Below are 56,133 nucleotides of genomic sequence, written 5' to 3'. Positions count from 1 at the left end.
GCACCGCTCAAGTTTAGTGCGGGAGGTCCGGCCCGGCAGGCGCTGGAACGTTGCGGCCTGCCGGACGGGGTAGCGTTGGGGTATGCCAACAACGCTTTCCGTCCTTCCGCGCGCCCGGAAGCAGCCCGCCGGCCCGCGGCGCTTCCCGCGCACAGCATCGGCGCTGGCAGGCCTGGCGGCCGTAGCCCTGGCGGGATGCTCGCCGGTGGTGTCGATCGAGAACGCCGACGTGCCCCAGTGGCGGGCCACCGCTTTGCCGGCATCGCCGGGCGCCGTGCTGGAGGATGCCGGGAAGATCCTCAACAAAAACCGGATCATCCGGGAAGCTTCCAATGTCAGCGCCGGCCGCTACACCCTGTCGGCGACCTGCGAGGGCGGGGGTAAGGCGTTCTTCGCGGTGTCGCTGGACGGGGAAGACGTGGTGGATGCCGGGGCCGCGTGCAACGGCAGCAACGAAGTCACCAGGATCACACTGCCCACTACAGGGAGGCTGGAAATCAGCACCTCCAGCGTGGACGCGCCCCTCATCTACGCCTACCAGCTGATGCCCGCGCAATAGCTATGGTCCGCTAGGGCTTGCGGGCTTAAAGTCGGACTATGCCCAGTGTGCGGAAATCCTCCGCGCCCGGTCCGCTACGGACAGCCCCGGCGCCGCTGGCGCGAAAGCCGGCGGCCGCCGTCGTCCTCGGCCTTGTGCTCGCGGCAGGGCTTGCGGTGGGCGGCTGCGAATACACCTACGACGACGGCCGCTGGGCCGATCCCGCTGATGCGGAGCAGACAGTGGCCCCGGCGCCGGCATTCACCCGAGATCCGCTGGAGCGGGAACCCGTCAGCGAGGCCGAGCTGGAGTCATGGGTGTCCCGCAGCCTGCCCGATACCGGCGATCCGGTCATGTACGCGGCAGCCGGGCTGCTGGCCGCAGGCGAAACCCGCAGCGAAACCACCCCCGTGGTGGGCACCGGCACCTACGCATTGGCGCTGGCCTGCCGGAGCCAGCGCCGTGTGAACTTCACGGTCCGCAGCGACGCGCTCACGCTGGTTGACCTGGGGCTGCGGTGCGGGATCAACCGCGAGAACGTCATTTATCTCTCGGCCGAGACTGCCCTGACTGTCACTGTGGACGCCCGGACAGGTGCCAACTACGCGTATCGGCTCCGGCGCCTGTGACAGGCGTTGCGCTTCCGCAGGCCGTGAGCCCGGCCCTACGCCGCGCAGCCTTCGGGGCAGCGCAGGGTTTCCGGGCTGGAAGCGCATTCGGCGCAGTACAGGGTGAGGGTGCGGCAGCTCGGGTTGGAGCAGTTCTCGAACTTACTGGTGGGGGCCGAGCATCGCACGCATTGCCCGATGGTTTTGGCGTCCTCGCTGAATTCGAGGTGCATACGTTTGTCGAACACATACAGCGAGCCTTCCCAAAGGCCCTGGTCCTTGAAGGTTTCGCCATAGCGGACGATGCCGCCGTCCAGCTGGTAGACCTCTTTGAAACCGCGGTTGACCATCAGGCTGGAGAGCACTTCGCAGCGGATCCCGCCGGTGCAGTAGGTGACTACCGGCTTGTCCTTGAGCCCGTCGTACTTCCCGGACTCGAGTTCCTTGATGAAGTCGTGGGTGGTGGCGACATCGGGGACGATCGCGTCCTTGAAGCGGCCGATCTGTGCTTCGAAGGCGTTCCGGCCGTCGAAGAAGACAACCTCTTCCCCGCCCTGCTTCTTTGTATCCACGAGTTCGTGCAGTTCTTCGGGTTTGAGGTGCTTGCCGCCGCCCACCACACCGTTGTCGTCCACTTTCAGTTCGCCGGGGGCGCCGAAGGAGACGATTTCGTCGCGTACCTTGACGCTCAGGCGCGGGAAGTCTTCCGCGCCGCCGTCGGACCATTTAACGTCGATGCCGTGGAAGCCCTTGTACTCGCGCGTGGTCTTGACGTACTGCTTCACGGCGCCGATTTCGCCGCCCACGGTTGCGTTGATGCCGTCTTCGGAGATCAGGATGCGGCCGGTCAGGCCCAGTTTCTCGCAGAGGGCACGCTGCCAGAGCCGGACGGCGTCCGGATCAGCGATGGGGGTAAAGCCGTAAAAAAGCACGATTCGGTTCAAAGCCACGTATTTAAGGGTACCGGCTTGGATTCCAGTGGCCTGTCCCGGTTCTGCTACGGTCGGGCGCCCGGGGGTGCCGCATCACAATTGCATAAGCTCAGGACTTCTTGCCTGCCACCCCCTGTTGCTTGTGATCGGGGTGGAATAGTCTCATCGCATGAGCCCGGAAACCATGGTTAACGACATCACTGGCCTTCTTGAAGTGTGGGTGGCCGGATGGGCTGGCTGTCGCGGTTACCGGACATCGTCGGAAGGCCGCTTTCCCGCCGCGCTCCGGTCTGATACCTCAGGTGAATGGGAATTTTTCGCGTCCGATCCAACGGACACGGAGTTTGCCGTGCTCGCGGCGAAGGCGGCGGAAGTGCCGGCCCGGGGCCTGACGATCCTGACGAACGACCTCGCCCGGTATTCGGAACTTGCCCGGCAGCACGGATTGAACGTCACTTCCGACACCCAGGCCATGATGATCGTGGACATGGAAACCCAGGACGCCGAGGATCCCTGGCTTTCGGATGACGACCTTTCCCTAGCGGCGTCCGAACAGGACGGTGTGCACTACGCGGAGGTGCGCTCCGGTGACACCCTGGCCGCCAGTGGCCGGGTTTATGTGGTGGGCGACACCGCGGTGTTCGACAAAATCATCACCGAACCGGCCTTCCAGCGGCGCGGCCTTGGCAGTTTTATCATGCGCGCACTGGCAGCGCAGGCGTTTGGGCACGACGTCCAGACCGGGCTGCTGCTGGCGTCCCTTGATGGCCAGAAGCTCTACTCGCATCTTGGCTGGACCACTGTTTCCCGGGTGCTGATGCTGTCCGCATCCCGCGACGGGGCCGATCTGTCCCTGAGTTAGCGCCTGGCACATCTCCCTGAATTCCTGGATTTTCCGCGTCTCCCTTGTTTCCCCCGAGGGCGAACCGGGCACGCCGAGCCCCTGGCGGGTGAAACAATATATGGGTGAACCCCCATGACTCCCTGATTCCGTTGCTGGGCCGCGGCCCGGACCCGGAACAGCTGCGTCATGTCCGCACCATCCCTGCCCGGAAGGCGGTGCACGAGCCGTGGCCGTCCTGGGTCCACCCGGATCTGGTTGCAGCCTACGGTTCGCTCGGAGTACAGCAGCCCTACCGCCACCAGGTGGAAGCAGCTGACATTGCGCACGGCGGCGGGCACGTTGTGGTGGCCACCGGGACGGCTTCGGGGAAGTCGCTCGCCTACCAGCTCCCGGCCCTGGATGCCATCCACCGTTCCGAGCTGCGGGTTCTTGCCGATCCAGGGAAGATCCACGACGACGGCGCGGTCACCCTCTATCTGTCGCCCACCAAGGCCCTCGCCGCCGACCAGCTCAACGCCATCCGGGCACTGCAGCTGCCCACCGTGCGCGCCGAAACCTACGACGGCGACACCGACCCCGCCTCCCGGCGTTGGATCCGGGACCACGCCAACTTCATCCTGGCCAATCCGGACATGCTGCATTTCGGTATCCTTCCGAACCATGCCTGGTGGGCGGCCTTCTTTCGGCGGCTCCGCTATGTAGTCATTGACGAGGCGCACAGCTACCGGGGCGTCTTCGGCTCACACGTGGCCAACCTGATGCGCCGGCTGCGGCGGATCTGCGCGTATTACGGAGCCGGCACCTCATTCCCCGAGCCCGTTTTCATCGCCGCGTCAGCCACGGCCTCTGATCCCGACGTCTCCTTCGCGCGGCTCATCGGCGCCCCGGTGAAGGCCGTCTCGGAGGACGGGTCACCGCACGGTGCCACCACCGTGGCCTTCTGGGAACCGGCGCTGACCGAACTCCGCGGCGAGAACGGCGCCAAGGAGCGGCGGACAGCCGTGGCCGAAACGTCCGACCTGCTGGCCAACCTGGTGTCGGCCCACGTCCGGACGATTGCTTTCATCAAGTCGCGTCGAGGTGCGGAGACCATATCGTCTATCACCAAGCGGCTGCTCGACGAAGTGGACCCCAGCCTCCCGCAGCGCGTGGCTGCCTACCGTTCCGGGTATCTGCCGGAGGAACGCCGGGCCGTGGAGAAGGCATTGCGCTCCGGCAGGCTGCTGGGTGTTTCCAGTACCTCCGCGCTTGAGCTGGGTATCGACATCTCTGGCCTGGACGCTGTCCTGGTTGCGGGCTGGCCCGGCACGAGGGCCTCGTTGTTCCAGCAGATCGGGCGGGCCGGCAGGGCCGGGCAGGATGCGATCGCGGCCTTTGTGGCCAGCGACGATCCGCTGGACACCTTCCTGGTGAACCACCCGGAAGCCATCTTCGACGTCTCCGTGGAAGCCACAGTTTTCGACCCGGCCAACCCCTATGTACTGGGCCCCCATCTGTGCGCTGCGGCAGCGGAACTGCCTCTGGGGCCCGCTGAGCTGGACCTGTTCGGGGGCACCGCCGAGGCACTCCTCGACCGCCTCGTGGCACAGGGGTATTTGCGGCGCCGCCCGGCGGGCTGGTTCTGGACCCACTCCCAGAGTGCGGCCGCCATGGTGAACCTGCGGGCCGACGGCGGCGGGCCGGTCAGTATTGTTGACGCCGATACCGGCTCCCTCCTCGGGACGATGGACTCACCCCAGACCCACTACCAGGCGCATACCGGCGCCGTTTACATCCACCAGGGCGACAGCTACGTGGTGGAGGACCTCAACGAGGACGATCACTGTGTGGTGGTCCGCCGCGCCAATCCCGACTACTACACCACGGCACGGGACGTCACCCAGATTGAGGTGCTGGAAACCCAGCGGACCGCCAGCTGGGGCGACGTTTCCCTGCACTTCGGCGACGTCAAGGTCACCACCCAAGTGGTTTCCTTCCAGCGCAAGGCCCTGATCTCCAACGAAATCCTTGGCGAGGAGCCCCTGGACCTTGGCGCCCGGGAGTTGTTCACCAAGGCAGTGTGGTTCGAAGTGGACAACCGGTCCCTCACCGCCGCCGGCCTCATCGAGGCACAGTTCCCCGGTGCCCTTCACGCCGCCGAACACGCAGCAATCGGCTTGCTCCCACTGGTGGCTTCAAGCGACCGGTGGGACATCGGCGGCGTTTCGACTGCCCTGCATGCCGACACCGGGGTGCCCACCATTTTTGTGTATGACGGGCACCCTGGCGGTGCCGGCTTCGCCGAGCGCGGTTTCGACAAGGCGAAGGTATGGCTGGCCGCGACGCGGGATGCCATCAAGGCCTGCGAATGCGAATCAGGCTGCCCCTCCTGCGTCCAGTCGCCCAAGTGCGGGAACAAAAACAACCCCCTGGACAAGGGCGCCGCGGTCACCCTGCTCGACGTCCTGTTGAAGGATGCCACCGAGGCCAGCGCCGAGAGCGTGGAAGCCCAGCGCTGACGCCTGGTTCCTTCGCCTTGCCCAGCCTGAATTCTGCTCAGACTGAATCCCTGCATATGCCTCAATGCTGGTTCAGATTGTCGCCCCGCTCAGATTGAAATCCTGGCTCCTTCCTGGCTCCTTCCTGGCCCTCCTCGGACCCAACCGGGCTCGAACCCGGGTTCAGCCGTTGCCTTGTTCAGGGCGGGGGTCCCGCCCGTGCCCGGCCGCTCGCCGCGCCCAGCACCGTCCGCTCGATCAGCTCCGTCCGGACCTCCACGGTTTGGGCCTCTCCCTCGAAGCAGCTGACCACCGCAGCGGCATGCCGCGCCGCGACTTCGGCCGCCACGTTGCAGGGTTCCCCGTCGGTGACCCCGCGCAGGGCGTCCGCCGCGGCGAGGGCAGCCAGGTCGGCGGCTGCGGCGGCCCTGCTGGCCAGCACAGCCGACTGGGCCAGGAGCAGCAGCAGCGCCATGGCCGTCATCACCATCAATGCCAAACCCGCTGCGAGGACTGTGCCCGAGCCGCGCTCCGGTCCGTCCCCAACCCTGGCCCTGGCCCTGGCCCCGGTCATTCGGTGCCTGCCGCAGCCGCGTCGGCCGGGGAAACACCCGGGCCCGCTGCAACTGCCTCGCTGCGGGTTGAGGCGCGGGCCGTCAGCGTCCACGGAATTGTTGCCCCCAGCGGACCCCCTACCCGGTCTGCGACAGTGACGTTCAGCCACTCGCCCTCGGCTGCCACAGCCGCAGATGCCGACGGTCCCGAAAGCTGTCGTACGATCCTTTCCACGGCTGCCGCATCGTCCCCGCGGGCCAGCGCACGTGCACCCGCCCGGGCGCCTTCCTCCAGCCGCAACTGGGTGACCCCGGCGGCTGCACCGGAAAGCAGCATGGCCAGCAGGAGCACAACGGCAGGCAGGGTCACGGCAAATTCTGCGGTGACGGCACCCCGCTCTGCCGCTGGCCGAAGGCGCACCGCATTCGGCGCACCGGTCATGGCAACGCCAGTGCCGTGCGGATCAGGTTCAGCAGGAAGCCACGCACTTCCTCACTGCGAAGGATGAAGACCAACAGCCCGGCGAATCCGACGGCGGCTAAAGTGGCGATCGCATACTCGGCCGTGGCCATGCCGGCTTCTGATCCCAGCAGCCTCCGGACGCCGGTGCTGCGTTGGGCGGTGGCACCCGGGTAGACGCTGGCACCCGGGTAGAGCTCCACCACATTGGCCGGCAGTGAAGCAGACCCGGTTGGAGGCGCATCAGCGGATCGGGTTGCGGTGCGCCGTTTCGTGTGGTGCCGGGCCGCTGCGAGCGCTGCGGTTCCGGCGGCGTAATGGCGGTCATGGTTGATGGACATACGGTGATTCCTTTCGATGGTCCGGCAGGGTTGCCGGTGGTTTGACTCTTCCCGGCCCTGCCGTGGGCGGTAAGGCCGGCTGTTGCGTAAGTGGAAAAGGTGGGGCGGTTCGTAGCTGTGGAGGGGAAGAGCTGGCCTGACGGTTGGCCGCGACCCGGCGGTGAGAAGCCCCTCGGAACTGCCCGAACTGCCCGAACTGCGCCAGGACCGCCGCTCTGTCAGCCGGACGGGACCAGCCGCTCTGTCAGCCCGACGGGACCAGGGCCAGCAAAACGGGCACAACTCCGAGGCAGATAAAGGCCGGCAGCGAGCACAGTCCCAGCGGGACCACCAGCTTGACGCCGAGGGACGCTGCGCGCTTTTCCGCTGCACGGAACCTCTCCCGGCGAAGCCTTGCAGCCTGTGCGTAGAGGATCGCCGAGGACGGGGCTCCGGTGAGCGCCGCGAATCCCAGGGCATCCCGCAGTTCGAGAATGGCGGGTAACCTGACGGCTGAGCTTCGCCACGCAGTCTCCCAGTCCGCTCCGATTGCCAGTGCGGAAACGACGGGTCGCAGCGACTGGCGGTACTGGGAAGACGCCGAGGCCGAGACAAGATCAAGGGAACGGCCGATCCCAGACCCGGCGTCCAGCATGGCGGCGACGAGTTCGAGCATCATGGCGGTGTCCTGCAGGCCGTCGGGTCCATCCCGGCTGCGGAACCGGCCGCCAGCAGTCCTTGGATCATCAGCCGAACCAGGATGTTGGGCTGGGGACAGGGTGGCCAACCGCTTCCGTGGCCGGCCCCTGCCAAGGAATAGAAGGCAGGCGGCGGCGGCCAGGAAGGCCAGGAGTGCGAGCGCCGGCAGCAATGTTCCGGTCATGGCAGTCCCGCTCCTGCTGCACCCGCCACCAGCCGGGCGGACCATACCCTGCCCGCTATGGTGAGGGCAGCCCCAGCCACGAGGGCCGCCAGTCCCAGCGGCGTGCCCAGCAGAATTGCCAGCGGATCCACACCGAGGGCCATGCCGAGGCCCAGCCCCATCAGCGGAAGCCAGGTGAGCAGCCTGACCGTGGCTTTTGGCCCTGCCAGTGCCGTCTGCCGCGCTGCGTCGGCGTCGTCCTCTACTTCCAGCTGCGCCGCGAACCTGGTCAGCACGTCAGCCAAGGGGCAGCCGCTTGCTTCTGCGATGTCGAAGCAGGCCGCAAGCTGGGACCAGATCCGGGATTCCTTGCCCGGGCGCGGAAAAGCCGCGGGCAACGCGCGCCTGATGGCCTCAGATACCGGAGCACCTGTACGCGCGGCGGCGCGGGCCGCCGCCAGCAGCGCCAGTGAGCCCTGGCTTAGCCCGGTGCCGTGCCGCGATGCGGATGGACCATCCTGTTCGGTTTGGCTGCTCGCCCCGTAAATTCCCCACAGCTCATCCCACAGGCGGGCCGGGGTGCGCCCACCCTTCAGCAGCGCGGCAAGCTGTTGCACCACCAGAGTCATGGATGCTGCAGGGCCGGAGACCGCCGCCTTCCCGGTTCCAGGCCTGATCCCCCTGATCAGGCGGGCCAGCGGCCTTACCGATGTTCGGGCAGCAGCAACACCGCCCGTGGCGCGGCGGAACCTTGCTGCCGCATCCTGCGGCGGGCGAAGAACCAACAGCGCAGCCAGCACCAGGGCCGCTGCGAGGAAAATGGTCACAAGCCTTGCCCCGGTTCACGTCCCAGCCGGTTGGCCAGTGCGTCCCATCCCTGACCCCGAACGGTGTTGCCCTCCGGGGCTTCCAGGGCTGACACAACGCGAAGACCGTCACTGCCGTCCTCGATAAGGCCGATGCACGCCACTTCCCTTCCGCGGCCGGTCCTTTCGACGTGGATCACCACGTCAAGGGCGCTGGCCGCCTGGAGCCGGACGCCGTCCGGGCTCAATCCGGCGAGGGCACCCAGGGCTGTGAGCCGGGCAGGGACAGCCTGCGCAGTATTGGCGTGGATGGTCCCGCCTCCTCCGCTGTGTCCGGTGTTCATTGCGGTCAGCAGTTCCCGGACCTCGGCGCCGCGGCATTCCCCCACCACCAGCCGGTCGGGCCTCATGCGCAGGGCCTGCCGGACCAGCTCGCCCAGCCCCACCTCCCCGCCGCCTTCGAGGTTTCCGTGCCGGGATTCGAGGGCGACCACGTGTGGGTGGACCGGGTTCAGCTCGGAAGCATCCTCGATGAGGACCAGCCGCTCCGCGGGGGCACACAGCCCCAGCAGGGTGGACAGCAGTGTGGTCTTGCCGGAACCGGTGGCGCCGCTGATCAGAAAACTCAGCCGAAGTTCCAGCACCCGTTCCAGGACGTCCCTTACCAGGGGGCCGAACATTCCGGCCGCCTGCAACTCGTCCATGCTGAAGACCCGTTCACGTCGGATCCTGACGCTGAGCAGGGTTCCCGCCGTGGACACCGGCGGCAGGACCGCATGGATACGGTAACCACCCGCCAGCCGCACATCCACGCAGGGCGAACCGTCATCCAGGCGGCGCCCGCCCGCGGCAACCAGCCTGCAGGCCAGCGCCCGCAGCTGGGCCTCATCGCCGAAGGCGACGGGGACGGGCTCGATGCCCCGGCCGCGGTCCACCCATACCGAGTCCGGAGCGTTGACGAAGATGTCCGTGACCGCCGGATCCCGGGTGAGCGGCTGCAGGGGTCCCAGTCCGCTGAGCTCGGCGCTGATGCGCTCCACCGCGGCCAGCGATCCGGCCGTGCCCAGCAGCTTGCCGGTAGCCTGTACCGCCGCCGCCACCCGTGAGGGCGTGACAACGCCGGCTTCGGCCATCATGGACTCGCGGACCGATTCCAGCAGCCCGGCGTCAACGATCTGCCGCTCCACCCGGCGCGGGTTCCGGCGCTGGCCTTCCATGCGCTGGACCTCGATCAGCCGGGCACGCCGCCGCAGCCCGTCAGCTGTTCCCGATCCTCGCGGGGATTGCTGCTTCATCGGATCTCTCCCGTGGGCAGCTCGTCGCCGAGTGAGTCGAGCACTGAGGCGGCAAAATGCCGGACGCTGCGCCTCTTGCCCAGTTCCAGCAGCCGGCCCGACTCCATGGCGGCACCGACTCCGCGGAGCTCAGGCACGCGTCCCTGCACGGGCAGGCCGATGGCCTCCGAGATCAGCGAGGCGTCCAGCGCAGCCCCCGGCCGGCCCCGGACCAGGAGGCCAGCCTCCACGGGCGGGAACTCATGGAGCAGCCGCACGGCCGCGACGGCCGCCTTCAACTGGGCGGGAACCACCATCATGATCCGGTCGCAGTCCCAGGCATAGGACTGGAGGGGTCCCGCGCCCCGTCCGATGTCCAGCACTACAAGTTCAAACCCGCGGCGTGCGGCGTCGAGCACGCCGGTGGTGGTGGGCGCGGCCACGGGTACGGGCTGTTCACGGGTGGCCGGCCAGGACAGGAACGAAAATCCTCCCGAGACGGGCAGTGAGTCGGACAGCTGGCCCGAATCGATGCTGCCCCGCGCTTCGGAAAGGTCGGGCCAGCGCAGGCCGGGGCTTTCCTCCGCAGCGATGGCGAGTTCCAGGCCGCCGCCCCAGGGGTCGCCGTCAACAAGCAGTACGCGTGCTCCCATCCCGGCTGCCGCCTGTGCTATCCAGATCGCGGCCGTGGTGGCTCCGGCGCCGCCGCACCCGCCGGTCACACCCAGGATGATCCCGCCCGGGCCGGGCGCCCGCGAGCGGCTGAGGTGGTCCGCCAGCCAGGCCGCGGCGTCAGGGAGCACGGCCACCCGCTCAGCGCCGAGCACCGCGGCCAGGTGCCACAGGCTGTCGCCTTCACCGTCCAGACCGACGAGGACAGCCGGTGCCCGCCGCCGGGGCGGCAGCTCCCGGATGTCACTGCCCACCAGAACCGCGGCCGAGCCATCCCAGTACCTGGCCCCTTCCAGTGCATCGGCAACAACGCGAAGATGTGCTCCGGCCGCCGCCACGATCCGCTCCACCTCGGCGCGCACAACAGCGGACGAGGTGACCAGCAGCACCTCTTCCCCGCTGTCCGGCAGCCACGCCTCGTCCGGCCCTGCCAAACCCACCGCAAAGCCGGGAGAGGCTGGCAGCAGCAGGTCATCCGGGCTCCGGGACGAATGCCCGGCAGGGACTGGATCTGAAGGGATGGGTGTCAACTGATGCCTGCTCATGGAGCCACTGTCCACCGCTGGCCGGGCAACGATAAGGCAGCCCCGGCCCTATGTGCACAAAACCGGCGGCAACAAGCCTGTGCAGGAAGAGTCACGGCGGCAAAGCATGCGAAAAAGACAAGGCAGAATTGGAGCATGTACCTCCTGCTAGCCGCCCACCCCTCCGGCGCGGTCCTGCAGGAACTCACCCAGGCCGGCCACCCCCACCCGGACAATCCGGAACCCAGGCTTTCCTCCACGAGCGAGCTCGCCGACGTCGTCCGCGGGTTGGAACGCACGCCACGCACGGGGCAAGCGCCACGCTGGATCTGGCACCGCACCCAGGACTGGTACCCGTCCCTGCTGGCATGCGGGGTGGAACTCGAACGCTGCTATGACCTGAGCCTCTGCGGGAACATCCTGGCCCTTTCCCAGTTCACCGCCCACACTGACTACGCCAGGAACGCCGAGAAGGTCACCCTGGATGACCCGGAACAGCCGCCGCGTGCGCTCCAGCCGCCTCCGCCGCCTCCCGAACAGGACGCCCTGTTCGAGGATCCGAAAACTGGCTCCCGACTCCGTTTCACCCTTGAAGACCTTCGGAGCGAATACGCTGCACAGCAGGAAGCGCTGGCCGCCGTCAGTCCGGAGGAGAACCGCCGCGGCCGGCTTCAGCTCCTGCTGGCTGCGGAATCCGCCGCTGCCATGATCGCGGCTGAAATGCAGCATGCCGGAGTTCCCTGGCGGGAGGACCTGCACGAGGAAATCCTGGCCGACTATTTGGGTCCCCGCCCGCCCCTGGGCCACCGCCCGGCCAAGCTTGAGGCCCTGAACATCGAACTGCGTAGGCTGTTGAACGCCCCTACATTGAATCCGGATTCCCCGCAGGAACTCATCCGTGCCCTGCACCGAAACGGCATCGAGGTGAAAAGCACCCGCCAGTGGGAGCTCAAGGAGTCGAACCACCCGGCCATCGAACCGCTGCTTGCCTACAAGAAGCTCTCACGCCTGCACACGGCGAACGGCTGGGCCTGGCTTGACGCGTGGGTGGCCGGCGGCAGGTTCCGGCCTGAGTACGTAGTGGGCGGCGTGGTCTCGGGCCGCTGGGCCTCGCGCGGCGGGGGTGCCCTCCAGATTCCGCGCCAGATCCGCGGCGCCGTCCATGCCGATCCAGGCTACAAGCTGATCGTGGCGGACGCTTCCCAGCTTGAACCGCGCGTCCTCGTGGCACTGGCGCAGGACGCCATCATGGCTGAGGCCGCCCGGGACCAGGACCTCTATGCCGGCATCGCCGCGAAGGGGTTCGGCGGCGACCGGGCGAAGGCGAAAGTGGCGCTGCTCGGTGCCATGTACGGCGCGACCTCCGGCGAGGCCGGGCGCCTGATGCCGCAGCTCACCAGGACCTATCCGCGGGCGGTGGGTTTTGTGGAGCAGGCAGCCCGGGCCGGCGAGTCCGGCGGAACCGTCACCACGCGGCTTGGCCGCAGCAGCCCGCCCCCGTCGGAGCGCTGGTTCCAAAGCCAGCGTCCGGCGTCGGCCGAGGAGCAGCGGCGGGCAGAATCGATAGCGCGTTCCAGGGGGCGTTTCACGCGCAACTTCGTGGTCCAGGGTTCCGCTGCGGACTGGGCAGCCTGCTGGCTGGCTGAATTACGACGGCGGCTGCGTGCCTTGCGCACGGAAGGCCAAGCGAGGGCGGAGCTCGTCTTCTTCCTTCACGACGAGGTGATGGTCCACGCACCTGTCCCCCAAGTGGAAGCGTGTATCCGGGCGATTGAGGATGCCGCGAGCGCAGCAAAAGCGCTGTTGTTCGGGCCTGTTCCGGTGGAGTTTCCGGTGAGCGTGGCAGTGGTGGATTCCTACAACCACGCCAAGTAAGAAGCGAACTGCAACGCACCTTTGTTGCCCGCCGGCGCGACGTTTGTCGAGAAAAGTAACCTACCCGGCGGTAGCTCGCCGGGTCGCCGTGACGCGGGTTACAGTCTTCTGGTGACTGAAGCAGATCGGTCCAGAGGTTGATGCAAAGACGCAACACCAGGGGAGGTCCGGCATATGGCGGGCAGGTTTGAAATACATCGGGTTGGGGACGAGTCGTACAGGCTGCGGCTGACGGATGCAGAAGGCAACATCGTTGCCGTCTCGCCAAACTTCAAGTCTCTGAACACACTTTTGGAAGGCGTTAAGGCGATGCGTGAGAATGCGGCCACCGGGATAGTGGTGGATCTCCGCCATCAGCAGGCCTGAGGCAAAGTGACCAGCGCCGGCGGCAAAGACTAGACACCCATCGGGTGCACCCGGCTCCGGTCCCACGGAACGGCCCAGCCGAGCTGTTCAAAGAGGCCGTTCAGGACGATGCCGGTAAAACCCCAGACCACTACTCCATTGACCGTGAAGGCCGGGCTGTCGAACGTGCGGCCCGCACGGTGGACTGTTGCCATGACCCTGTTGTCCGGATCCAGCAGGTCCCGGACGGGGACCCGGAACACCTGCGCGGACTCGGCGTAATCCACCACTCCGACGGGCGACGGCGAGCGCCACCACCCCAGGACAGGGGTGACGAGGAAGTTGCTGTGGGCCAGGCCCAGTTCCTGCAGGGTGCCCAGGACCTCCACGCCGTCCGTCTCCAGCCCCGTTTCCTCTTCGGCCTCCCGCAGGGCCGCCTGAACCGGTGTTTCCCGTGCGTCAATGGCGCCGCCGGGAAACGCCACCTGCCCGGGGTGGGAACCCAGGGTGTGCGCGCGTTCCAGGAGCAGGACGTCCAGGTCTGCGGGGGCCAGCGGCTTGTCCGAGGCCGCCGGAACGTCATCGAGGGCCCCGAAAAGCATCAGGACAGCGGCCCTGCGCGCCCGCGTGGCATCCACCGTCAGGGCGGCCCACAGGGGGTCCGGGGCGGATACCGACCCTGACGCGGACCTGCGCGCCAAGCCGATCAGGTCTTCGCGGGCGCTCAAGGGTTCCTCTTTTGGGATTCCATCCTGATTTCGGCCGCCCGGTGGGTTTCGGCCAGCAGCTGGGCCAGGAGGGCTTCGTTGCCGGGAGCGAGTTCGTATTTCAGCAGTTTTGCCGCTTTGGCCGGATCTGTTTCGCCCATGCCGTAGCTGGGGCACCAGGTGGCCACCGGGCACGCACCGCATGCCGGCTTGCGGGAGTGGCACACCCGCCGCCCATGGAACACCACCCTGTGGGAGAGCATGGTCCAGTCCCTCTTCTCGAAGAGCTCAGCCACGTCATATTCGATCTGGACAGGATCCTCGGACTGCGTCCAGCCGAACCGGCGGGCCAGGCGGCCAAAATGGGTGTCCACCGTGATCCCGGGGACGCCGAACGCGTTGCCCAGCACCACATTGGCGGTCTTCCGGCCCACCCCCGGCAGCGTGACCAGGTCCTCCAGCCGGCCGGGAACCACACCGTTGTACTCGTCCACCAGCCGGGTGCACAGGGCGAGAAGGCTTCGCGTCTTGGCCCGGAAGAAACCGGTGGGTTTGATGATCTCTTCGATAGCGGCGGGATCCGCTTCTGCCATGGACCGCGGATCAGGATAACGCGCGAACAGCAGCGGCGTGATCTGGTTGACGGTGACATCGGTGGTCTGCGCGGACAGGACCGTTGCCACCAGCAGTTCGAACGGACTGCGGAAATCAAGTTCCGCATGGGCGTAGGGGTACTTCTCTGCCAGGGCCCTGTTGATCCGCCGCGCCCGCCTCTTCAGTCCGAGCATGGACTCGGCGGAGACCACGGGCATACCCGCGGCCTGGCCGGCGGGAGCCTGCCCGCCGCCGGCCTTGGCGGCCCGGGAACCGGTGGCAGCCCGTGTGGCTTTGGCCGCCCGGGGCGAGCCCATCGGCTAGCCGCGCTCGATATTGCTGAGGTCGCGCAGCACGCCCAGCCGCCCGTCGGTGTGCTGGACCAGGAATTCGTGTCCGCGGTCCTCCAGTGCCAGCACCCAGCCGCCGGGCTCGATCACGAATGCGGGAGCGCCGGTGCGCGGATCAAAGGCGGTGCGGTGCTGTGCCACGGCGAACCAGAACGCTTCATGGATGGGCTGTTCGTCCGCTTCCTCAGGCCGGCTTGCGGGATCAACTGTTGCCCCGATCGGATTGTCCGCCCGGACCTGCGGGTGGACGGCCGTAGCGGCCGGCGGCTCCCAGGAGCCCTGAGCGGCGGAAGGGGCAGCAGCAGCGGAAGGGGCAGCGGCAGCGGAAGCTGCCGGGCCGCCGTCGTGGTTGCCGGCAGTACGCTGCGCAGCGGCCGGCGAAGCTCCGGAACCAGCGGCAGCACCCGCAGCCGCACCACCGGCGGCGGGGAGGTCCGCCAGCTGCGTCTCCTCCGCGGAAGGAGCTGACGCAGGGCTGACGACGCCGGACGCCTGGGTTGCCGGCTGCGCCGAAGCGGGACGGACGACGTCGGACGCCTGGGTTGCGGGCCCCGGGTCACCTGCCGGGCGGGCGTCGGATGCTTCGGGGGCAGTGGAAACAGGTGCCGGGCCCGTGGCAGGCGTCCCGGAAGCGGCCACGCCGGCAGTGGGAACCGCCGCCGTGGCGGGGGCGTGGTGCTGCGTGGCATGGGGCTGGACCGCGGAGGATCCTGCACCGGCACCGCTGAACAGTCCTCCGCCGGAGGCAGGCTTGGAAGCAGTGGACTCCACCTTGGGCTTTTTGGGCGCGCGCGGTTTCTGGACGGGAACGGCTGCTTCCCGTGCCACCACATGCGCGGGGACTTCCACGCGGCCCTGGAAGTCGGGTGAGACATAGGGAATGAAGCGGCCCAGGACCGTTGCGGCAAACAGGACCAGGGCGCCGATCAGGGCCACCAGCAAGGAGGGCACATAGGCGACGGCAACGGTCAGGAAGAAGAAGGCGACCGCGAAGGACGCGACGACGGAAGCGAACTGGTCGATGGACAGCGATCCGATCCTGATTTTTGTGCCGGGGGCCAGCCTGCGCGCGGCGAAGAGTGCGCTCACCACCAGGGGCAGGACAATACCCAGGCCCAGGAAGAAGAGGTTGTTCAGGTTCCAGAGGTTGTAGCGGCCGCCGAAGATGGGCAGCAGGGATGCGACGAACAAAATGAGCGTGGCGGCAAACACGGCCAGGTCCCGGATGGTGAACGGACCGAGCACTGCCTGGTGGGCGTTGGCGCCCTTGCCTTCGGACGTGGCCGGCTTGCCTGCCCCGGCGGCCGGGGCAGCGGAACTGCCGGAACCCGCCTCGGCGTCAGGGCCTGTTTTCTGGCCGAAGATCTGCTGGTTCATTCTGTTCTCCTTAGCGTGGCGGCACCGGGCCAAGTGGCCCCGAAACCGTGCCGTCGTACAGCGGCTCCCTCCTGCCCCGGACGCTTGCGCGGCCGGATGGGAGGCACCGAAGTGAAGTCACAATTCAATCTCAGCCTAGTCAACAGCCTCAGTGATCACTAGCTGGGCGCGGCCGGTTCAGTGGCCCCTCGCGTCCACTCACCGCTTAATAAATGCCGTTCGCGGGTCCGTTTGTGACAGCGCACACATGCGCCACTGGCAAGCATTAGTCTTGATTCCGGAACAGCTCTTTGCGGAAAATCCGTGACCAGCCGGTGCCCGGCGTCGTGCAGGCGGCGGAGCCCGGCCGGAGGCGGATGCCCCGCAGCAAAGATCGATGAATGATGAGGTTCACATGTCCCAGGACACTTCAAGCTCCACGGCCACCGCTGCCGCCGGCTCCGGACAAGGCGGGCAGGCCGGCCAGCAGGGCGATGCCTTTGAAAACCTGCTGCACGAGACCCGGACGTTTCCGCCCACTCCCGAGTTCGCCGCTGACGCCGTGGTCAAGGCTTCGGAATACGAGGAGGCCGCCGCCGACCGGCCGGCGTTCTGGGCGAAGCAGGCGCGTGAGCTGCTGACCTGGAGCAAGGATTTTGACGAGGCGCTGGACTGGTCCAACCCGCCGTTCGCCAAGTGGTTCGTGGGCGGAGAGGTCAACGCAGCCTACAACGCGCTTGACCGGCATGTGGAGGCCGGCCGGGGCGACCGGGTGGCCATCTACTTCGAAGGCGAACCCGGAGATACCCGCACCTACACGTACGCGCAGCTGACCGACGAGGTGAAGAAGGCCGCAAACGCGTTCGAATCCCTCGGCGTGGTCAAGGGTGACCGCGTGGCCGTGTACCTGCCGATGATCCCCGAGGCCGTGATCACGCTCCTGGCCTGCGCCCGGATCGGCGCCGTGCACTCGGTGGTGTTCGGCGGTTTCTCGGCTGACGCGCTGCGCTCCAGGATCGAGGATGCCGAGGCCAAGCTGGTGGTCACCGCCGACGGCACGTACCGCCGCGGCAAGCCCAGCGCCCTCAAGAGCGCCGTGGATGAGGCCCTCGCGAACGATGGCCACAGCGTGCAGAACGTTGTGGTGGTCAAGCGCAACGGCCAGGACGTGGACTGGACCGAGGGCCGGGACCACTGGTGGGCAGACACCGTGGAGGCGGCTTCCGCCGAGCACACCGCGGTGGGCCATGATTCCGAGCACCCGCTGTTCATCCTCTACACCTCCGGCACCACCGGCAAGCCCAAGGGCATCCTGCACACCACCGGCGGGTACCTCACCCAGAACGCCTATACCCACAAGGCAGTGTTCGACCTGCACCCGGAGACGGACGTGTACTGGTGCACGGCCGACGTCGGCTGGGTCACCGGCCACTCCTACGTGACCTACGCCCCGCTCATCAACGGCGCCACCCAGGTCATGTACGAAGGCACCCCGGACTCCCCGCACCAGGGCCGCTGGTGGGAAATCGTGGAGAAGTACAAGGTCTCCATCCTCTACACCGCCCCCACCGCGATCCGGACGTTTATGAAGTGGGGCCGGGAGATCCCGGACAAGTACGATCTGTCCTCCCTGCGCGTCCTCGGTTCCGTCGGCGAACCCATCAACCCCGAAGCCTGGATGTGGTACCGGAAGGTCATCGGCGGGGACAAAACCCCCATCGTGGACACCTGGTGGCAGACCGAAACCGGCGCCCAGATGATCGCCCCGCTCCCGGGAGTCACCGCAGCCAAGCCCGGCTCCGCCCAGGTGCCGCTGCCCGGCATCGCGGTGGACGTGGTGGACGATACGGGCGAATCCGTCCCCAACGGCCACGGCGGCTTCCTGGTGATCCGCGAACCCTGGCCCGCCATGCTCCGCGGCATCTGGGGCGACCCCGAACGGTACAAGGACACCTACTGGTCCCGCTTCGAGAACATGTACTTCGCCGGCGACGGCGCCAAGAAGGACGAGGACGGCGACATCTGGCTCCTGGGCCGGGTGGATGACGTGATGAACGTCTCCGGCCACCGGCTCTCCACCACCGAAATCGAATCCGCCCTGGTATCCCACCCCGCGGTGGCCGAAGCCGCCGTGGTCGGGGCCTCGGACGAAACCACCGGCCAGGCCGTCGTCGCGTTCGTTATCCTCCGTGGCGACGCGGTGGATTCCGGAGATGACATCGTCCAGGAACTCCGGAACCACGTGGGCAAGGAAATCGGCCCCATCGCCAAACCGAAGAACATCCTGGTGGTCCCCGAACTGCCCAAGACCCGCTCCGGCAAGATCATGCGCCGCCTGCTCAAGGACGTCGCAGAAGGCCGTGACCCGGGAGACGCCACCACTCTCTCGGATCCCACCATCATGCAGCAGATCGCGCAGTCGCTCAGAAAGTAACAGTGGCTTAGCATCCCCAAGAAGCTGCAGAATGGCCCCGGTTTCCCTGTCAATCAGGGAAATCGGGGCCTCGTGTTTTGTGACGATTCAAAATAATCGATATCCAAAATGTTATTTCCCGTTCTTCCATGTTCTGTTTTGCGAGGTTATAGTCGAGGCATGTGAGGTGTCTCACATGCGGCTATTTTTCAAGGGAGAGAACATGGCTTCACAGTTTGATGCGTCTGCAACTGCATTTCCGAGCAGGCGGAGCATCCTCAAGACCGTTGGCGCAGGCGCGGCAGGCCTGGCCGGCATCCCGTTCCTCGCGGCCTGTACCGGCGGAAGCGCCCCGTCCGCCTCGGGCTCCGACTCCCCCGGCCTGACCTTCGGGTCCGGTTCCTCCGACGACGTCCCCAAGCGGGCCTACCAGGCCGTCACTGACGCTTTCACGGCCAAGACCGGCAAGAAAGTCACCACGAACGTGGTGCCCCACAACGATTTCCAGAACAAGATCAATTCCTACCTGCAGGGCTCTCCGGACGATACCTTCACCTGGTTTGCCGGCTACCGGATGCAGTACTACGCCGGCAAGGGCCTCCTCGCACCGATCGATGATGTCTGGGAAACCATCGGCGGTAACTACTCCGATGCCCTGAAGAAGGCTTCCACGGGTCCGGACGGCAAGATGTACTTCGTCCCCAACTACAACTACCCGTGGGGCTTCTTCTACCGGAAGAGCCTCTGGGCCGAGAAGGGCTACGAGGTGCCGGAAACCTTCGACGCCCTCAAGACCCTTGCCGCAAAGATGCAGGCGGACGGCATCATCCCCATCGGCTTCGCCGACAAGGACGGCTGGCCGGCCATGGGCACGTTCGACTACATCAACATGCGGCTCAACGGCTACCAGTTCCATGTGGACCTCTGCTCGCACAAGGAATCCTGGGACCAGCAAAAGGTCAACGCGGTCTTTGACACCTGGTCCGCCCTGCTACCCTTCCAGGATCCGGCGGCCCTCGGCCAGACCTGGCAGGACGCCGCCAAGGCGCTGGAGGCGAAAAAGACCGGGATGTACCTGCTCGGCTCCTTTGTCACCCAGCAATTTACGGACCCTGCGGTGCTGGCAGACATCGATTTCTTCGCGTTTCCGGAGATCGCAATGGAAGGCCGCGACGCCGTCGAAGCCCCCATCGACGGCCTCCTGCTGTCCAAGAAGGGCGGGGAAAACAAGACGGCGCGGGACTTCATGGCCTTCCTCGGGACCGCCGAGGCGCAGAATGCCTATGCCGCCGTGGACGCGTCCAACATCGCCACCGCCAAGGGGACGGACACCTCCAAGTTCAGCCCGCTCAACAAGAAATGTGCGGATACCATCGCGGACGCGAAGTACATCAGCCAGTTCTTCGACCGCGATGCACTGCCCGCCATGGCCAACAACGTGATGATCCCGGCCCTGCAGAGCTTCATCAAGGACGGCAAGATGGACGTCAAAAACCTCGAGGCCCAGGCCAAGACGCTCTACGCCGCGCAGTAGTTCCCAGCGCAGTAGTCCCAGGGCTGATCTTCCAGCCCTGCCCGGGCCGCCCCACTGGCGACCAGCCGGGAAGGGAACGACGACGGCGGCGCAGGCCCGCGCCGTCGTCGTTCCCTTCCAGCGTCCGCACCAACCAAGGAAGACTTCCATGAGCAGTACAGCACAAGAACTGATCCCGCCCGAAGCGCGGGAACCCGGGGGCGGCCGCATCCGCCGGACCCGGGGCGGGCGGGTCCGCCGCCTTGCCGGGCGGGACAAAGTGGTCCTGGCACTGATGGTGGGGATCCCCACCCTGATCGAATTGATCCTGGTCTGGCTGCCCACCCTGATGTCCGTGGGGCTGAGCTTCACGAGCTGGAACGGCCTGGACCTGGCCGACATCCGCCCTGCCGGCACCGGAAACTACCAATACATCACCCAGGACTATCCGCCCTTCTGGCCGGCCGTGCAGCACAACCTGCTGTGGCTCCTGTTCCTGGCCCTGATTGCCACACCGCTGGGCCTGCTGCTCGCTGTCCTGCTGGACCAGAACATCCGCGGCAGCAAGATCTACCAGAGCATCTTCTTCGCGCCCGTGATGCTTTCACTGGCCCTGATCGGCATCATCTGGCAGCTCTTCTACCAGCGCGACAACGGCCTTTTGAACTTCCTGCTGGGCACCGCGGGGACACCGCAGGCCGTTGACTGGTTCGGGGACTCCTCAGTGAACATCTGGGCAGCCATGATCGCTGCCACCTGGCGGCATGCCGGCTACGTCATGCTCCTGTACCTGGCAGGGCTGAAGGGCGTAGACCCGAGCCTGAAGGAAGCCGCGGCCATCGACGGGGCCAGCGCGGTGCAGACCTTCTTCCGCGTGGTCTTTCCCGCCATGCGTCCTATCAACATCGTCATTGTGGTGATCACCATCATCGAATCACTGCGGGCCTTTGACGTGGTGTACGTCATTAACCGCGGCACCAACGGCCTGGAAATGCTCAGCGCCCTGGTGATCCAGAACCTGGTGGGCGAAGGCCAGGTGATCGGCGTCGGCTCCGCCCTGGCAGTGGTGCTGCTGGTCATTTCCCTCGTCCCCATCGTCTTCTACCTCAGCCGCACCTTCGGCAAGGAGAACAAAGCATGAGCACCACCACAGCACGCCCGGGCACCATTGATTCCGCGGCGCTGCGGTCCGGCAGCAGGCCCAAGCGCCATTATGGAACCCACATTTTCCTCACGGTCATGGCGGTGATGTGGCTGGTTCCGCTGGGCTGGTCCCTCTTCACGGCCCTCCGGCCGGTGGCATCAACGAACGAACATGGCTACTTCAGCCTTGCCGGTGACTTCAACTTCGACAACTTCGTCCAGGCCTGGACCCAGGGCGGGTTCGCCACATACTTCTTGAATTCCATCATCCTCACCGTCCCGGCGGTGCTCCTGACCCTGTTCCTGGCGTCGCTCATGGCGTTCGCGGTGAGCCGCGTCAGCTGGAAGTTCAACGTCACCCTGCTCATCATGTTCACCGCGGGCAACCTGCTCCCCCCGCAGGTCCTGGCCGCACCGCTGTTCGAGATGGCCAAGCACTTCGAGGTGCCGTACTCGTTCAGCGATTCCGGCAACATGCTGAACACCTACATCATTGTGATCGCGGTCAATACCGCGTTCCAGATGGGGTTCTGCACCTTTGTACTGTCCAACTACATGAAGGCGCTCTCGGCGGACCTCACCGAGGCAGCCCTGGTGGACGGCGCTGGCATCTGGCGGCAGTACCGGGAGATCATCATGCCGCTCTGCAGGCCCGCTTTTGCGGCACTGGGTACCCTCCAGGTCATCTTCATCTACAACGACTACTTCTGGCCCCTGATCTTCATCCAGAGCGGCAACCGGCTACCCATCACCACGGCCATCAACAACCTCCAGGGCGAGTTCCTGAGCAACTACAACCTCCTGGCCGCAGGGGCCGTCATCACGGTGATTCCCACGCTGGTGATCTACCTGCTGCTGCAGCGGCAGTTTGTTGCGGGCCTGACTCTTGGTTCAAGCAAGGGGTAGACCATGATGGACTTTGACGGGAACAGCGCTCCCCCTCCCGCAGCACGAAAGGAACCCCATGCTCCCCGCAGCACGCCACCAGGCCATCGTGGACGCCGTCCAGCGCGAACGGGTGGTCCGTGTCTCGGACCTCGCCCAGCAATTGGGTGTCTCACTGATGACGGTCCGCCGGGACATCGAGCTGCTGGAGGAAGGCGGCAAGCTGGAGCGGATCCACGGCGGAGCCAAGCTTCCTGGCGATGCCAGCACGCACGAACCCGGCTTTGAACTGAAGTCCACGCAGCTGACGGCGGAGAAGCGTGCCATCGCCGTCGAAGCCGCGGCCCTGGTCCAGGAGGGTATGGCCGTTGGCCTCAGCGCCGGGACCACCACCTGGGCACTGGCCAAGGAACTGGTCAATGGACCCCAGATCACGGTGGTCACCAACTCGGTGCGCATCGCCGACCTGTTCCACCATGCTGCGTCAACCGGCCCGGCCCGCTACAGCTCCACGGTGATCCTGATCGGGGGCCAGCGCACGCCGTCGGATGCGCTGGTGGGCCCTATCGCCACCAGCGCCCTGAAGCAGCTGCACCTGGACCTGCTGTTCCTGGGTGTCCATGGCATGGATGCGATGGCGGGCTTCACCACCCCCAACCTGCTCGAAGCCGAAACGAACCGCGCCTTTGTGGCCGCCGCAAGGAAGACCGTGGTGCTTGCGGACCACACCAAGTGGGGGGTGCTGGGCATCAGTTCCATTGCGGCACTGGAGGAAGTGGACGAGGTGATCAGCGATCCCGGACTTGGTTCCGAAGCACAACGTGTCCTGCAGGAGAGGGTAGGCAGGCTGCGGCTGGCCGCAGCCTAGGAGCGGCCAGGCTAGGAGCGGCCATGCTACGAGCAGCCGCAGGACTGCCGGACCTGCAGTTCGGCAGGGAAAATGAGGTGTTCGGATTCGTGGTGGCGGTGCGCGCCGATGAGGGCACTGACGGCGGCCTCCGCCATGGCTTTTGCCGGCTGTTTCACCGTGGTGAGCGGAGGCCAGCTGTACTCCGCCTCGGCCGAGCCGTCGAAGGAAGCCAGGGCAATGTCCCCGGGGATTGACAATCCCGCTTCATGCAGCGCCCGAAGGATCCCCACCGCCTGCAGGTCCGAGGTGGCGAAGATAGCGGTGGGACGGCTTGCTGCGGCCAGGAGGCGTTTCCCGGCGGCATAGCCGCCCTCCCGCGTGAACGGGGTGCGGACAATGGGACCTTCGGACAGGCCGGCCGCGGCAAGGGCCTGGAGCCAGCCCTCTTCACGGCCGTCATAGTGGTTGCCCGTGTTGGTTCCCATGGCCAGGGCGATATTGGTATGCCCGTGGCCGATCAGATGTTCCACGGCCGTTTTCGCCCCGGCCACCAGGTCAACGCCCACGCTGTCGAATCCCGGAGCGTCAGCACTGTGGTTCAGCAGGACAACAGGAATCTCCGCAGATTCAAGTTCCGGCAGGGCAGGTTCCATCAGAACACTGGAAAGGATCACCCCGTCCACCTGGCGTGCCGCAAGATTTCGGAGGTTCCGGAGTTCCTTGGCAAGGTTTCCGTCCGAGTTGGTCAGCAACAGGGCGTAGCCCAGTTCGGCGGCGGCATCTTCCACGGCATGGGCCAGCAGCGAAAAGAAAGAGTTGCTGTTGTCCGGGATGACCAGCCCTATCGTTTCGCTGGACCCCAGCTTCAGGGCGCGGGCGGCAGCATTCGGGCGGTATCCCAGCCGGCGGATGGCGTCCTGCACTTTGGCTTCCGTTGCGGGCGCCACTTTTTTGGGCCCCCCATTGACTACATAACTCACGACGGCGGTGCTGACGCCCGCGAAGCGCGCAACGTCCTTGCGCGTCACCGGTCCGCGCGGGGCCGGCACTGCCGAAGTGGTCATGGAGTACATGCTAGCTATCAGTGGCCCGGGGCGTCGCCGAAGTCGCGGATGGGCAGCCGCGCGCCGTTTTGCTGGGCCGACTGGTGGGCCACGATTCCGGGCAGGGTGAAGCGGGCCGCCACCCAGGCGTTGACCGGCGGAAGCGTGCCCTGGTTCACGGCGGTCACAAAGTCATCCACCAGGAAGTGGTGGCTGCCTTCATGCCCGTTGGGTGCACCGCGGAACTCTTCAGGCAGCCGCTCCGCGTTGTGGACGGGGGCGAGGCCGGACACAAAAGCGTCCCGGAGTTCAGGGGCCACGTTGGCCAGCGAAGGATCATCCAGGGACATGCTGGGCCGCGTTTCCACCTGCTCCGAAATGTCATGGACGTTCATTTTGTCCTGCCAGACGGTGACCTTAGCCAGCTGCTCGAAGCTTGCCTCAGTGCCGAAGAACCGGAACCGGGACTCCCGGATGTGGGACGGATAGCCCACGCGGCGCATTTCATTGGTGCGCATCACGCCGCCGTCGTTCAGTTCAAAGAGCGCCGTGGCGTTGGAGAAGTCGTTGCCGAACATGCTGACGGCCTGGTCGAACACGCCGTCGTTCCGGTCATCCCGGACACCTACACAGCTGACGCTGACGGCGTGCGCCGGGACGGCGCCGAGCACACCCCCGATGGCGTGGGTGGGGTAGAGCATCGGCGGGTAGCTTGCAGTTTCCTTCCAGCGGTCGCCGCCGCTGTACTGGTAGGCGTCGTAAAAGCCCAGGTCCATGTCGTGGACATAGTCGCCCTCGGAGTAGAAGATCCGGCCGAACCGCCCTGCTGCATGCTGCTCCCGCGCATATACAGTCGCCGGGTTGTAATAGCTGGTCTCCCCCATCATGTACACCAGTCCGGTGTCGCGGACGGCGTCAATGATGCGCGCAATCTCATCTTCCGAGATGGCCATGGGGACGGCCGAGTACACATGCTTGCCGGCGCGCAATGCCTGCTCCACCAGCGGGCCGTGGGTCCAGCGCTGCGTGAAGATCGCAACCGCGTCAACGTCGGAAGCGAGCAGTTCCTCGAAACTCCCCTTGGACCCTGCGAGGTGGTAGCGCTCCCGGGCCTCGGCGGCGCGCTCGGGCCGCTCGTCCACCACATACACCTCGCTGACCCCGGGGTGGAGGTTGAAAAGGTGTGCGAACTGCCCGCCGAACTGTCCCGCGCCGAGTACGCCGATCGAAAACGTCATTGTCTGCCTTTCCCTGGTTGCGGGGGCGCCGAGGCAGGCGCCCTCCATCAGGAAGCCAGTGTTGCACCTGCTTCTACTCGAGTCAATAAGCCAGCAGGTGAACTAATCCCGCAAGAAACAGCATTAAAAGTAATCCTTGCGGCCCGGGTATCTACTCGTGTAGATTGCTCTTCAAGTTGTTACCCCCGTCACAGTCAGGAAAGGGTCGAAGATGACCACCCTTGCCAAACACTCAGCACCTGTTTCGCCTGCCCCGGACAAACCCAAGCCCTACGGCGGCCTCCGCCGGTTCGGGGACCTCAAGATCGCACTGCTTTTCATCGCCCCGGCAATGATCGGGTTCATCGTCTTCTACGTTGTCCCCACCATCCGCGGCGTGTACCTAAGCTTCACGGAGTACAACATCCTCGGAGACCCGGAATGGGTAGGGGTGGACAATTACACGGCCATCGCCAAGGACCCCCTCTTCTGGAACTCCCTCGCCGTCACTGGCCAGTACGTTTTCCTGAACATCGTCCTGCAAACCGCACTGGCACTGGGCCTGGCGCTCCTTATGCACCAGGTGGCCAAATCCACCATCATCCGCGGCGCCCTGCTGATGCCGTACCTGATGTCCAACGTCATCGCCGCACTGCTGTGGTTCTGGATGCTCGACTACCAGATCGGCGTGGTGAACCAGTTCATCGAATGGGCCGGACTCCCCCGGGTGGCGTTCTTCGGCAGCGAGGAGTGGGCCATTCCCACCCAGGCCGTGATCAACACCTGGCGGCACATGGGTTACACAGCGCTGCTGATCTTCGCCGGCCTGCAGTCCATCCCGGGCCACGTGTACGAGGTGGCGAAACTGGACGGGGCGTCAGCCTTCCAGACCTTCCGCAAGATCACCATTCCCCTGCTGCGTCCGGTCCTGGTGCTGGTGCTGGTGGTGACGGTGATCGGTTCCTTCCAGGTCTTCGACACCGTTGCCGTGACCACCGCAGGCGGCCCGGTCAACGCCACCCGCGTCATCCAGTACTACATCTACCAGCGTGCCTTCACCGAGTCGGACTTCGGCTACGGATCCGCCATCGCCGTCATTCTCTTCCTCATCCTCGCCCTGGTGGCCTTCATCCAAATGAAGTTCCTCAAGGGCAACGAGTCGGACCTGGACTAAGGAGTCCTCCATGACCACCACAGCAAGCCGCGCCCAGCTGCCGGCCGCAACCCGCCGCCGTCGTCCTTTCAACCCCCGCCGCGCCGCCGCCTGGGCCCTGCTGGTCCTCGCGATCGCCGTCTCCGTGCTTCCCTTCCTCTGGGTCCTGCGCACGGCACTGTCCACCAACAACGCCCTTGCCACCAACGCCGCCAGCCTGCTGCCGGCGGAGTTCAGCTTCGGCGCCTTCAAGCGGGTCTTCGGGCTCCAGTCAGCGGCGGATGCCGTGGCGGAAGGCGGCTCCGGGGCGCAGATCGACTTCTGGCTCTACCTGCGGAACTCGATAGTCTTCTCCTCCATCACCACTGCGGGCGCAGTCTTCTTCAGCGCAATGGCCGCCTATGCCTTTGCCCGGCTGCGCTGGAAGGGCCGGAACGCCGTCTTCAGCCTCTTCCTCGGCACCATGCTGGTCCCGCCGATCTTCACCGCCCTGCCCAACTTCCTGCTGATCAAGAACCTGGACCTGCTCAACACGATGCTCGGCATGGTACTGCCCTACATCTTCATGACCCCCTTCGCCATCTTCTTCCTGCGCCAGTTCTTCCTGAATATGTCCCGCGAGGTGGAGGAGGCGGCCATGCTCGACGGCGCCAAGCACCTTCGCATCTTCTTCCAGATCGTCCTGCCCAACGCCGCAGCCCCCATCGCCACCCTTGCCCTGCTCACCTTCATCGGCCAGTGGAACGAATACTTCTGGCCCCTGCTGGTCGGTTCCCAGGACGACGTCCGTGTGCTCCAGGTTGGCCTGGGCGTCTTCAAGTCCCAGTCGCCGCAGGGTGCACCGGACTGGTCCGGCCTCATGGCCGCGACGCTCATCTCGGCCCTGCCGGTGCTGATCCTCTTCGCCGCCTTCGGCAAGAAGATCGTCAATTCCATCGGCTTCTCCGGCATCAAGTAACCACCACGCCACCCATCCCACCTCTGAACGGAAAGTAGAACCATGAAGAAAACCCTCGGCGCCGTCGCCGTCGCCGCAGCTGTGGCACTGTCCCTGTCCGCCTGCAGCGGATCAGCCTCCTCGGCTGAGTCCTCCAAGGGCGAGATCAGCTACTGGCTCTGGGACGCGAACCAGCTCCCGGCCTACCAGCAGTGCGCTGACGACTTCACCAAGGCCAACCCGGACATCAAGGTCAAGATCACCCAGCGCGGCTGGGACGATTACTGGAGCACCCTCACCAACGGCTTCGTGGGCGGCACGGCACCGGACGTGTTTACCAACCACCTGGGCCGCTACGGCGAACTGGCCGAAAACAAGCAACTGCTGGCCATCGACGACGCCGTCAAGAAGGACAACATCGACCTGACGGGCTACAACGAAGGCCTCGCCGATCTGTGGGTGGGCCAGGACGGCAAGCGCTACGGCCTGCCCAAGGACTGGGACACCATCGGCCTGTTCTACAACAAGGCCATGCTGGCCGGCGCCGGCGTCACCGAGGACCAGATGAAGAACCTCACCTGGAACCCGGAGGACGGCGGCACGTACGAAAGGGTTGTTGCCCACCTCACCGTGGACAAGAGCGGCAAACGCGGCGACGAGCCCGGCTTCGACAAGAACAACGTTGCCGTTTACGGGCTGGGCCTGAACGGCGGCGGCGACTCCTCCGGGCAGACCGAGTGGAGCTATCTCACCAACACCACCGGCTGGTCCCACACGGACAAGAACCCGTGGGGCACCCACTACAACTACGACGACCCCAAGTTCCAGGAAAGCATGGAATGGTTCGCCGGCCTGGCTGAGAAGGGTTACATGCCCAAGCTGGAAACCACTGTGGGCGCAGCCATGGCAGACACGTTCGCGGCAGGCAAGTCTGCCATCAACGCCCATGGTTCGTGGATGATCGGGCAGTACACCGGCTACAAGGGCATCGAAGTGGGCATCGCCCCCACCCCTGTGGGCCCGCAGGGCGAGCGTGCCTCGATGTTCAACGGCCTGGCGGACTCCATCTGGGCCGGTACCAAGAAAAAGGATGCCTCCATCAAGTGGGTGGAATACCTCGCCTCGGCCGACTGCCAGGACGTTGTAGCCTCCAAGGCGGTTGTCTTCCCGGCGCTCAAGGCATCCTCGGACAAGGCCGCTGAAGCGTTCGCCGCCAAGGGCGTGGACGTCTCAGCCTTCACCGAGCACGTCAAAAACAAGACCACGTTCCTGTACCCCATCACGGACAACACCGCCAAGGTCAAGGGCATCATGGAGCCCGCCATGGACGCAGTGGTCTCCGGCAAGGCGCCCGCAAGCTCCCTCACCCAGGCCAACGAACAGGTCAACGCCCTGTTCAAGTAGGCCCCCAAACGTGGTTGCGTATGTGGTCGCAACCACTGCGCCGGATGCCGCCGTTCCCCTCCTCGCGGCGGCGGCATCCGGCCACCCCTTCCCCTTGCTTTCCTGACGTGCGTAACTTAAGGCGCACCCCTTGAACACTGAAAGAGATCCTATGGACCCCCTCCACCTCCGTTCCGCCGGCACCAGCCTGGTGATCAGTTTCAACAGCGGGGAGGCCGAGATCATCCATTGGGGTGCTGACCTTGGCAGCCCCCTGCCGGACCTCGCCATCCTCGGCGAGCCCGTTCCCCCCTCCGCCATCGACGCCACGGTTCCCGCCGGCCTCCTGCCCCAGGCCTCCTCCAGCTGGCGCGGCCGCCCGGGCCTGCGCGGGCACCGCACGGCCGACGGCGTTTCCGGACTCGACTTCTCCCCGCGCCTTCGCACCGTGGCAGCACATGCCGAGGGCAGCACGGCGGTCATCACCCAGGCCGACCCCGAGGCAGGCCTCAGCGTGGAGTCCACCCTGGCACTGCACGACGGCGGCCTGCTGGAACTGCGGCACATGGTCACCAATGACGGCACCACCCCTTACCAGCTGGACGAACTGGCCACCGTCCTCCCGGTGGCCCCGGACGCCGTCGAACTCCTCGACCTGACCGGCCGCTGGTGCCGGGAAAACCACCCGCAGCGCCGGGCCATCCAGCAGGGCACCTGGGTACGGACCGGCCGGCACGGCCGCACGGGTCATGACTCCTCCCTGGTGCTCGCCGCCGGCACCCCGGGTTTCGGCAACCGCCACGGCAAGGTCTGGGCCACCCACCTGGCGTGGAGCGGCAACCACGAACAGTTCACCGACACCATCGGCGACGGCCGCACCATGATCGGCGGTTCCGAACTCCTCGGACCGGCCGAAGTCATCCTGCAGCCGCAGGGCAGCTACACCACGCCCGCCCTGTTCGCCGCCTACTCGGACCGCGGACTGGACGGCATCAGCGAGGCCTTCTACAGCTGGTTCCGGTCCCGCCCCCACCACGTGCTGCCCGCGGCAGGCGGCGGCAAACCACGTCCGGTGGTGCTGAACACCTGGGAAGCCGTCTACTTCGACCACAACCTGTCCGCCCTGATCGAGCTGGCTGATTCCGCTGCGGACCTCGGCGTTGAACGATTTGTGCTCGACGACGGCTGGTTCCGCGGCCGCCGGGACGACCACGCCGGGCTCGGCGACTGGTACGTTGACGAGACCCTCTGGCCGGACGGACTGACCCCGCTGATCGACGCCGTCACGTCGCGCGGCATGGAATTCGGCCTGTGGGTGGAGCCGGAAATGGTCAACCTCAACTCGGACATTGCCCGCGCCCACCCGGAATGGATTGTGGGCCCGGCAGCCCTGTCCCACAAGGACGGCGGCCGGCTGCCCCTGGAGTGGCGCAACCAGCACGTGATCGACCTCGTCAACCCTGACGCCTGGCAGTACATCTTCGACCGCATCGATGCCCTGTTGCGTGACAACAGGATCAGCTACCTGAAGTGGGACCAGAACCGGGACCTGCTGGAACACGGACATGCCGGACGCGCATCGGTCCACGAACAGACCCTGGCCGCCTACCGGCTGTTCGACGAGCTCAAGAAGGCGCACCCCGGCGTCGAAATTGAAAGCTGCTCCTCGGGCGGCGCACGCGTGGACCTGGGGATCCTGGAGCGGACGGACCGGATCTGGGCCTCGGACTGCAACGATGCCCTGGAACGCCAGAGCATCCAGCGGTGGACCGGGCTGGTGGTACCGCCGGAGCTGGTGGGCGGGCACATCGGGCCCACCACGTCACACACTACTGCCCGCACCCATGACCTGTCCTTCCGCGCCATCACGGCCCTCTTTGGCCATTTCGGGATGGAGTGGGACGTCCGGCAGGTCACGGGTGCCGAGCGGGAGGAACTCAAGCGGTTCATCGGCCTGTACAAGGAGCACCGCGGCCTCATCCACAGCGGCCGGATGGTCCGCGCGGACGTTCCGGACGAGTCGCTGATGCTGCACGGCACCGTCGCTGCCGCGTCGCCGGAGGCAGGCACGACGGCGGCCCTGTTCGCCTTGGTCAGCACGCGCACGGCGTTCGCCGAGCAGCCCGGCAAGGTGGCCATCCCCGGCCTGGAGCAGGACCGCAACTACCGGGTGGAGGCCATCTTCCCGGCCCCGGGTGACGCTGACTACGGCCACACATTCACGCAGGTCCAGCCGCCGTTCTGGCTGGCCGACGGTGCCGTGGCCAGCGGCCGCTTCCTGGCGGAGGTGGGCCTGCCGATGCCGATCCTCAACCCGGAGCACGCGTTGCTGCTGCGCTTCACCGCACTCTAGACAGGCAGGGCATCACCAGGAATAAAGCTAAAGCAACGCGGGGTCAGTTAATGCCCATCCAGGACATCCGGACGGGCATTATCTGACCCCGCGTTGTTCCATGGGTGATCAATAGCGAACCGTAAGAAATGCGCCCCCGGCAGTCGCGGCACTAGATTTGCATCCATGACTGAAGCCACCACCGCAGAGCGCCGCGGCACCATCCTGGTAATCAACGGGCCCAACCTGAACCTGCTGGGAACCCGTGAACCGGAAAAGTACGGCACGTCCACCCTTGCTGATGTGGAGGACCTCGCAGCCCGCACGGCAAAGGCGCACGGCTTCGCGGTCGAATGCCTGCAGTCAAACCATGAGGGTGTGCTGCTGGACGCAATCCACGCCGCCCGGGAATCCGCCGTCGGAATTGTCCTTAACGCCGGCGCCTTCACGCATACCTCCGTGGCACTTCGCGATGCCCTCGCAGCGGTCCAGCTGCCCGCAGTCGAAGTGCACATCACCAACGTGCACCAGCGAGAGGAATTCCGGCACCACTCGTTCCTGTCGCCGGTGTGCTCCGCCGTCATCGTGGGCGCCGGGGTATTCGGCTACAAGCTGGCCATCGACTACCTCGCGGAAGTCCTCTAAGGCCCGCTTCCCGATACTTCTCTCCGGCTGCCGCTACTGCTACTGCTTTTACTTCTGGATGCACTGCCCTGAGGAGACGGGTGCGCTCAGTGAAGCGGCCTGCGAGGCTACCGGGTTGAGGTCGTCCATGGTGATGGCGAAGCCCATCTCGGCATCAGAGGTCGCCTTCGCGAAGATCACACCGGCCACTTGGCCGTCCGTGGTCAAGAGCGGGCCGCCGGAGTTGCCGGGCTGGACATTTCCGGCCAGCCGGTAGATGTCCTCCGGCGACGGGTTGCCTCCGTAGATGTCAGGCACCAGAACTGTGGTGATGTCCTGGATGGTGGCGGGCCGGGACTGGAAAGGCCCGCCGTGCGGGTAGCCAGCGAACGCGGCCAGGCTGCCGCTGGGCAGGTCGGCACTCAGCGGCAGCGGCTGGACGGGCAGGTCCTCCACGGCAAGCACGGCGAGGTCATGCCGGGTATCGAAGTAGACAACGCGTCCCGGCATGGCCCCACCGTCGGACATCTCCACCACCGGCTCCGACACGCCCGCTACAACATGCGCGTTTGTGACCACTCGGTCCTCCGAAACCACGAAGCCGGTGCCGGTCTGGTTCTGCCCGCACTGGTACGCTGTTCCGGCAATTTTCAGGACGGATTCGGCAGCGCGGTTCAGGGCGGGGGTGTCGGTACTGGCGTCCGGCACAGGTACGGTCTGGCCCTGGTCCAGGCCTTCAATCAGGGTGGGGATGCCGTTGCCGATCACTTCCGAGCGCAGCTGGGCCATGGTGGCTTTCACGGGATCCGGGGTGATGTCGTCAATGAAACGGATCACTTTGGATTCGGCCAGCTGCTGCGAAACCAACGGCACACCCAGGGAGCCGATGCTGAAGGCCAGCATGGACATGACCAGGGCCGAAACCACCAGGTTCACGGCGCCGCCCACCAGGCGGTCAACAGCCCGCAGGGGCCTGATCCGCATAGCCCCGCGGACCTGCCGGCCGATCATGGTTCCCAAACCGTGGCCCAGTACCACCAGTGCGACGGCGGCGGCCACGATGGCGGTCAGCCTCCAACCCGTATCAGCCACGAAGCCGCTCACCAAAGGGACGGCGAAGAAGGCAGCGATGGCTCCGGCAGCAAACCCGGCAATGCCGCCGACCGTGACGAGGAACCCGTTGCGCAAGCCATAGGCCAGATAGGACAGCAGCGCCAGGATCAGGACGATGTCCAGGACAGTCAAGCCGACCACTAAGGCTCCTTATAAGCAGTTGTAGGCTCATTCTAGTGGCGCAGGCTGACAATCTTCTGGGGGCTGCCGGCGGCCCTCCTGCCCGCCGTTAGGGCGTTTTGGCTGCCAAGTTCGTCACAGAACCTTGAAAATTCTGAAACAATGGCACAAGCGCCACAGCCGAAACTTTTATTCAGGAGATTTTATGGACATCGAGGTACTGCGCCGAGCACCACTTTTCGCCACGCTCGACGACGACGCATTCCGTCTGCTGACGGACGAGCTCACCGAGGTGGACCTTTCCCGCGGTGCTTCGGTTTTCCGCGAGGGCGACCAGGGCGACCAGCTCTACTTCATCGTTTCCGGCAAGGTAAAGCTTGGGCGGACTTCCCCGGACGGCCGGGAGTCACTCCTTGCCATCCTCGGCCCGGGTGAGCTCTTCGGCGAAATGGCCCTGTTCGATCCCAGCCCGCGTACGGCCACGGCCACCGCAGTGTCGGAGACCCGCCTGGCCGGGCTCAGGAACGAGAGCCTGAACAACCTGCTCCGCACCCGCCCCGAGGTTTCCGCGCAGCTCCTGCAGGCCCTCGCCCGCCGTCTGCGCCGCACCAACGATTCCCTCTCCGACCTGGTGTTCTCCGACGTACCCGGCCGCGTTGCCAAGGCACTCCTGGACCTGGCTGACCGCTTTGGCCGCCCGGCCACGGACGGCGTCCTGGTGGCCCACGAGCTCACCCAGGAGGAGCTGGCCCAGCTGGTCGGCGCATCCCGTGAGACCGTCAACAAGGCCCTCGCCGAGTTCGTCCAGCGCGGCTGGCTCCGCCTGGAAGCCCGCGCCGTGGTCATCCTGGACATGCAGCGCCTCCGCCAGCGCTCCCGCTAGTCTGCACAGCACAAAGGCCGCCCCAAGGGGCGGCCTTTGTCATTCCCCGACGGTTCCGGCCCCAGGCCGGCATCCTCCGCGTGCTGCTCCTTCGTCGCTCTGACGCACCCTTCCGGATGCCGGACCCCGAGCCTTTCGCGTGTACCCCCTAAAATCGCCCCATCACCTCCTGCAGTCCAACAGACAACCCGCCATCAGCAGGAGGTGATAAAGCCTTGGTACATGACCTGCGAAACGTGGTGGCGCGTCGGATTAATATCTGCGAAACGTGGTGGCGCGTCGGATTAATATCTGCGAAAGGTGATGGCGCGTCGGATCAATATCTGCGAAAGGTGATGGCGCGTTTGAGCTGCGCGGCCGACTTTCGCGTAGGAGTGCATCGCGACGCATCGGGAGCCGGAGGTCGCCCAGCGACCGCAGGTTCCCTTATGCGGCGTGTCTAAGCGACGGCGAAAGGCAGCCGCGCAGCGAACTCAACCACGGCCCACCAACCACCTCAACCACCGGAGCGGCGTAAAATGGGGGTTAGAGGTGCATGGCGATGTCCGTGGCTATGGTTGTTGTTCTGATCCTGCTGGGCCTTGCTTCCCTTGCCGCGATGGTCGGCACGGTGGTCCTGGTGATCCGGGACGGCCGCGGGCAGATTCCGCTGGAACCATCGGACAAACCGTGGACCGCCGGGAACCTCCCCAGCCGGCCCTATTCGACGCTCCGGCGCATCTAGCACTTCAGCTTCAGCGTTCGCGCTGGGGATCCCCCGCCACTGTCTTGGCAGCCTCGACCTCAAGCAGCAGTTTCCCGTCTTCTTCCACGAGCTGCGGCTGGTAGACGTGCGCCTTGCGCTTATAGCTGAGGTACGCGATGCAGCCGTTGGCCATGGCCATCTTCTCGAGCATGATCTCGGAGCCCGGCACCAGAAGCTCGCCGAGCGTGCGGCCCACAGTGTTCTCCTGGCCTACCTCGTCACCGAGGGCAGTTGTATCCCGCCCCGCTATGACCTCGGCAGCATTAACCCACCGCCCCCACACGCCCTTGCCTTCGAGCAGGGTGGGCTGCTGGTTCAGCGGAACGGTGGCGGCAAAGTAGCGGGTATCGAACCGGCGGTGGGCGAAGTCGGGGCTGCGCCAGTTAACCAGGGACTTCAGCAGGTCCGTCCGCAGTGACAGCCCCCGTTTCCCCAGGACCTCTGGGAACGTTTTTTCCTGCTCGGCCACGGCGAGGCGGGCACGCATCCATTCGGCGGAGGATGTTGCTTCAAACGTGGTGGCCATGTCCGGGCCGGCAAGGAGCACGCCAGTCTCCTCGAAGAGTTCCCGGATGGCGCCCACCACGTGGCGTCGCGCCAGCCCGACGTCGTCCGTTCCCATCTGCTCGGCCCAATGCTGAGGTGAGGGGCCCAGCCAGCCGACGGGGTCGTCGTCGCCGGCGTCCAGTGAGCCCCCGGGGAAGGCGAGGACCCCCAGCGGCGAGGAACCGGGCCGGTATGCCAGCCAGGTTTCCAGGCCGGTGGGGGAATCACGCAGCAGGACAACGGATGATGCGAGGCGGGCAGCCCGAGGGCTCCGCTCGCCGTGTTCAAGCCAGCTCTGCGCTGCCCCTTCAAGGTCTTGAGGGAGTGCAAACAGGCGTCGGGCGAGCTGAGGCAAAGGAAGCGACCGGTCCTAGCTGAATTCGGCTATCAGTTCGACCTCTACCGGAGAGTCGAGCGGCAGCACCGAAACGCCGACGGCGGAACGGGCGTGCTGGCCTGCGTCACCGAGGACCCGGCCCAGCAGTTCAGAAGCGCCGTTGATCACGCCGGGCTGTCCCGTGAAGGACGGGTCAGATGAGACGAATCCCACAACCTTGACGATCCGGGTGATGCGGTCAAGGTCGCCAATGACGCTTTTGACGGCGGCCAGGGCGTTCACGGCGCAGATGGCGGCGTACTGCTGGGCGTCCTCGGGCGAAACAGTGGGCTCGTCGGCGTAGCCTTCGGTGCCCGCTGAGACCTTGCCCGTAGCTGGGAGTTTGCCATTAATAAACGGCAGCTGGCCGGAGGTGTAAACGTGGTTGCCCGAGATCACGGCGGGAACATAGGCAGCCACCGGGGCGGCAACCTCGGGAAGGGTCAGTCCGAGGTCCGCCAGGCGCTGCTCAACAGCGGAAACGGGCTCGGCGGCGGTGCCGGACTGGGCTTCTGCGGAGGTGCTCATGCTACTGCTTCTCCCTCTTCAGGTAGGCAACCAAACCGTTTCCGTCGGGTCCGGGGACTACCTGGACGAGCTCCCAGCCGTCATCTCCCCACTGGTCCAGGATCTGTTTTGTGGCGTGGATAATGAGCGGAATCGTGGCGTACTCCCATTTGGTCATGAGAGAAAGACTAGTCCTTGCCGGTAAAGTGGAAAACATGGCGACTCGTAAGAACCCATTATTCGACACTGCCACCACCCTTGGAAAGATCCTCGTTTTCCTTGGCGTGAGTGCGATTTGTGGTGTCCTGGTAGCAGGCCTGCTGGTTCCCGCGGCAGCCGTCTCAGGCAGCGCAGCCAGCGGTTCGATCGAGTTCTTCGACACCCTGCCGGCAGAGCTGAAGGTGGACCCGCCCAACCAGACCACCAGGATCCTGGCCGCGGACGGCAGCGAGATCGCCAACGTCTACACGGAAAACCGCACCAAGGTAGCCCTGGAGCAGATTTCGCCGTTCATGAAGGAAGCTGTCATCGCCGTCGAGGACAGCCGTTTTTATGACCACGGCGGTGTGGACACCACCGGCATCCTCCGTGCCCTGGTCAGCACTGCGCGCGGCAACAAGCAGGGCGCGTCCACCATCACCCAGCAGTACGTTAATAACGTCCTCAACGCCAACCTCGCCGCCGAGGGCAACGAGGACCAGATCAAGCTCAACGGTGTCAACAAGGGCGTGGGCGACAAGCTCCGCGAAATGAAGCTGGCCATCGCCCTGGAGAAGGAGTTCAGCAAGGAGCAGATCCTTGAGGGCTACCTGAACATCGTGTTCTTCAACCGTGACGCCTACGGGGTAGAGGCTGCTTCGAGGTTCTTCTTCAGCACCTCCGCCAAGGACCTCTCGCTTCCGCAGGCTGCGCTGCTGGCCGGCCTCGTCAACAGCCCTTCTGCCTTCGACCCCATCAACAACCCGGAGGCCTCGAAAGAGCGCCGGGACCTGGTCCTGGGCCTGATGCTGAACCAGGGCAAAATCACCCAGGCAGACCATGACGCCGCCGTCGCCACTCCGGTGGAAACCAAGGTGACCCCGGCCCGCCAGGGCTGCGCCTATGCGTCCACCGCACCCTACTTCTGCGATTACGTCCTGCACCTGCTGGAGAACAACCCCGCGTACGGCACCGACCTCAAAGAACGCCAGCGCCTGATCTACGGCGGCGGCCTTACCATCACCACCACGCTGGACCCGAACGCCCAGGCAACCGCCCAGGAGCAGGTCAATGCCTCCGCCGGCGCCAACCCGGACAAGTGGGGTGCCGCCATGGTTTCAGTGCAGCCCAACACGGGCAAGATCATCTCGATGGCACAGAACACCAGCTTCCTGCCGGCCGAGGCGTCCTTCGACTCGCAGGTGAACTTCAACGTGGACAAGCTGGATAAGGACGGCAACGACCTCAACGGCCTCGGCGGCGCACAGCCCGGGTCCACCATGAAGCCGTTCACGTTCGCGGAATGGCTTAACGAGGGCAAGCCCATGAACACCATGGTTAACGCCGCCCAGCGCATCTACCCGCTGAACTTCCCGTGGCGGAACACCTGCGGGAAGGTGACCGGCGGCTACAGCACGGCGCAAAAGAACCAGGGGCTTGGCACGGCGGACGACCTGCAGAACGCCGAACCCCAGTGGTACAAGCCCCTGTCGGTCCTGGAAGGCCTCTACAACTCCATCAACACCGTGACGTTTGCCTCAGCAGCCCAGCTGGACTTCTGCGGCATCCAAAAGGTGGTTGACGCCGTCGGACTCCACAGCGGGCTGCCGAACGCAGACGAGCCGAACCCGAAGATCAACATGTCCACCCTGGGCAACCTGCTCGGATCCACGCAGACCTCCCCGCTGACCATGGCCAGCGCGTTCGCCACGTTCGCAAACGACGGCAAGTACTGCGAGGCGATCGCCATCACCTCGGTAAAGGACGGAACGGGCAAGGACCTGCCCGCACAGTCCACCAGCTGCCGGGACGCGATCAAGCCCGAGGTGGCCCGCGGCGTGAACTACGCGCTGCAGGAAGTCCTCAACCGTGGCTCCGGCTCGCTGATCCAGCCCCGGATTTCAACCCGCACCAGCTTCCCGATCGGCGCCAAGACCGGTACGTCCAACAACAACGGGTCCACCTGGGTTGTTGGCCACACCACCGGCCTGGCCACTGCTGCCTGGTTCGGTGACGCCCTGGGTGCCCAGGACCGTGCCGGCCAGAACATCACGGTCAACGGCAAGTTCTACCCCGGCATTGACGGATACATGATTGCCGGGCCGATGTTCTCCAACTTCATGTCGAAGGTCGCCCCTGCCTATGGCACCAACCCGTTCCCGGCACCGCCGAGCAACCTGCTGAACGGCGGCGGAACCACGCGCAACACCACTCCCACCACACCCCAGGCCACCCAGGCGCCCACGGCCCCGGCCGCCCCCCAGCCCGCGCCGCAGCCGAGCAAAAACGGCAACGGCAACGGCAATGGAAACGGGAACGGCTAGCCGCCGATGGTCTCAACCAGTGCTTTGGCAAGCCGCGCCCGGACCATCGGGCGCGGCTTTGCCGTCACCGCCGGAGCCGGGGCAACGGCCGGGCTGGCCGCCTTCGGGTACGGCCTGTGGGAGAAAAACCAGTTTGTCCTGCGCGAAGAGACGCTGGACATCCTCCCGCCCGGGCAGGCGCCGTTCCGCGTCCTGCATCTGAGCGACATCCACTTTGTGCCCGGCCAGGATAAGAAGGCAGCCTGGCTGGAGTCCCTTGCCGGCCTTGAACCGGACCTGGTGGTCAATACCGGCGACAACCTCAGCCATGCCGAGGCAGTGGACCCGCTGCTGAAGGCGCTGCGCCCCCTCCTGGAGTTCCCCGGCGTGTTTGTCCCCGGCTCCAACGACTACTTTGCCCCGAGCCTGAAAAACCCGGCGTCCTACCTGCTCGGCCCGTCCAAGGTGAAGCCTAAGCCGGCCCAGCTGGACTGGCCCCGCCTGCGTTCCGGCTTCGGCATGGGCGGCTGGATCGACCTGACCAACCGGCACCAGTCAGTGGTCCTGAAGGGGATGCGGTTCGATTTCTCCGGTGTGGACGATCCCCATCTGAACCGGGAACGATATGCCGGCTGGCCGCGCGGCACGGTAAACCAGAACGCGGTTCCGCACCTGCGCGTCGCCGTCATCCACGCCCCCTACCAGCGCGTGCTGGACCACTTCACCGAGGACGGCGCGGACCTCCTGCTCGCCGGACACACCCATGGCGGCCAGCTGTGCATACCCGGGTACGGTGCCCTGGTATCCAACTGCGACCTCCCCACCTGGCGCGCCAAGGGCCTGAATGACTGGCAGAGCAACGGAAGTACGACGCCGGTAAACGTCTCGGGCGGCATCGGCACCTCACGCTTCGCCCCCGTCCGCATCGCCTGCAGGCCCGAAGCGGTCCTGCTCACCCTCACCTCGCCCAGCTGACCCCGTTGAGCTATCACTTTTGGTTCCCAACCGGCGCTTTTGGGAACCAAACCTGATAGCTCATCGGAGGAACCGGCCAGGGACTGCATTACAGCACGCAATAACTGGCGAAGCTTCAAAGCCGGCGCGCGAAGCCTGTGAATCGTCTCACGCCATGGCATAGGGTAGTTGCTACGGGAAACTACATTCGTTTTAGAGCTTGAGAAGCGGGCATGGCCAAGCAAACTCCTTTTTTTCGTTCCATCCGTCGCCTTTACCCCCATGTCCGGCCGATTATCCCCCGGCTTTTGCTGGGACTTCTTTGCGCGCTGATGGCCAGCGTCGTTGCCCTCGCCATCCCGCAGGTCCTCCGGGTGCTGGTCAACGAATCATTGAAGCCAGGCGGCTCAACGGAAGCGGTGTGGATTTCGGCCGGCCTCATCCTGGTCCTGGGCGTGGCCGAGGCGGGCCTGGTGGCCCTCCGCCGGCAGTTCGTCATCAACCCCGCCACGTCCGTGGAAACCAACATGCGGGTTTCGCTGTACCACCACCTGCAGGACCTGACCGTTTCCTTCCACGACCGCTGGGGCTCCGGCCAGCTGTTGTCCCGGGCCATGACGGACCTGAACTTCCTGCGCCGCTGGATGGCGTTTGGAGCGATCATGCTGGTGGTCACCACCCTCACCGTGATCATCGGCATCACGGCGATGTTTGTGATGAGCTGGCAACTGGCCCTCATCTTCCTGGCCGCCGCCGTGCCCATCATGGCCTACAGCTTCCGGTTCCGGACCCGCTTCAGCCGCGTGACCCGCCGCAGCCAGGACCAGGCCGGCGATCTCGCCACCACCGTTGAGGAATCCGTCCATGGCATCCGTGTGCTCAAGGCATTCGGCCGCAGCCGGGAGGCGCTGGAGAACTTCAACGAACAAGCCGAGGAACTGCGCCAGACGGAGATCGAAAAAGCACGCCACCAGGCTACGTTCACCATGGTGGTCACGCTGCTTCCCGAGCTCGCCCTCGGGGCCGGCCTGGTGGTGGGTGTGATGCTGTGCGCCGGCGGCCAGCTCAGCATCGGCTCGCTGGTGGCGTTTTTTGCCACCGCCGCGGTGATGGCCTCGCCCGTGGAATTTTCCGGCATGCTGCTGGCCATGGCACTCACGGCCAAGACCGCCGTCGACCGCCACTTCGAAGTGATGGATACACCGAACACCATCACCAGTCCCCCGGAGCCGCGCCGGCCCGGCCAGCTGGCCGGTGCCCTCCGTTTCTCCAATGCCACGTTCGCCTTCGAGGACGCACCGGACAAACCGATCCTCAAAGAGATCAACCTGGACGTCCGCCCCGGCGAGACCATGGCCCTGGTGGGCATCACCGGCAGCGGCAAGAGCGCCCTGATCCAACTGGTTCCGCGCCTGTTCGACGTCACCGGCGGCGCCATCACCATCGACGGCGTGGACTTGCGGGACTTCGACGTGGAAGAGCTCCGGCGGATTGTTGCAGTGGCCTTCGAGGACACCACCCTGTTCTCCAACTCCGTCCGGGACAACGTCCTGCTCGGCGCCCCCGTCCGCAACGATGCCGTCCTCGACGAAGCCCTGGACGTGGCCCAGGCGCACTTCGCGTATTCCCTGCCGGAGGGGGTGGACACCCTCATCGGAGAGGAAGGCCTCAGCCTTTCCGGCGGGCAGCGGCAGCGGATCGCCCTGGCACGCGCCATCGCCGCGCGCCCCCGCGTGCTGGTCCTGGACGATCCACTGTCCGCGCTGGACGTCCATACCGAGGAACTGGTGGAAACGCGGCTCCGGGCCGTGCTGAAGGACACCACCACGCTGATCGTGGCCCACCGCCCGTCCACCGTTGCGCTCGCGGACCGGGTGGCGCTGCTCGAGGACGGCCGTATCACCGCCGTCGGCACCCACACCGAACTGCTGGCCGTCAACCACCATTACCGCTATGTCATCGCCAGCCTCGACCAGGAACCCCGCGACCTGGACTCAGAGCTGTCCGCCCTTGAAGACCAGGCAGAGGAAATGACCCGATGAGCACCGCAACCTTCGGCACGGCCAACGAGGACAATGCCCACCTGAGCAAAAGCGAGAGCCGGGCAGTACGACGCCGGTCGCTGGCTTTGCTGCGCTCCCTGATCCGGCCGGTGCGGCTGCGGTTCTGGCTCACGATTGCCATGGTGGTCCTGTCGCAGGCTGCCCGGGTGGCCGGTCCCGCGCTGATCGCCTTCGGCATCGACCACGCACTGCCCGCCCTGCAGGCCGGAGACAACCTCCCCCTGGTGTTCACCGGCGTCGCCTATCTGCTCGCAGCGATCGCGACGGCAGGACTCACCGCCCTGTATGTGACCTCCACGGCGAAACTCAGCCAGGCCATGCTCCTGGACCTGCGCCTGCGGGTGTTCCGGCATACGCAGCGGCTGAGCCTGGAGTTCCACGAAAAATACACGTCCGGACGGATCATTGCCCGGCAGACCTCGGACCTGGAGGCACTCCGCGAACTCCTGGACTCCGGCGTCAGCTCGCTGGCGTCCGGCATGTTGTTCATGATTTTTACCGCCGTCACCGTATTCGCCCTGGACTGGCGCAGCGGCCTGCTGGTGCTGGCCGCAGGTGTTCCCATGTTTTTCCTGGCCCGCTGGTACCAGAAACACTCGCAGATCGCTTTCCGCGAATCCCGGGTGGTGTCTGCGCGGCTGATCGTGCACTTCGTGGAGACCATGACCGGCATCCGCGCGGTCAAGGCCTTCCGCAAGGAGCAGGAAAACGCTGACCGCTACGGCCAGCTCGCCGAAGACTACCGGCTGGTTACTGTCCGTTCCATCAACCTCAACGGCATCTTCCAGCCGGGGCTGGTGCTGATCGGGAACGTGTGCGTGGCAGTGGTCCTGTTGTTCGGTGGTTTCCGGGTGCTCACCGGCGACCTTGCGGTGGGTGTGCTGCTGGCCCTCATCCTGTCCACCAAACGGTTCTTCCAGCCGGTGGACCAGATGGCGATGTTCTACAACTCCTTCCAGAGTGCCCAGGCAGCATTGGAGAAAGTATCCGGGCTCCTCGAGGAAGTGCCCACCGTCCGCCCGCCCAGGAACCCGGTAGCCCTTCAGAACGCCAGGGGCGCCATAGATTTCCAGGACGTCGAGTTCCGCTACGGCGACGGGCCGCTCATCGTGCCCCGGCTGAACCTGCACATCCCGGCGGGCCAGACGGTAGCCCTGGTGGGCCAGACGGGGGCCGGGAAATCAACCCTCGCAAAACTGATCGCCCGCTTCTACGACGTCTCCTCCGGCTCCCTGACCCTGGACGACGTGGACCTGCGCAACCTCAGCACCACGGACCTGAGGCGGAACATCGTGATGGTCACCCAGGAGGCCTTCCTGTTCAGCGGGTCCGTGGCTGACAACATTGCCCTCGGCCGGCCGGAGGCATCCCGGGCCGAGATTGAGGAAGCAGCGAAGGCGGTAGGTGCGCATGACTTCATCTCGGACCTGCCCGAGGGATATGACACTGATGTCAACAAGCGCGGCGGCCGGGTCTCATCCGGGCAGCGCCAGCTGATCAGCTTCGCCCGGGCGTTCCTGGCCCGCCCGGCAGTGCTGATCCTGGACGAGGCCACCTCCTCCCTGGACATCCCCTCCGAAAGGCTCGTGCAGAACGGACTGGCCCGGCTGCTGGCGGGCACGGACGCCGCCAGGAGGACCGCCCTGATCATTGCGCACCGCTTGTCCACGGTGGAAACCGCGGACCGGGTGCTGGTGGTGCACGACGGCCGGATCGTCGAGGACGGCTCACCCGCGGAGCTGATTGGCGGCGGCGGACGTTTTGCCGACCTGCACGGTGCGTGGAAGGACTCGCTGGTCTGACCTGCCGGATACCGCGCCGCGGGCATCTTTCATGAGTCAACGCGCAGGATTTCGCATCGGGACCCCGCATCGGCTATTCTTGTAAAGTTGCTTTTGCAGCGGATCGGGATGTAGCGCAGCTTGGTAGCGCGCTTCGTTCGGGACGAAGAGGTCGCAGGTTCAAATCCTGTCATCCCGACCACAATGAAAGAGGGTCTCCCACGGGAGGCCCTCTTTTGTGTTCCGTGACCCCCGGCAGAACCCTGGCCGAACGGTAACTTTCCGGTAAAGGGAAAGGCCCCGGAGCAGTTGCTCCGGGGCCTCCCTCGCCTCCTGTGGTGAGGAAGCTAGTTACGCGGGATCAGGCCAGTTGCCGATGTACGTGGTGTACGTGACGTCGGTGCTCTTGTCCTTCTTGACCTTCTGGGAAGCCGGATCAGGCCAGTTCCCAATGGCTACGGAAGTACCGGAGTTGTCAGCCAGTGAACCCGCAGACAGTACGGCCGGAGCCGCTGCGGAAAATGCCAAGGCCCCCGCCAGCACGGCGGCGGCAGCAATTTTCTTCAACATAGATATGTTCCTCAATACGAGTCGGATTCGTTACAAAGCCAGCACTGTCCTTGTTGACACCCATTGTAAAATGTTTTCCACAGGGACTGTCAAGCATTCGTCAAACTGACTGTCCGGAAGAGGAGGAAATCCCGTGGGCAACGGATTCGGGGAGAAGCTCCGGGCGGAGCGGCTCGAACGGGGATTGACACAGGCCGAACTGGGCAAGGACCTGTATTCACCCAGCTACATTTCATTGCTCGAGACCGGCCGGAGGGAACCGACGGCCGAGGTCATCGAGGAACTGGCGCGGCGCCTTGAATTGGCGCCCAAGGCCCTCGAAGCCTGGAGCCAGCCAATTACCGTCAGCGATGCTGAGTACGTCCTGGCCGGCCTTTATGCCCGCCAGGCCTGGGACCTGCGTGACTACCCTTTGGCGGCCAGCCACGCCGCCACTGCAGCCCAGATTGCCCTCGAGGGCAAAAACACCAGCGCCTGGTGGAACATGACCTACATGCAGGCCGAGTGCCTGATGAAGCAAGGCGAACTGCGCGAATGCCAAAAGATCATCGAGCGGCTCCTCGAGCACCCGATGGCCACCGAATCAGTGGGCCTGGGTGTGCGGGCTCGGCAAATGCTGGCGGCCGTCTGCCACGGGCAGGGGCAACTGGCGGTGGCAGTCCAGCACGGGCTTGAAGCTGTGGAGCTCTCGGCCAGGCTGCCGAGGAATTCGACAGTGCTCATCGGCGCCCACCGGATCCTCATCGGCGCGCTGGCCGAAAGCGGACGGCTGGACGAAGCCTGGAAGTACTGCATGGCGCTCTACGAGCAGGTGGACGAACACGCGATGTCGCAACTGGCCGGGGAGGTGGCCTGGGTCATCGGCAACGTCGCGTTTATGCGGCACGACTACGCCGAAGGGGTCAAGCACCACGAGCGGGCAGCGAAGCTCCTCTCCCCCGCCAATGACATCGAGCTCTGGGCGCGGTTCAACAAGGCCTCCGCCGCGGTGCGGCTGTCGTCGGGAATTGTCGAACCCGAAACCCTGTCCTCCATCGAGCGGGCAGAGCTCGCCTTCTCCATCGTGGGAGGAACCAAGAGCGACGAACTGGAGGTCGCCTTCATCCGCGCCCGCTGGCTGTACCTGACTGGGGACATTGTTGCCGCCGTAGAGAAGCTGAGGGAAATCCATGCTGAGCGCGACGCCCTCGCCAAGCACACGGCCGGAGAGGTTTCACTGCTCCTGGGCAAGTCCCTGAAGGCCGCCGGCGAAGCGGACGAGGCACTGGTCCGCCTCGAGGAAGCCCAGAAGGCGTTCAGCGCCGCAGGAGCAGCGGACCGTGTCCAGCAGGCATTGGACGCGGTCCTGGAAATCCGGCTGGCCCAGCAGCGGGCCGCGGCTGCCGCCAAAGCCAGCTAAGCTGCACCCCGCTCGCCCGGAGCCGCTGGGGCTCCGTGCAAGTGAGGCACCCGTCAGGCGAAGCTTTTCCCGGTCAGCTTCTCGTACGCCTCAACGTAACGGCTCCGGGTCCGGTCTACCACGTCAGCAGGCAGCGCCGGCGGAGGGGTGTCCGAAGACCTGTCCCAGCCCGATTCGGCCGATGTAAGCCAGTCCCGGACGTACTGCTTGTCGTAAGACGGCTGAGCCTGCCCCGGCTGGTAGGTGGAGGCATCCCAGAACCGCGAGGAGTCCGGCGTCAGCACTTCATCACCCAGGGTGATCGAACCGGAGACGGCGTCGTAACCGAACTCCACCTTGGTATCGGCGAGGATGATCCCGCGCTCCCGCGCCACGGCCTCCGCCTTGGTGTAAATCTGCAACGTGAGCTCGCTCAACCGGCCCGCGATGTCGTCACCCACCATGGCCACCACGGCGTCATAGGTGATGTTCTCGTCGTGCTCGCCCACGGCTGCCTTGGCCGACGGCGTAAAGATGGCGTGCTCCAGCCGTGAACCGTCCACCAGGCCCTCTGGCAGCGGGATGCTGCACACGGTTCCGGAGGCGCGGTATTCCAGCAGGCCCGAGCCGGTGAGGTAGCCGCGGGCGATGCACTCCACCGGGAACATGTCCAGCTTCTTGCAGATCATGGCCCGGCCTTCCACCGCGGCCGGGACCCCGTCCTCCACGGTGGAGGCCAGCACGTGGTGCTCCACGTCCAGCTGGTCGAACCACCACAGGCTCAGCTGGGTGAGGATGCGCCCCTTGTCCGGGATTTCGCTGGACAGGACGTGGTCAAAGGCGCTGATGCGGTCGCTGGCCACCACCAGGACGCACTCCTGGCCTACGCGTTCGACGATGGAATCGTCAGCCGGCTCGTAAAGGTCGCGCACCTTGCCGGAGTAGACGTGCTTCCAGCCCGGCAGGTCCAGGGTGGTGGTGCTGAAGCCGGGTGTTGCGGGAGTTTCGCTCATGCTATGCCTTCGCGTTGGTAATGGGCAGTGATCCGGTGGCGCCGGACGATACCCTGATCTCGCCCCGGGCGGCCTTGCGGCCGATGTCCGTGCGGAACTGCGAGCCTTCCAGCTGAACCAGCTCCACGCCGTCGTACGCCTTTTCGCGCGCCTCCACCAGGTCGCTGCCCAGCGCCACGACGGCCAGGACGCGCCCGCCCGCGGAGATCACCTTGCCCTCCTCATCAAAGGAGGTCCCGGCGTGGATCACGTGCACGCCTTCGAGTTCCTCCACCTTCTTCAGGCCGCGGATGCGGTCACCGGTGCGGGGCGTGCCGGGGTAGTTTTCAGAAGCGACGACGACGGCGACAGCAGTTTCCTTCGACCAGCGCAGCTCTTCTGCCTTGTCCAGTTCGCCCTTGGCAGCTGCCAGGAGGAGGGCGCCGAGGGGGGTCTTGAGCCGTGCCAGCACGGCCTGGGTTTCCGGGTCACCGAAACGGACGTTGAATTCGATGACGCGGGTGCCGCGCGAGGTGAGGGCCAGTCCGACGAACAGTACGCCTACAAAAGGCGTGCCTCGGCGGGCCATCTCGTTGACAGTCGGCTGGGCGACCCGCTCAATGACCTCCTGGACGAGGCCTTCGGGGGCCCACTCCAGTGGGGTGTACGCACCCATGCCGCCGGTGTTGGGCCCTTCGTCGTTGTCGAAGATCCGCTTGAAGTCCTGGGCGGGTGAAAGCGGGACCGTGTTCTGGCCGTCGCAGAGGACAAAGAGGGAAACCTCCGGGCCGTCGAGGAACTCTTCGATCACCACGGAGCCGCCGGCATCGAAGCACGACTGCGCGTGGGCGAGGGCTTCGTCGCGGTTCCTCGTGACCACTACGCCTTTGCCCGCGGCCAGGCCGTCGTCCTTCACCACGTAGGGGGCGCCGAAGGTGTCCAGGGCTGACGCGGCTTCCTCGGCGTTGGCCGCCACCATGGCCATGGCCGTGGGAACGCCGGCTTCGGCCATGATCTCTTTGGCGAAGGCCTTGGAAGCCTCGAGCTGGGCGCCGGCCTTGCTGGGGCCGAACACCGGGATCCCGGCATTGCGGACAGCATCGGAAACACCTGCTGCGAGCGGCGCCTCCGGCCCCACCACCACCAGGTCCACGGCGAGCCTGGTTGCCAGGGCGGCTACGGCGTCGGGATCGTTGCCGTTGATCCCGTAGGTGGGGACCAGCTTGCTGATGCCGGCATTGCCGGGCGCTGCATGGACCTCGGACACGTTGGGGTCGGCGAGCAGGGAGCGGACAATGGCGTGTTCGCGGCCTCCGGGGCCGATGACGAGTACCTTCACAGTCTCCAAGGGTACTTTGTGCACCCAGCCCGCTCCTAAGCTGTGTCAGCCGCGGCAAAACAATCCCCGGGGCGGTCCGCTACGAAGCAGTGTTATGAAAAAGCTCCTGAACTGGCTCAAAGGTCCCACTGCCCTGGCCGCGCTGGCAGGCGTGGTGGCTGCCGCCGTCGTCCTCGCCGTGGCCGAGCTGGCGGGAGCATTTTTTACGGCCCGCGCCACGCCCGTGTTTGCCCTGGGGTCCACGTTCATCGATTTCACGCCGTCCTGGATGAAGGATTTCGCGATCGCCACGTTCGGCACCAACGACAAGGCCGCACTTTTTGTGGGCATGGGCCTGACCATCGCCGTGCTGGCGTGCGTGCTGGGCGTGGTGGCCTACCGGCGGTGGGCGCTGGGCGTGCTGGGAGTCCTCTTTATGGGTGCTGTGATCGTGACCAGCGTGGTCACCCGGGCAGGCGTGGGGCCGGCCGATGCCATACCGTCGGTGCTGGGGACCCTCGCGGGCCTGCTGGTGCTGCGCGCCCTCATAGCCCCGTTGCGGGGACTGAAAGCCTGGCCCGAAGCACCGGCGAATGTGGCCGACGGCGACCCAAGGCACTCCGGGGCCAGCCGCCGTCGTTTTTTCGCCGCTGCCGGAATTACCGCGGCCGCAGCCGGCATAGCCGCAACGGGCGGCCGCCTCGTGGGTGCGGCCCGGAGCAACATCGCCAAGGCGCGGGAAGCCCTTCAGCTGCCCGCCGCGGTCCAGGCAGCTGCAACCGTTCCTGCGGGCGTCCAGTCCCCGGTGGCCGGTGTCCCGCCGTGGCTGACGCCCAACGGCGAGTTCTACCGCATCGACACTGCCCTCAGCGTCCCGGAAATCAATGCAAATGACTGGGAGCTGCGGGTGCACGGGCTGGTGGAGGAAGAAGTCCGGCTCACCTTCCAGGACCTGCTCGACGCCGACCTGATCGAATCGCACGTGACCCTCACCTGCGTTTCCAATCCAGTGGGCGGCAATCTCGCCGGCAACGCGAAATGGCTGGGCCTGCCCATCCGTGAGGTGCTGAAGCGGGCGCGGCCCAAGGACGGTGCGGACATGGTCCTTTCCACGTCCATTGACGGTTTCAGCGCTTCCACGCCCCTGGAGGTCCTGCAGGACGGGCGCGACGCCATCCTGGCCATCGGAATGAACGGTGAGCCGCTGCCCCTTGAGCACGGCTACCCGGTGCGGATGGTGGTTCCGGGCCTGTACGGATTCGTCTCGGCCACGAAGTGGGTGGTGGACCTGGAGGTGACCAGGTTCGCGGACAGCAAGGCCTACTGGACTGAGCGCGGCTGGTCCGAGCGGGGACCCATCAAGACCATGGCGCGGGTGGATGTTCCCAAGTCGTTCGCCAAGGTGCGCGCGGGAAAGGTGGCCGTGGGCGGCACCGCCTGGGCACAGACGCGGGGCATCACCAAGGTGGAGCTCAAGATCGACAACGAGGACTGGGTGGAGGTGGACCTCTCGGCTGAGGCGTCGCTGGTCACGTGGCGCCAATGGTCCTATGAATGGGACGCCACGCCCGGCCCGCACTACCTGAAAGTCCGTGCGACGGACGGCACGGGCGAGGTGCAGACGGAGCAGCGCGCCGATCCGGTTCCCGACGGCGCCTCGGGCTGGCAGTCGGTGATGGTCACCGTGGAGTAGCCGGGCATCCGGGAGAGTGGCCCCTAGACTGGCAGCATGCCGCATAACCCGCATGCCACCTTTACCGTGGACTCCGCCGTCGAACTGGCCGTGATCGAGCGCAGCGGCTTTGTGGAATCCCGGCACATCGGCTCAGCCGTCCTGCTTGCCGCCGACGGCTCCGTAGTCACTGAACTGGGCGACATCAACACCCCGATCTACGCCCGGTCTGCCCTGAAGCCGTTCCAGGCGCTGGCCTCGATGCAGGCCGGCGTGCCGCTCCGCGGCGCCCAGGTGGCGCTGGCCTGCGCGAGCCATGTGGGTTCCCTGGACCACATGGATGTGGTGTCCGGGATGCTCAAAGCGGCCGGCGTGCGGGAGGACCAGCTCCAATGCCCGGAAGCGTGGCCGCAGGATGAAACTGCCCGGAACTGGCTGGTCCGTTCCGACCGCGGTAGGTCGAAGCTGGCCTTCAATTGCTCGGGGAAGCACGCCGCATTCCTGTGGGCCTGCACGGAAAACGGCTGGGACACGCATAGCTACCTGGAGCCCAACCATCCGCTGCAGCAGCAGGTGCGCAGCGTCATCGAGGAGTACACGGGCGAAAAGATCGCCCACCTGGGAATCGACGGCTGCGGCGCGCCCGTGGCGGCCGTTTCGCTCAAGGGCCTGGCGCGGGGCTTCTCCCAGCTGGCCAAGGCGCCGGGGGACCAGAGCTTCAACGCCCGGGCCGCCACCATCGCAACGTCCATGCTGGACTACCCGTGGGCGGTGCAGGGCCGCGGCGAGGCCAACACCATTGTGATGGACGAGCTGGAAATCATCGCCAAAATAGGGGCCGAAGGTGTCCTGGCCATGGCCACGCCCCAGGGCGTATCCGTGGCAGTCAAGATCCTGGACGGGAACCTGCGGGCCACCTCCCTGGTGGCGCTGACCTTGCTGGCCGCCTCCGGGGCCGTGGAGATTCCCGGCGTGGCCAGTGTGCTGGAAAAGGTGGTTGAGCCGGTGCTGGGCGGCGGCCGGCCGGTGGGAAAGATCCGGCTGGGCCCGGCCGTCTCGGCCCTCCTGGACTGAGTGCTTCCGGACTGAGCGCTAGGCTATCAAGCGCTCACTGCCGGCTCGGAGCGATTCCTCCTCCACGGATGTCCGCGGTACTCTGGTTGCCTTTGCCGTGCCCCGCCGAAAGGATCCGCCAAACATGCCTGTAGCCCGCCGTCGTATTGACGTTCAAGAAGGCGCCGCGGCGGTGGAGGCGTGGCGGAAAGCCGCCGGGCCGTCGTCGGACATTCCTCCGGTTCCGCGCGCCGTGCTGGCCACCGCAGTACGGTACACGCTGGAGGAAGTCACTGCGCGGGCGCCGGGAAATTCCGTGGAGGTACGCGTGCCGCCCTTCGGCGTCACGCAGTGTGTGGAAGGGCCGCGCCATACCCGCGGAACGCCGCCCAACGTGATCGAGTGCGACGCCGCCACCTGGCTTGCGATGGCGACGGGCCTGATGGGCTGGGCGGAGGCAGTCGCGGCCGGCAAGGTGGCCGCTTCAGGCCTGCGTGCCGACCTCTCGACCCTCCTGCCGCTGTAGGACTTTTCTAGCTGATTTTGCGGCGGTAGATGGATGTGGCGAAGGCGTACGCGATGAGGAGTATCCCTGCGAGCCATGCCAGGCTGACCCAGATGTCGCTGCCAACGGGTTCCTGGGCGAACAGGGCCCGGATGGTGTTCACGATCGAGGTCACGGGCTGGTTCTGGGCGAACCAGGCCACTGGACCGGGCATCGATCCGGTGGGCACGAACGCGGAGCTGATGAACGGCAGGAAGATCAACGGGTAGCTGAAGGCGCTGGCGCCATCGACGCTTTTCGCGGAGAGCCCCGCGATCACGGCGATCCAGGTCAGCGCCAGGGTGAACAGGACCAGGATGCCGGCTGCCGCCAGCCAGGCGGCCGGTGATGCTCCGGTGCGGAACCCCATGAGCAGCGCGACGCCCACCACCACGGCCACTGACACCAGGTTCGCTGCCAGCGAGGTGAGCACATGCGCCCAGAGCACGCTCGATCTTGCAATCGGCATGGACTGGAAGCGTTCGAAGATGCCGCCCTGCAGGTCCAGGAACAAACGATACGCCGTGTAGGCGACGCCGGACGCGATGGTGATGAGCAGGATGCCGGGCAGCATGTAGTTGACGTAGGACTCATCGGATCCGGTGTTGATGGCGCCGCCGAACACGTAGACGAACAGCAGCATCAGCGCGATGGGGGTGACCGCCGTCGTAATGATGGTGTCCGGGCTGCGCAGGATGTGGCGGAGGGAACGGCTGGTGAGGACCCGGGTGTCGACGAGGGCGTGCGCAGTCATCGGAGTTCCTTTCCTGCTGGGACGGTGAGGGCGAGGAAGACGTCCTCAAGGGACGGCTGCTTCTCGACGTATTCCACTTTTGCGGGCGGGAGCAGCCGCTTGAGTTCGGCGAGGGTCCCGTTCTGGATGATGGTGCCCTCGTGCAGGATCGCGATCCGGTCGGCAAGCTGCTCGGCCTCATCGAGGTACTGCGTGGTGAGCAGCACCGTGGTGCCGCTGCTGGCGAGTTGCTTCACGGTCTGCCACACTTCGAGGCGCGCCTGGGGATCGAGTCCGGTGGTGGGTTCGTCGAGGAAGATGACCGGCGGATTGCCGATCAGGCTCATCGCGATGTCCAGCCGGCGGCGCATACCGCCGGAGTAGGTGGCTGCCTTCCGGCTCCCTGCTTCGGTGAGGGAGAAGCGGGCGAGCAGGTCGTCGGCGATCGCAACCGGGTTTTTCAGGTGGCGGAGCCGGGCGATCAGGATGAGGTTTTCCCGCCCGCTGAGCACTTCGTCCACCGCGGCGAACTGGCCGGTCAGGCTGATCGACTCCCGTACGTCGTCGGGCCTGTCCGCAACATCGAAGCCGGCTACAGTGGCGCTTCCCGAGTCGGCTTTCAGCAGGGTGGACAGGATCCGCACCAGCGTGGTTTTGCCCGCGCCGTTCGAGCCGAGCAGCGCGAAGATGCTGCCTGCCTTCACGTCGAAGTCGACGCCCCGCAGCACGTGCAGGTCCTTGAATGACTTCTCGATGCCCTGCACCCTGATCGCGGGTGCAAGGGCCTGGTCAATGGTCATGCTTCATCTCCTTTCCATTGCGGCCGGTGGCGGCGTCGATGGCTTTCGTGAGGCGGGCGCGTTCCTTGTCGATCCAGCGCGTGCCGCCGTAGGCCTGGGTGAACGTCTCGGCGAACTCCACCGGGTCGTCGCCCACGATGTCGGCCACCGGGGTCCCGTCGACGGCGGCGCGTTCCCACAGGTCGGCAAAGTCGCCGAACATCCTGACCATCGTGTCGCCGTCGGTCACTCCGCCGTAGTACATGAAGTACCGCTCGAAGGCTTTTGCGGCGGTGCGGTGCGGTTCGGGGAGCGCCTCGACGCGGGCCTTGTACTGCTTGAACTGCTTCTTCTGCTCAAGTGAGCCGGTGATTGCTTCGATCCATTTTGCGGCCATGGTTACTTCTCTCCTTGTTCCTGCGGGTGTCCGGCGTGGAGGTGTTCGATCCGTTCTGCGAGGAAGCTCCATGTCTTCCAGAACTCTTCGAGGTATCCGCTGCCCTGTGCGTTCAGCGAGTAGACCTTGCGCGGGGGCCCCTTCTCTGACGGGACCTTTTCGACGTCGACGAGGCCGCGCTGCTCGATCCTGACCAACAGGGCGTAAATGGTGCCTTCGGCGATGTCGGTAAAGCCCTGGTCGCGCAGCCGCGCCGTGATCTCGTAGCCGTAAGCCGACTGCCCGGCGAGGATCGCCAGGACTATGCCCTCCAGCGTCCCCTTGAGCATCTCGGTCATTTGTTTGCCCATGGGACCTTCCCTTCTGCTACTTAGTGATGATGACTACCAGTACATAGTATCGCTGAATAGCGGCCGGTCAAGAGCTTCGAAATGGCAGAACTGCCCGCTTCCAGGCGGAGGGCGTCAAAGATTCGTCAAGAAAACGGCCCTTACCCGTTCACCGGATTCCGCCGGTGCTAGCTTCGGCCCTGAAGGCGGTGCACTGCGCAGCGCTGAAAGGAATGCATGACCACGTTGAGCAGGCCTCCGGCCGATCCCTCCGCCCCCAGGCCGCGCGGTGCCGCAGCATTGAGGAACTGGCTCCTGTTCGGACTCCAGGACAGCAAAGGAACGCATCCCGGCCCAGGCGGGACATCGGGAGCCCATGAGAAAAAGCATCCGTGGTGGCAGGTCATGTGCCTCACCGGCGTGGACTACTTCTCCACCCTTGGTTATCAGCCGGCCATCGCAGCCCTCGCCGCCGGGGTGATTTCACCCATCGCGACGCTGGTGCTCGTCGCCGTTACCCTCCTTGGCGCCCTGCCGGTATACCGGCGCGTGGCTGGTGAGAGCCACCGCGGGGAAGGCTCCATCGCCATGCTCGAACGCCTCCTGCCCCGCTGGGGCGGCAAGCTCTTCGTCCTGGTCCTGCTCGGGTTCGCCGCCACCGACTTTATGATCACCATGACCCTGTCCGCCGCTGACGCCAGTGCCCACCTCATCCAGAACCCGGTGGCGCCCGGCTGGCTGCTCGGCCAGAACGTCCCGGTCACGCTCTTCCTGCTGGCGCTGCTGGCCGCGGTGTTCCTCCGGGGATTCCGGGAGGCGATCGGCGTGGCCGTCGCCCTCGTGGTCCTGTACCTCGGCCTCAATGCGGTGGTGGTGGCGGTGACGCTTGCCCAGGTCTTTACGCACCCACTGGCGATGGGCGACTGGTGGACCAGCCTGTGGACCTCCCACGGCAACCCGTTGATGGCCGTGGCCATCGCGCTGCTGGTCTTCCCCAAACTCGCCCTGGGCCTCTCAGGGTTCGAGACCGGCGTCGCCGTGATGCCCCAGGTGCGGGGCGACGGGAAGGACACGGAAGAGAATCCGGCAGGCCGCATCCAGGGAACCCGGCGCATGCTCACCACCGCCGCGGTGATCATGAGCGGCTTCCTTCTCACCACCAGCTTCATCACAGTGGTCCTGATCCCGGAGCCGGAATTCCAGCCCGGCGGCCAGGCAAACGGACGCGCCCTGGCCTACCTCGCCCACGAATACCTCGGCGTCGGCTTCGGCAGCATCTATGACGCCAGCACCATCGCCATCCTCTGGTTCGCCGGCGCGTCGGCCATGGCAGGACTGCTGAACCTGGTCCCCAGATACCTTCCCCGCTACGGCATGGCCCCAGCGTGGGCCAAAGGAGTCCGGCCCCTCGTTCTCGTTTTCACCCTGGTCGGGTTCCTCATCACCTTCCTCTTTGAGGCCGACGTCGACGCCCAGGGCGGTGCGTATGCCACCGGCGTCCTGGTGCTGATGACTTCAGCAGCCGTCGCCGTCACCCTCTCTGCCCGTCGCCGTCACCAGAACAAACGCACCGTGGGCTTCGGAGCGATTGCCGTCGTCTTTATGTACACCACCGTTGCCAACATCTTTGAGCGGCCCGAAGGCATCCGCATCGCGGGAGTCTTCATCCTGGGCATCATCGTGATCTCCCTGCTCTCGCGGGTCCGCCGCTCCTTTGAACTCCACGCCACGCACGTGCACCTGGACCGGGAGGCATTGGAGTTTATGTCCGATACCCTCGAAGGCCCCATCGCCATCATTGCCCATGAGCCGCTGCGCACATCCAAGGAGGCTTACCGCGACAAGCTGGCTTCAGCCATCGAAGTCAGCCACCTCCCCCTCGCCCAGGAGGCGCTGTTCCTGGAGGTCATCGTTGACGACTCCTCCGACTTCGAGACCGAACTCTACGTCCGGGGAGTGGTCCGCCATGGCTACAGGATCCTCGAAGTCCACGGGCCGGTGGTCCCCAACACCATTGCCTCCGTGCTGCTCCACATCAGGGATGTCACAGGGCTGATGCCCCACATCTATTTCCGCTGGACCGAAGGCAACCCGGTCACCAACCTCCTGAGGTTCCTGTTCCTTGGCGAAGGGGAAATCGCCCCCGTAACCCGGGAAGTGCTCCGTGAGGCCGTACCGGAGGTGACCAACCGCCCGTGGGTCCACGTCGGGTGACCTGGGACGGCCTGTCCGAACGCGCCCTTCCGGTCAGCCGCGGCCGATGAAGGGCATGCCGGCGGCGGTGATCACCACGGACCCCACGCTTGCCGAGGGCGGCATGTTGGCCATCAGCAGCACGGCGCGGGCCGCATCCTCTACAGGAAAAGTGGGCTCCACCCGGCGGCTGCCGTCTGCCTGGAGCGCGCCCGCGCCCACCCCGATGGTGTCCATGATGTCTGTGGCTGTGTTGCCGATGTCGATCTGCCCGCAGGTGATCCCGAAGTCCCGGCCGTCCAATTCGATGCTTTTGGTCAGACCCGTCAGGGCGTGCTTGGTGACGGCGTAGGCCACGGTGCGGGGCCGGGGCGAGTGCGCGGAGATGGAGCCGTTGTTGATGATCCGCCCGCCCTGCGGATCCTGGGCCTTCATGGCCCGTACCGCGGCCGCCGCACACAGCATGGAGCCGGTGAGGTTCACCGCCACGGTGGCCTCCCAGTCGGCCAGGGAGATCTCATCCACGCTGGCCGCCGGACCGAAAACGCCTGCGTTGTTGAACAGCAGGTCCACGCGCCCCCACTTCTGGCGGGTGGCCTCGAAAAGGCGCTCGACGTCGTCGGGCCGGGTGACGTCGCAGGTGACCGGAAGGGCCTGCGGATGGCCGTCCGCCGTCTCCTTCAGTTGCTGTTCACGCCGCCCAGCGAGGGCAACGGCGTAGCCGTCGGCCAGGAGAAGGCGCGCCACGGCCCGGCCGATGCCGGAACCTGCTCCGGTGACTACAGCAACGCGCTGGGTCTGTTTGGGCATGCTCATCAAGTTCACCTCGGGTCTGGTCACATTTGAATCCTAGGGCCTTCGCTCCTAATCTCGTAATACAGAATTGTTTTCCCACAATACGAAAACATTAAGCCAGCATTCGACGACGAAAAGAGGCTGCCGTGGCTGCAGGAGAAGATACCTCCCATATCCTCAGCGGGTTGACTAACCAGCTG

At 65.7% G+C, this 56,133-nt stretch carries 53 protein-coding genes and 1 tRNA gene (1 of these 54 only partly in view); 28 read left to right on the top strand and 26 right to left on the bottom strand.

Annotation, left to right across the window (positions count from 1 at the left end; all coding sequences use genetic code 11):
* On the bottom strand, positions 1–4 hold the beginning of the coding sequence (locus QRN11_RS00270) for a DUF7059 domain-containing protein (RefSeq protein ID WP_285249401.1). Its footprint begins 1,631 nt before the window's first position; 4 of the gene's 1,635 nt are visible here — the first part of the coding sequence; the start codon lies at positions 2–4; its stop codon lies beyond the left edge, outside the window.
* Between the two features lie 78 nt (positions 5–82).
* On the opposite strand from QRN11_RS00270, the gene QRN11_RS00265 reads away from it, so the two are divergent.
* Together QRN11_RS00265 and QRN11_RS00260 are read left to right on the top strand one after the other, a co-directional pair.
* On the top strand, positions 83–559 hold the full coding sequence (locus QRN11_RS00265) for a DUF6023 family protein (protein WP_285249400.1): 477 nt from the start codon (positions 83–85) through the stop codon (positions 557–559).
* A 38-nt stretch (positions 560–597) separates the two neighbouring features.
* On the top strand, positions 598–1,167 hold the full coding sequence (locus QRN11_RS00260) for a DUF6023 family protein (RefSeq protein ID WP_285249399.1): 570 nt from the start codon (positions 598–600) through the stop codon (positions 1,165–1,167).
* Positions 1,168–1,202: 35 nt separating this feature from the next.
* On the opposite strand, the gene trhO is transcribed toward QRN11_RS00260, so the two are convergent.
* Complete coding sequence (gene trhO, locus QRN11_RS00255) at positions 1,203–2,096, bottom strand: oxygen-dependent tRNA uridine(34) hydroxylase TrhO (protein ID WP_285249398.1); 894 nt, start codon at positions 2,094–2,096, stop codon at positions 1,203–1,205.
* A gap of 151 nt (positions 2,097–2,247) precedes the next feature.
* On the opposite strand from trhO, the gene QRN11_RS00250 reads away from it, so the two are divergent.
* Positions 2,248–2,940, top strand: coding sequence for a GNAT family N-acetyltransferase (locus QRN11_RS00250; RefSeq protein WP_142060679.1), 693 nt, complete (start codon positions 2,248–2,250; stop codon positions 2,938–2,940).
* 104 nt (positions 2,941–3,044) lie between these two features.
* The gene (locus QRN11_RS00245; RefSeq protein WP_091422573.1) at positions 3,045–5,420 is read left to right on the top strand and encodes a DEAD/DEAH box helicase; all 2,376 of its coding nucleotides are present in this window, start codon (positions 3,045–3,047) and stop codon (positions 5,418–5,420) included.
* Between the two features lie 178 nt (positions 5,421–5,598).
* Here the strand turns inward: QRN11_RS00245 and QRN11_RS00240 are convergent, their stop codons facing one another.
* From QRN11_RS00240 to ssd, 7 genes are all read right to left on the bottom strand, one after another.
* Positions 5,599–5,973: an Rv3654c family TadE-like protein gene (locus QRN11_RS00240; RefSeq protein ID WP_285249397.1), complete on the bottom strand. Its 375-nt coding sequence runs from the start codon at positions 5,971–5,973 to the stop codon at positions 5,599–5,601.
* A complete protein-coding gene (locus QRN11_RS00235) occupies positions 5,970–6,395 on the bottom strand; it encodes a TadE family type IV pilus minor pilin (protein ID WP_285249396.1) in 426 nt (141 codons plus the stop codon). The genes QRN11_RS00240 and QRN11_RS00235 overlap by 4 nt, the downstream gene beginning before the upstream one ends.
* Positions 6,392–6,754, bottom strand: a complete 363-nt coding sequence (locus QRN11_RS00230) for a DUF4244 domain-containing protein (protein WP_285249395.1) — start codon at positions 6,752–6,754, stop codon at positions 6,392–6,394. The genes QRN11_RS00235 and QRN11_RS00230 overlap by 4 nt, the downstream gene beginning before the upstream one ends.
* A 244-nt stretch (positions 6,755–6,998) precedes the next feature.
* Positions 6,999–7,616: a type II secretion system F family protein gene (locus QRN11_RS00225; RefSeq protein WP_285249394.1), complete on the bottom strand. Its 618-nt coding sequence runs from the start codon at positions 7,614–7,616 to the stop codon at positions 6,999–7,001.
* The gene (locus QRN11_RS00220) at positions 7,613–8,422 is read right to left on the bottom strand and encodes a hypothetical protein (RefSeq protein ID WP_091422585.1); all 810 of its coding nucleotides are present in this window, start codon (positions 8,420–8,422) and stop codon (positions 7,613–7,615) included. Before QRN11_RS00220 ends, QRN11_RS00225 begins: the two co-directional genes overlap by 4 nt.
* Entirely contained in the window at positions 8,419–9,618 is a 1,200-nt protein-coding gene (locus tag QRN11_RS00215) for a TadA family conjugal transfer-associated ATPase (RefSeq protein ID WP_285249422.1), read from the bottom strand. The genes QRN11_RS00220 and QRN11_RS00215 overlap by 4 nt, the downstream gene beginning before the upstream one ends.
* 74 nt (positions 9,619–9,692) lie before the next feature.
* Positions 9,693–10,892, bottom strand: coding sequence for a septum site-determining protein Ssd (gene ssd, locus QRN11_RS00210; RefSeq protein ID WP_285249393.1), 1,200 nt, complete (start codon positions 10,890–10,892; stop codon positions 9,693–9,695).
* A 135-nt stretch (positions 10,893–11,027) separates the two neighbouring features.
* Here ssd and QRN11_RS00205 point away from each other — a divergent pair, with 135 nt between their 5' ends.
* Positions 11,028–12,746 (top strand): bifunctional 3'-5' exonuclease/DNA polymerase, encoded by a 1,719-nt coding sequence (locus tag QRN11_RS00205; RefSeq protein WP_285249392.1) that lies wholly within the window; start codon positions 11,028–11,030, stop codon positions 12,744–12,746.
* 174 nt (positions 12,747–12,920) lie between these two features.
* On the top strand, positions 12,921–13,112 hold the full coding sequence (locus tag QRN11_RS00200; protein WP_091422602.1) for a YegP family protein: 192 nt from the start codon (positions 12,921–12,923) through the stop codon (positions 13,110–13,112).
* Between the two features lie 29 nt (positions 13,113–13,141).
* Here the strand turns inward: QRN11_RS00200 and QRN11_RS00195 are convergent, their stop codons facing one another.
* The 3 genes from QRN11_RS00195 to QRN11_RS00185 all read right to left on the bottom strand — a co-directional run bounded on the left by QRN11_RS00195 (position 13,142) and on the right by QRN11_RS00185 (position 16,119).
* On the bottom strand, positions 13,142–13,819 hold the full coding sequence (locus QRN11_RS00195) for an NUDIX hydrolase (RefSeq protein ID WP_091422604.1): 678 nt from the start codon (positions 13,817–13,819) through the stop codon (positions 13,142–13,144).
* Positions 13,816–14,610: an endonuclease III gene (gene nth, locus QRN11_RS00190; protein ID WP_285249421.1), complete on the bottom strand. Its 795-nt coding sequence runs from the start codon at positions 14,608–14,610 to the stop codon at positions 13,816–13,818. Before nth ends, QRN11_RS00195 begins: the two co-directional genes overlap by 4 nt.
* Before the next feature lie 102 nt (positions 14,611–14,712).
* Positions 14,713–16,119: a hypothetical protein gene (locus QRN11_RS00185; protein ID WP_285249391.1), complete on the bottom strand. Its 1,407-nt coding sequence runs from the start codon at positions 16,117–16,119 to the stop codon at positions 14,713–14,715.
* Positions 16,120–16,513: 394 nt separating this feature from the next.
* On the opposite strand from QRN11_RS00185, the gene acs reads away from it, so the two are divergent.
* The 5 genes from acs (at position 16,514) to QRN11_RS00160 (ending at position 22,920) form a co-directional block, all read left to right on the top strand.
* Positions 16,514–18,532 carry an acetate--CoA ligase gene (acs, locus tag QRN11_RS00180; protein ID WP_285249390.1) on the top strand — a complete coding sequence of 673 codons (2,019 nt, stop codon included), beginning with the start codon at positions 16,514–16,516 and terminating at the stop codon, positions 18,530–18,532.
* 202 nt (positions 18,533–18,734) lie between these two features.
* On the top strand, positions 18,735–20,045 hold the full coding sequence (locus tag QRN11_RS00175) for an ABC transporter substrate-binding protein (RefSeq protein WP_285249389.1): 1,311 nt from the start codon (positions 18,735–18,737) through the stop codon (positions 20,043–20,045).
* A gap of 148 nt (positions 20,046–20,193) precedes the next feature.
* Positions 20,194–21,165 (top strand): carbohydrate ABC transporter permease, encoded by a 972-nt coding sequence (locus tag QRN11_RS00170; protein WP_285249388.1) that lies wholly within the window; start codon positions 20,194–20,196, stop codon positions 21,163–21,165.
* On the top strand, positions 21,162–22,073 hold the full coding sequence (locus tag QRN11_RS00165; protein ID WP_285249387.1) for a carbohydrate ABC transporter permease: 912 nt from the start codon (positions 21,162–21,164) through the stop codon (positions 22,071–22,073). Before QRN11_RS00170 ends, QRN11_RS00165 begins: the two co-directional genes overlap by 4 nt.
* A 58-nt stretch (positions 22,074–22,131) precedes the next feature.
* Positions 22,132–22,920, top strand: coding sequence for a DeoR/GlpR family DNA-binding transcription regulator (locus QRN11_RS00160; protein WP_091422617.1), 789 nt, complete (start codon positions 22,132–22,134; stop codon positions 22,918–22,920).
* Between the two features lie 26 nt (positions 22,921–22,946).
* On the opposite strand, the gene QRN11_RS00155 is transcribed toward QRN11_RS00160, so the two are convergent.
* Positions 22,947–23,975, bottom strand: a complete 1,029-nt coding sequence (locus tag QRN11_RS00155; RefSeq protein ID WP_502934993.1) for a LacI family DNA-binding transcriptional regulator — start codon at positions 23,973–23,975, stop codon at positions 22,947–22,949.
* 8 nt (positions 23,976–23,983) lie between these two features.
* A complete protein-coding gene (locus QRN11_RS00150) occupies positions 23,984–25,183 on the bottom strand; it encodes a Gfo/Idh/MocA family protein (RefSeq protein WP_285249385.1) in 1,200 nt (399 codons plus the stop codon).
* A gap of 211 nt (positions 25,184–25,394) precedes the next feature.
* On the opposite strand from QRN11_RS00150, the gene QRN11_RS00145 reads away from it, so the two are divergent.
* From QRN11_RS00145 to aroQ, 5 genes are all read left to right on the top strand, one after another.
* The gene (locus QRN11_RS00145) at positions 25,395–26,336 is read left to right on the top strand and encodes a carbohydrate ABC transporter permease (protein ID WP_142059648.1); all 942 of its coding nucleotides are present in this window, start codon (positions 25,395–25,397) and stop codon (positions 26,334–26,336) included.
* Positions 26,337–26,346: 10 nt separating this feature from the next.
* Positions 26,347–27,273, top strand: a complete 927-nt coding sequence (locus QRN11_RS00140; RefSeq protein ID WP_142059646.1) for a carbohydrate ABC transporter permease — start codon at positions 26,347–26,349, stop codon at positions 27,271–27,273.
* Positions 27,274–27,315: 42 nt separating this feature from the next.
* Entirely contained in the window at positions 27,316–28,656 is a 1,341-nt protein-coding gene (locus QRN11_RS00135; protein ID WP_285249384.1) for an ABC transporter substrate-binding protein, read from the top strand.
* 151 nt (positions 28,657–28,807) lie between these two features.
* Positions 28,808–30,988 (top strand): alpha-galactosidase, encoded by a 2,181-nt coding sequence (locus QRN11_RS00130; protein ID WP_285249383.1) that lies wholly within the window; start codon positions 28,808–28,810, stop codon positions 30,986–30,988.
* Positions 30,989–31,153: 165 nt separating this feature from the next.
* Positions 31,154–31,612, top strand: a complete 459-nt coding sequence (gene aroQ / locus QRN11_RS00125) for a type II 3-dehydroquinate dehydratase (RefSeq protein WP_142064928.1) — start codon at positions 31,154–31,156, stop codon at positions 31,610–31,612.
* Between the two features lie 48 nt (positions 31,613–31,660).
* On the opposite strand, the gene QRN11_RS00120 is transcribed toward aroQ, so the two are convergent.
* Positions 31,661–32,845 (bottom strand): MarP family serine protease, encoded by a 1,185-nt coding sequence (locus tag QRN11_RS00120; protein WP_285249382.1) that lies wholly within the window; start codon positions 32,843–32,845, stop codon positions 31,661–31,663.
* A 184-nt stretch (positions 32,846–33,029) separates the two neighbouring features.
* Between QRN11_RS00120 and QRN11_RS00115 the strand changes: the two genes are divergently transcribed.
* Positions 33,030–33,707, top strand: a complete 678-nt coding sequence (locus tag QRN11_RS00115) for a Crp/Fnr family transcriptional regulator (protein WP_091422637.1) — start codon at positions 33,030–33,032, stop codon at positions 33,705–33,707.
* Positions 33,708–34,248: 541 nt separating this feature from the next.
* Positions 34,249–34,431 (top strand): hypothetical protein, encoded by a 183-nt coding sequence (locus QRN11_RS00110; RefSeq protein WP_285249381.1) that lies wholly within the window; start codon positions 34,249–34,251, stop codon positions 34,429–34,431.
* 10 nt (positions 34,432–34,441) lie between these two features.
* Here QRN11_RS00110 and QRN11_RS00105 read toward each other — a convergent pair whose 3' ends face one another.
* The 3 genes from QRN11_RS00105 to sp36 are packed head-to-tail and all read right to left on the bottom strand — an operon-like array spanning position 34,442 to position 36,059.
* On the bottom strand, positions 34,442–35,353 hold the full coding sequence (locus tag QRN11_RS00105) for an NUDIX hydrolase (protein ID WP_142064923.1): 912 nt from the start codon (positions 35,351–35,353) through the stop codon (positions 34,442–34,444).
* A 15-nt stretch (positions 35,354–35,368) separates the two neighbouring features.
* Positions 35,369–35,902 carry a RidA family protein gene (locus QRN11_RS00100; protein ID WP_091422644.1) on the bottom strand — a complete coding sequence of 178 codons (534 nt, stop codon included), beginning with the start codon at positions 35,900–35,902 and terminating at the stop codon, positions 35,369–35,371.
* Position 35,903: 1 nt separating this feature from the next.
* Positions 35,904–36,059 carry a Sp36 family protein gene (gene sp36, locus QRN11_RS00095; protein WP_003797879.1) on the bottom strand — a complete coding sequence of 52 codons (156 nt, stop codon included), beginning with the start codon at positions 36,057–36,059 and terminating at the stop codon, positions 35,904–35,906.
* 37 nt (positions 36,060–36,096) lie between these two features.
* Between sp36 and QRN11_RS00090 the strand changes: the two genes are divergently transcribed.
* The 5 genes from QRN11_RS00090 to QRN11_RS00070 all read left to right on the top strand — a co-directional run bounded on the left by QRN11_RS00090 (position 36,097) and on the right by QRN11_RS00070 (position 43,382).
* Positions 36,097–38,403, top strand: a complete 2,307-nt coding sequence (locus QRN11_RS00090; protein ID WP_285249380.1) for a transglycosylase domain-containing protein — start codon at positions 36,097–36,099, stop codon at positions 38,401–38,403.
* 6 nt (positions 38,404–38,409) lie between these two features.
* Entirely contained in the window at positions 38,410–39,357 is a 948-nt protein-coding gene (locus tag QRN11_RS00085) for a metallophosphoesterase (RefSeq protein ID WP_285249379.1), read from the top strand.
* A 212-nt stretch (positions 39,358–39,569) separates the two neighbouring features.
* Positions 39,570–41,378, top strand: coding sequence for an ABC transporter ATP-binding protein (locus QRN11_RS00080; protein WP_285249378.1), 1,809 nt, complete (start codon positions 39,570–39,572; stop codon positions 41,376–41,378).
* Complete coding sequence (locus tag QRN11_RS00075; RefSeq protein WP_285249377.1) at positions 41,375–43,201, top strand: ABC transporter ATP-binding protein; 1,827 nt, start codon at positions 41,375–41,377, stop codon at positions 43,199–43,201. The genes QRN11_RS00080 and QRN11_RS00075 overlap by 4 nt, the downstream gene beginning before the upstream one ends.
* 104 nt (positions 43,202–43,305) lie before the next feature.
* Positions 43,306–43,382 (top strand) — tRNA-Pro (locus QRN11_RS00070).
* A 149-nt stretch (positions 43,383–43,531) separates the two neighbouring features.
* Here the strand turns inward: QRN11_RS00070 and QRN11_RS00065 are convergent.
* Positions 43,532–43,750, bottom strand: a complete 219-nt coding sequence (locus tag QRN11_RS00065) for a hypothetical protein (RefSeq protein ID WP_285249376.1) — start codon at positions 43,748–43,750, stop codon at positions 43,532–43,534.
* Positions 43,751–43,883: 133 nt separating this feature from the next.
* On the opposite strand from QRN11_RS00065, the gene QRN11_RS00060 reads away from it, so the two are divergent.
* On the top strand, positions 43,884–45,149 hold the full coding sequence (locus QRN11_RS00060) for a helix-turn-helix domain-containing protein (RefSeq protein WP_091422657.1): 1,266 nt from the start codon (positions 43,884–43,886) through the stop codon (positions 45,147–45,149).
* Between the two features lie 53 nt (positions 45,150–45,202).
* On the opposite strand, the gene QRN11_RS00055 is transcribed toward QRN11_RS00060, so the two are convergent.
* Positions 45,203–46,141, bottom strand: a complete 939-nt coding sequence (locus QRN11_RS00055) for a phosphoribosylaminoimidazolesuccinocarboxamide synthase (RefSeq protein WP_285249375.1) — start codon at positions 46,139–46,141, stop codon at positions 45,203–45,205.
* 1 nt (position 46,142) lies between these two features.
* Entirely contained in the window at positions 46,143–47,459 is a 1,317-nt protein-coding gene (purD, locus tag QRN11_RS00050; protein WP_285249420.1) for a phosphoribosylamine--glycine ligase, read from the bottom strand.
* 94 nt (positions 47,460–47,553) lie between these two features.
* On the opposite strand from purD, the gene QRN11_RS00045 reads away from it, so the two are divergent.
* From QRN11_RS00045 to QRN11_RS00035, 3 genes are all read left to right on the top strand, one after another.
* The gene (locus QRN11_RS00045) at positions 47,554–49,131 is read left to right on the top strand and encodes a molybdopterin-dependent oxidoreductase (protein ID WP_285249374.1); all 1,578 of its coding nucleotides are present in this window, start codon (positions 47,554–47,556) and stop codon (positions 49,129–49,131) included.
* 36 nt (positions 49,132–49,167) lie between these two features.
* Entirely contained in the window at positions 49,168–50,184 is a 1,017-nt protein-coding gene (locus QRN11_RS00040; protein WP_091422664.1) for an asparaginase, read from the top strand.
* A 124-nt stretch (positions 50,185–50,308) separates the two neighbouring features.
* On the top strand, positions 50,309–50,689 hold the full coding sequence (locus QRN11_RS00035; RefSeq protein WP_285249373.1) for a sterol carrier family protein: 381 nt from the start codon (positions 50,309–50,311) through the stop codon (positions 50,687–50,689).
* A 7-nt stretch (positions 50,690–50,696) separates the two neighbouring features.
* Here QRN11_RS00035 and QRN11_RS00030 read toward each other — a convergent pair whose 3' ends face one another.
* From QRN11_RS00030 to QRN11_RS00015, 4 genes are read right to left on the bottom strand one after another with little or no spacing between them, the layout of a single operon-like run.
* Positions 50,697–51,461, bottom strand: coding sequence for an ABC transporter permease (locus QRN11_RS00030; protein ID WP_285249372.1), 765 nt, complete (start codon positions 51,459–51,461; stop codon positions 50,697–50,699).
* Positions 51,458–52,240 carry an ABC transporter ATP-binding protein gene (locus QRN11_RS00025; protein WP_285249371.1) on the bottom strand — a complete coding sequence of 261 codons (783 nt, stop codon included), beginning with the start codon at positions 52,238–52,240 and terminating at the stop codon, positions 51,458–51,460. The genes QRN11_RS00030 and QRN11_RS00025 overlap by 4 nt, the downstream gene beginning before the upstream one ends.
* On the bottom strand, positions 52,230–52,616 hold the full coding sequence (locus tag QRN11_RS00020) for a DUF1048 domain-containing protein (RefSeq protein ID WP_285249370.1): 387 nt from the start codon (positions 52,614–52,616) through the stop codon (positions 52,230–52,232). The genes QRN11_RS00025 and QRN11_RS00020 overlap by 11 nt, the downstream gene beginning before the upstream one ends.
* A 2-nt stretch (positions 52,617–52,618) precedes the next feature.
* Positions 52,619–52,966: a PadR family transcriptional regulator gene (locus tag QRN11_RS00015; RefSeq protein WP_285249369.1), complete on the bottom strand. Its 348-nt coding sequence runs from the start codon at positions 52,964–52,966 to the stop codon at positions 52,619–52,621.
* 216 nt (positions 52,967–53,182) lie between these two features.
* On the opposite strand from QRN11_RS00015, the gene QRN11_RS00010 reads away from it, so the two are divergent.
* On the top strand, positions 53,183–55,159 hold the full coding sequence (locus tag QRN11_RS00010; protein WP_285249368.1) for an APC family permease: 1,977 nt from the start codon (positions 53,183–53,185) through the stop codon (positions 55,157–55,159).
* Between the two features lie 33 nt (positions 55,160–55,192).
* Here the strand turns inward: QRN11_RS00010 and QRN11_RS00005 are convergent, their stop codons facing one another.
* Positions 55,193–55,954, bottom strand: a complete 762-nt coding sequence (locus QRN11_RS00005) for an SDR family oxidoreductase (protein WP_285249367.1) — start codon at positions 55,952–55,954, stop codon at positions 55,193–55,195.
* Between the last annotated feature and the right edge of the window lie 179 nt (positions 55,955–56,133).

The sequence above is a fragment of the Pseudarthrobacter sp. fls2-241-R2A-168 genome, assembly GCF_030209335.1.
Classification (GTDB): domain Bacteria; phylum Actinomycetota; class Actinomycetes; order Actinomycetales; family Micrococcaceae; genus Arthrobacter.
The sequence above is the reverse complement of the archived record's forward strand: the minus strand, read 5'-3'. Positions and strand labels throughout refer to the sequence as shown.

What these genes read in the sequence shown, in the direction of transcription:
- QRN11_RS00235 (WP_285249396.1), bottom strand. Translation starts at nt 6,395, where the DNA reads ATGACCGGTGCGCCGAATGCGGTGCGCCTTCGGCCAGCGGCAGAGCGG.
- QRN11_RS00165 (WP_285249387.1), top strand. Translation starts at nt 21,162, where the DNA reads ATGAGCACCACCACAGCACGCCCGGGCACCATTGATTCCGCGGCGCTG.
- ssd (WP_285249393.1), bottom strand. Translation starts at nt 10,892, where the DNA reads ATGAGCAGGCATCAGTTGACACCCATCCCTTCAGATCCAGTCCCTGCC.
- QRN11_RS00055 (WP_285249375.1), bottom strand. Translation starts at nt 46,141, where the DNA reads ATGAGCGAAACTCCCGCAACACCCGGCTTCAGCACCACCACCCTGGAC.
- QRN11_RS00025 (WP_285249371.1), bottom strand. Translation starts at nt 52,240, where the DNA reads ATGACCATTGACCAGGCCCTTGCACCCGCGATCAGGGTGCAGGGCATC.
- QRN11_RS00185 (WP_285249391.1), bottom strand. Translation starts at nt 16,119, where the DNA reads ATGAACCAGCAGATCTTCGGCCAGAAAACAGGCCCTGACGCCGAGGCG.
- QRN11_RS00015 (WP_285249369.1), bottom strand. Translation starts at nt 52,966, where the DNA reads ATGGGCAAACAAATGACCGAGATGCTCAAGGGGACGCTGGAGGGCATA.
- QRN11_RS00085 (WP_285249379.1), top strand. Translation starts at nt 38,410, where the DNA reads ATGGTCTCAACCAGTGCTTTGGCAAGCCGCGCCCGGACCATCGGGCGC.
- QRN11_RS00145 (WP_142059648.1), top strand. Translation starts at nt 25,395, where the DNA reads ATGACCACCCTTGCCAAACACTCAGCACCTGTTTCGCCTGCCCCGGAC.
- QRN11_RS00230 (WP_285249395.1), bottom strand. Translation starts at nt 6,754, where the DNA reads ATGTCCATCAACCATGACCGCCATTACGCCGCCGGAACCGCAGCGCTC.
- QRN11_RS00225 (WP_285249394.1), bottom strand. Translation starts at nt 7,616, where the DNA reads ATGACCGGAACATTGCTGCCGGCGCTCGCACTCCTGGCCTTCCTGGCC.
- QRN11_RS00005 (WP_285249367.1), bottom strand. Translation starts at nt 55,954, where the DNA reads ATGAGCATGCCCAAACAGACCCAGCGCGTTGCTGTAGTCACCGGAGCA.
- QRN11_RS00115 (WP_091422637.1), top strand. Translation starts at nt 33,030, where the DNA reads ATGGACATCGAGGTACTGCGCCGAGCACCACTTTTCGCCACGCTCGAC.
- QRN11_RS00170 (WP_285249388.1), top strand. Translation starts at nt 20,194, where the DNA reads ATGAGCAGTACAGCACAAGAACTGATCCCGCCCGAAGCGCGGGAACCC.
- sp36 (WP_003797879.1), bottom strand. Translation starts at nt 36,059, where the DNA reads ATGACCAAATGGGAGTACGCCACGATTCCGCTCATTATCCACGCCACA.
- QRN11_RS00035 (WP_285249373.1), top strand. Translation starts at nt 50,309, where the DNA reads ATGCCTGTAGCCCGCCGTCGTATTGACGTTCAAGAAGGCGCCGCGGCG.
- QRN11_RS00010 (WP_285249368.1), top strand. Translation starts at nt 53,183, where the DNA reads ATGACCACGTTGAGCAGGCCTCCGGCCGATCCCTCCGCCCCCAGGCCG.
- QRN11_RS00040 (WP_091422664.1), top strand. Translation starts at nt 49,168, where the DNA reads ATGCCGCATAACCCGCATGCCACCTTTACCGTGGACTCCGCCGTCGAA.
- QRN11_RS00260 (WP_285249399.1), top strand. Translation starts at nt 598, where the DNA reads ATGCCCAGTGTGCGGAAATCCTCCGCGCCCGGTCCGCTACGGACAGCC.
- nth (WP_285249421.1), bottom strand. Translation starts at nt 14,610, where the DNA reads ATGCCCGTGGTCTCCGCCGAGTCCATGCTCGGACTGAAGAGGCGGGCG.
- QRN11_RS00155 (WP_502934993.1), bottom strand. Translation starts at nt 23,975, where the DNA reads ATGTACTCCATGACCACTTCGGCAGTGCCGGCCCCGCGCGGACCGGTG.
- QRN11_RS00110 (WP_285249381.1), top strand. Translation starts at nt 34,249, where the DNA reads ATGTCCGTGGCTATGGTTGTTGTTCTGATCCTGCTGGGCCTTGCTTCC.
- QRN11_RS00020 (WP_285249370.1), bottom strand. Translation starts at nt 52,616, where the DNA reads ATGGCCGCAAAATGGATCGAAGCAATCACCGGCTCACTTGAGCAGAAG.
- QRN11_RS00175 (WP_285249389.1), top strand. Translation starts at nt 18,735, where the DNA reads ATGGCTTCACAGTTTGATGCGTCTGCAACTGCATTTCCGAGCAGGCGG.
- QRN11_RS00065 (WP_285249376.1), bottom strand. Translation starts at nt 43,750, where the DNA reads ATGTTGAAGAAAATTGCTGCCGCCGCCGTGCTGGCGGGGGCCTTGGCA.
- QRN11_RS00090 (WP_285249380.1), top strand. Translation starts at nt 36,097, where the DNA reads ATGGCGACTCGTAAGAACCCATTATTCGACACTGCCACCACCCTTGGA.
- QRN11_RS00150 (WP_285249385.1), bottom strand. Translation starts at nt 25,183, where the DNA reads ATGACGTTTTCGATCGGCGTACTCGGCGCGGGACAGTTCGGCGGGCAG.
- acs (WP_285249390.1), top strand. Translation starts at nt 16,514, where the DNA reads ATGTCCCAGGACACTTCAAGCTCCACGGCCACCGCTGCCGCCGGCTCC.
- QRN11_RS00160 (WP_091422617.1), top strand. Translation starts at nt 22,132, where the DNA reads ATGCTCCCCGCAGCACGCCACCAGGCCATCGTGGACGCCGTCCAGCGC.
- QRN11_RS00200 (WP_091422602.1), top strand. Translation starts at nt 12,921, where the DNA reads ATGGCGGGCAGGTTTGAAATACATCGGGTTGGGGACGAGTCGTACAGG.
- QRN11_RS00240 (WP_285249397.1), bottom strand. Translation starts at nt 5,973, where the DNA reads ATGACCGGGGCCAGGGCCAGGGCCAGGGTTGGGGACGGACCGGAGCGC.
- QRN11_RS00140 (WP_142059646.1), top strand. Translation starts at nt 26,347, where the DNA reads ATGACCACCACAGCAAGCCGCGCCCAGCTGCCGGCCGCAACCCGCCGC.
- QRN11_RS00130 (WP_285249383.1), top strand. Translation starts at nt 28,808, where the DNA reads ATGGACCCCCTCCACCTCCGTTCCGCCGGCACCAGCCTGGTGATCAGT.
- QRN11_RS00250 (WP_142060679.1), top strand. Translation starts at nt 2,248, where the DNA reads ATGAGCCCGGAAACCATGGTTAACGACATCACTGGCCTTCTTGAAGTG.
- aroQ (WP_142064928.1), top strand. Translation starts at nt 31,154, where the DNA reads ATGACTGAAGCCACCACCGCAGAGCGCCGCGGCACCATCCTGGTAATC.
- QRN11_RS00215 (WP_285249422.1), bottom strand. Translation starts at nt 9,618, where the DNA reads ATGGAAGGCCAGCGCCGGAACCCGCGCCGGGTGGAGCGGCAGATCGTT.
- QRN11_RS00075 (WP_285249377.1), top strand. Translation starts at nt 41,375, where the DNA reads ATGAGCACCGCAACCTTCGGCACGGCCAACGAGGACAATGCCCACCTG.
- QRN11_RS00080 (WP_285249378.1), top strand. Translation starts at nt 39,570, where the DNA reads ATGGCCAAGCAAACTCCTTTTTTTCGTTCCATCCGTCGCCTTTACCCC.
- QRN11_RS00030 (WP_285249372.1), bottom strand. Translation starts at nt 51,461, where the DNA reads ATGACTGCGCACGCCCTCGTCGACACCCGGGTCCTCACCAGCCGTTCC.
- QRN11_RS00265 (WP_285249400.1), top strand. Translation starts at nt 83, where the DNA reads ATGCCAACAACGCTTTCCGTCCTTCCGCGCGCCCGGAAGCAGCCCGCC.
- QRN11_RS00135 (WP_285249384.1), top strand. Translation starts at nt 27,316, where the DNA reads ATGAAGAAAACCCTCGGCGCCGTCGCCGTCGCCGCAGCTGTGGCACTG.
- QRN11_RS00045 (WP_285249374.1), top strand. Translation starts at nt 47,554, where the DNA reads ATGAAAAAGCTCCTGAACTGGCTCAAAGGTCCCACTGCCCTGGCCGCG.
- QRN11_RS00205 (WP_285249392.1), top strand. Translation starts at nt 11,028, where the DNA reads ATGTACCTCCTGCTAGCCGCCCACCCCTCCGGCGCGGTCCTGCAGGAA.
- QRN11_RS00100 (WP_091422644.1), bottom strand. Translation starts at nt 35,902, where the DNA reads ATGAGCACCTCCGCAGAAGCCCAGTCCGGCACCGCCGCCGAGCCCGTT.